Origin of the sequence: Kribbella ginsengisoli (genome assembly GCF_039537185.1) — a bacterium.
Lineage (GTDB): Bacteria > Actinomycetota > Actinomycetes > Propionibacteriales > Kribbellaceae > Kribbella > Kribbella koreensis.
Map to the genome: position 1 here is coordinate 276,322 of NZ_BAABAA010000008.1, position 55,839 is coordinate 332,160.

The window sequence follows — 55,839 nt, forward strand, 5'->3', positions numbered from 1 at the left end:
CACGCCCCGTCCCGACCATCAACGCCGTCGGCGTCGCCAGCCCCAGCGCACAAGGGCAAGCAATGATCAGCACCGCGACCGCCGCCGTGAACGCCACCTCGGTCGGCGACCCGTTCCCCAGCCAGAACCCCAACGTGGCCAGCGAAAGCCCGATCACGATCGGCACGAACACCCCGGAGATCCGGTCGGCCAACCGCTGAACAGCGGCCTTCCCGTTCTGGGCGTCCTCCACCAACCGCGCCATCTGCGCCATCTGCGTATCAGCCCCGACCCGAGTAGCCCGTACTACGAGCCGCCCGCCGGCGTTGACGGTCGCCCCGACAACGGCATCGCCCTCACCGACCTCCACCGGCACCGACTCGCCGGTCAGCATCGACGCGTCCACCGCGCTCGACCCCGTGACGATCACGCCATCGGTCGCGATCTTCTCGCCCGGCCGCACCACGAACTCGTTGCCCACCGCAAGTTGATCGGCCGGGATCCGTACCTCGACCCCACCCCGAAGTACCGCGACGTCCTTGGCCCCCAACTCCAGCAGCGCCTTCAGTGCAGCACCAGAAGACCGCTTGGCGCGGGCCTCGAAGTACCGTCCCGCCAGGATGAACGTCGTCACCCCGGCCGCGACCTCGAGATAGATCTCCTCCGCCCCGCTACCCCGCGACGGGATCAACGTGAACGGCATCTTCATCCCCGGCGCTCCCGCCTCGCCGAGGAACAACGCATACAGCGACCAGATGAAAGAACTCAGCACCCCGACCGAGATCAACGTGTCCATCGTCGCGGCCCCGTGCCGCAGATTCGTCCAAGCCGCCTTGTGGAACGGCCACGCCGCCCACGTCACCACCGGCGCGGCCAGCGTCAGCGAAGCCCACTGCCAGGAGTCGAACTGCAACGCCGGAATCATGCCCAAGGCAATCACCGGTACGGCGAGCGTGATGCTCGCGATCAACCGCTCCCGCAAGGGCTTCAGCTCATCGACCGGCTCGGGCCCGTCGGTGACAGGGGGAGTGGGCAGCGAAGCGGTGTAGCCGGTCGCCTCGACCGTCGCGACGAGATCGTCGGTACTGATGCCTTCGGCGAACGTCACCTTAGCCTTCTCGGTGGCGTAGTTGACGGTCGCCGTGACGCCTTCCATCCGGTTGAGCTTCTTCTCGACCCGGTTGGCGCAGGAGGCGCACGTCATGCCACCGATGAGGAGCTCGACGGAGTGGTCCGGTGTGGTCATTGCTGGGCCTCCTTTCAGTGGCCGTGCGGAGATTCTTCGCCCGCGCCGGGCAGTTCGCTGGGTGGCACGATCGCCGTACCGTCGCTGGTCACGTTCACCGTGAACTCAGCGGTCCGCACCTTGCCCGCGTGCTGGAAGTCGAGGAACAGGCTGTACGTCCCAGCCGTCGGGAAGGTGGTCCCGAACTCGATCTCCGGGCCGCCCTTCATCCCGGCCTTGGCCTCCATCGACGGATGCGTGTGCAGGTAGGCGAGATCGCCGCCGCGCAACGACACGAGATGTCCGAAGGCCCCGAGGTACGGCTGGAGATCGGTGATCGGCTTGCCGCCCTTGGTGATGCTGAAGGTCAGCGAGGACTCCTTGCCGGCAACAGGCTTCCCGGCCAGTGTGATGTCGTAGCCGTCGACCGAGTAGACACTGGCCGGCTCGTTCAGCGGCACCGGGATGTACAGCCCGGAAACGTTGACGTCGGCACCCAGCGTCAGAGTCTTGCCCAGCGCGGAGGGCTGGAAGTCGGTGAAGATCCGCCACTGCCCGCCAGCGGTGAACGTGAACGGAATGCTCCAGACCCCATCGGCAGAACGCGTCGGATGCACATGATGGAACCCGGACAGATCCCGCCGGACGACGATCAGATGCAGATCCTTCTCGTGCGTCTTCGTGTACTGCGTCACCGGCTTGCCGTCCGGCCCCTGGATGGTGAAGGCCAGCGTCTGCGCTTTACCCGGCTGGAAGAAGGTGTTCCGAGGTACCAACGTGTAGCCCGACTGGGAGACCGCGAGCCCAGGCGGCTGAGCACTCGCCTCGGAGTGCCCGGCGCCATGCGCATCAGCCGGCTCCTCCGACGGCATCCCGCTCATCCCGTCGCCACCGCCGCCATGCGAGTCGGCGGCCGGTGCCGGGTCGGCTGCCGCGACCGGGTCGACCGCGGAGCCGAGCGCGAAGGCGGCGGCGAATGCCAGCGCCAGTGCGCCGGCGAACGCGCCGAGCCGGACCGCGACAGCCCTGGTCATGCGCCTGAGCCGGCCAGCTCGTAGCCGGCCTCGTCGACGGCTTCGCGGACGGCAGCGTCGTCCAGGGCAGCCTCACTGGTCACGTGAACGGCGGAAGTACCGCCCGCGTTGAGGTCGATCTTGACCTCCTGGACGCCCGGCAGTTTGCCGAGCTCCTCGGTGACGGCGGCGCTGCAGTGGCCGCAGGTCATCCCGTTGACGGAGTACGTGGTGGTGGTCATAGCGGTGCTCCTAGCTTGAAAGTTCTTCTGAGGTTCAGCTGCGGACGAGCCGGGCGATCGCGTCGGAGGCCTCGCGGACCTTCTCCTCCGCCTCCACCCCGCCCCGCTGCGCGGCCTCGACCACGCAGTGCGACAGGTGCTCGTCGAGCAGCTCGAGGGAGAAGGACTGCAGCGCCTTGGTGGCCGCCGACACCTGGGTGAGGATGTCGATGCAGTACTTGTCCTCCTCGACCATCCGCTGCAGGCCACGCACCTGGCCCTCGATCCGGCGCAGCCGCTTCAGGTGGCTGGACTTCTCCGAGGTGTATCCGTGCACGTGCTCGGCGTTCTCTTCGGTGGTCATGGCGGTCCTCTTCTCCCAACTGCTACCCCTGCGGGGTATGTCGACAGGCAAAAAAGTACCCCCTATGGGTATCCGATGCAAGTCCACGGCGGATACCCATAGGGGGTAATGAAGAATTACAGCCCCAGCTCGGTCAAACCAGGGTGATCGTCCGGCCGCACTCCGGGGGCGTCCCAGTGGAACAGCCGGTCGCTCTCGTCGATCGCCTGGTCGTTGATGCTCGCCCGGCGGACCCGCATCAGCCCGTTCTCGTCGAACTCCCAGTTCTCGTTACCGTGCGACCGATACCACTGGCCGGCCGCGTCGTGGCTCTCGTAGACGAACCGGACCGCGATCCGGTCGCCGGTGAACGCCCACAGCTCCTTGATCAGCCGGTAGTCCAGCTCGCGCGCCCACTTCTGGGTCAGGAACTCGACCACCTCGTCCCGGCCGTTCACGAAGGTGTCCCGGTTCCGCCAATAGGTGTCCGGCGTGTACGCCAGCGAGACGGCGGCCGGATCCTGCTTGTTCCAGGCGTTCTCCGCGGCCCGGACCTTCTGGATCGCCGTCTCCTCGGTGAACGGGGGCAGCGGGGGTCGAGCGTTCACAAGCACTCCTCGTTGGTCGACTGTATCCATTGAAGCTTGTACCAGCGTGAACGCCGCAGGACCCTCCGGGCAACCAGAATCATGAAAGCGATCCGTTACGACAGCCCGGAGGCTGACATCGGTACACACGGGGGAGGATCCGAGCTGGAGTTCGGCGAACTGTTCGATGCCTATGCCGCGCCGCTGCACCGGTACCTGGCCCGCCGGGTCGGCCCCGACCATGCCCACGACCTGGTCAGCGAGACCTTTCTCGCCGCCTTCAAGCAACGCGAGACCTACAACCCCGAGACTGCGGCCGTCCGCAGCTGGCTCTACGGCATCGCGACCAACCTGGCCCGCCGCCACGTCCGCCAGGAGGTCCGGGGCCTCAAAGCGACAGCCCGCGCCGACAACACGGCGTACCAGCCCTCTCACGACGGCCAAGTCGCGGACCGCGTCGACGCCCAGGCGATGGCTCGCCAGATCGCTCCAGCGATCGCAGAGCTGTCCGACGGCGATCGAGACGTCCTCCTGCTGACGTCCTGGTCCGAGCTGACCACCGTGGAGGTCGCCGAAGCACTGGACATCCCGGTCGGCACCGTCCGATCCCGCCTGCATCGCATCCGACGGCTGCTGCGCACGCACGCCGCCACCGCTCACCTGACTGCCACTCCGGAGGCGATCCACCATGACTGAAGACAAGCTGATCGACCTGTGGTCCGAGGATGAGCTCGACCGTGCCCTCGGCGCCCTGCACGACGACGTACCGACAGACCCGACCCGGCTCGAGGCGTCCCGCGCCACGTTTCTGGCGGCCATCGATCGTCCCGTACGCCGCAAGCGCCGAAGCTGGGCCTATGCCCTGACAGCGGCCGCCGCCGTCACCACCCTCGTAGTCGGAGGCTTCCTGGTCACCACCAACTCGCCCGGTGGGACCGCCGAGGCCAAGGCCGAGCTCAACTCCGCCGCCGACCACGTGGTCGCCAAGGACCCGGTCATCCCACCCGGCAAGTACCGCTACCGGGTCAGCCACGGCTGGGTCTGGGGCTTCACCGAGACAGGCCCGAACGAGGGCGTCACCTATCTCGAAGAGCAACTGACCGAGACCTGGATCCCGGCCGACCGCACCCAGGAGTGGATGCAGCGCAGCAGCAACACCGGCCACCGGAAGCTGCTCCAGGGCACGCAGCAGCAGCTCGATATGGTCGCCAAGCTGATGGACGACAACGCGCCTCCCGTAGTACTGCGGGCCAGGTGTGGCGACTTCTATCTCGACAAAGGGCAGCAGCCCTGCACGAGGGCCGGTGGCTGGCAGGACCCGACGCCGGAGTGGGCTGCCGGCCTGCCGAGCGACCCGAAGGCGCTCTACAAGCGGCTGAAGAAGGATGCGCCCCGCAACAGCCGAGGCGAGACCGAACTGCTCGTCTACGCAGCCGACGCGCTCCGGACCGGCCAGGTACCGGCCAACGTGCGGTCGACGCTGTACCGGGCCCTGGGCAACCTCAACCACCTCGAGGTCTCGGACCGTGCGGTCAACCTGGACGGCAAGGTCGGCATCGCCTACGGCAGTGACGACGGCAAGGAACGCCAGGAGATCATCATCGACCCACGCACCGGCGACTACATCGGTGAACGCCAGGTCGTCACCAGCGGCGACAAGCGCGGCCAGGTGATCGGCTTCAGCTCGGTCACCAGCAGCATCGTCGATCGGATCGGTGAGCGCCGGTAGCCGCAACGGAGCAACAAACCCGGCGGGGTGGACGTCATCCTCTGCAAGGATGAGCGTCCCCCTCGCCGAGGGGGTTCTGAGGGAGAGGGGCGGCATGCCTGAGCTGGCTGTTCGCACGCAGGCGCTGCGGAAGACGTACCGGACCAGGCGGGGCAAGCGGGTGGTCGCGGTGCAGGGGCTCGATCTGGAGGTTCCGATCGGCGGGGTGCACGGGTTCCTCGGGCCGAACGGCTCCGGCAAGACGACCTCGATCCGGATGCTGCTCGGGCTGGTCCGGGCCGACGCCGGCACGATGACCGTGTTCGGCCAGGTGGTACCGGACCGACTGCCCGACGTGGTCGGCCGGGTCGGCGCGATCGTCGAGTCGCCGAAGTTCTTCCCGTCGTTCAGCGGCCGGAAGAACCTCGAGCTGCTCGCCGACGCGATCGGTGCGCCCCGCAAGCGGGTCGGCGAGGTGCTGGAGGAGACCTCGCTGAACGAGCGCGGCAAGGACCGGTTCAAGACCTACTCGCTCGGGATGAAGCAGCGGCTGGCGATCGCGGCCACGCTGCTCAAGCAGCCCGACCTGCTGATCTTCGACGAGCCGACCAACGGCCTCGATCCGGCCGGCATCCGGGAGATCCGCGAGACGATGCGCGGGCTGGGGGAGCAGGGCCGCACGGTCCTGGTCAGCAGCCACATCCTGGCCGAGGTCGAGCAGGTCGCGGACACCGTCTCGATCATCGGGCACGGCCGGTTGCTCGCCTCCGGCACCGTCGCCGAGGTGATCGGCGGCAGCGGCAAGTCCACCGTGAAGATCGGCGTGGACCAACTGGACAAGGCCGCGTCGATCCTGACCGCGTCAGGCCTGACAGTACGGGCCGAAGGCAACTACCTCTTCGTCGACGGCGCCGAGCACTCGGCCGAAGTCACCAGAAGGCTGGCCCAACAGGAGTTGTACGTGTCCGAGCTGGTCCCGGTCCGCGCCGACCTGGAGTCCGTCTTCCTCGAACTGACCGCCGACGAGGGACTGGGAGGCGACCAGTGATCCGCCTCACCGGAGTCGAGCTCCGCCGGCTGGCCTCGCGCCGGCTCGCGATCATCGGCGTCGCCGCCGTCCTGATCATCACCGCCTTCCTGCTGTTCGCCACCTGGCGCGATTCCCGGCCGTTGTCGGCGGCGGAGCAGCAGCAGAACCAGGTCTACTTCGAGCAGGCGCAGAAGGACTGGGAGCTGCACGGCGAGCAGTACCAGAAGGACTGCGAGGCCTCGTACGCCTCGGCGCCCGACCCGAAGCCCGCGTTGAAGGACTTCTGCCCGGGCCCGCCGACGATCGAGCAGTACGGCAAGCCGAAGAACGTGTTCTCCGAGCTGATGCCGACCATGTTGCAGGGGTTGTCCTACCTGCTGGTGGCGATGGCGTTCCTGATCGGGGCCAGTTTCGTCGGGGCCGAGTTCAGCAGTGGGGCGATCGGCAACTGGCTCACGTTCGAGCCGCGCCGGATGCGCGTCTACGCCAGCAAGCTGGCCGGCGCCGGGATCGGGCTCGCCCCGGTGGCGGTGGTGATCACCGCGATCCTGGTGTTCGGGACGTACCTGATCATCGACAAGCTCGGCATCACGGCCGGTACGACGGGCAAGGTCTGGGGCAACCTGGCCGAGACGTCGGGGCGGGTCGTGCTGATGACGGCGATCGGGGCGGCGATCGGTGGTGCCGTCGGGCTGTTGCTGCGGCATACGGCTGCTGCGATCGGGGTCGTGATGGCGTACGTAGTACTGGTCGAAGGTGTGTTCGGTGGGTTCCTGACCCAGGTGCAGCCGTGGTTGATCCGGCTCAACTTCGACGCCTTCGTGCTGCACGGGACGACGTACTACGTGGAGAAATGCGCCACCGGCCAGGACGGCAGCTACAACTGCAACTCGGTCGAGAAGCATCTGTCCTTCGAGCACGGCGCCTGGTACCTGAGCATCGGTGCCGTCGTCATCATCGCGATCGGGGCGCTGGTCTTCCGCCGTCGCGACGTCAACTAGCTGTCTGCCGCCTGCGGCGTAGCAGCGAGAACAGCGCAAGACCACCGGTGATCAAGATGGATCCACCGGCGGCCGCCAGGCCGAGCTCGAGGCCTGGCGGCCGGAAGCCACAGTGGATCTTCTGGCTCGGTCCTGGCAGTTGCACGGCGATCAGCCCACCGAACTCGCCCGCGTCCTGCGCCTTGCCGCCGTCGACCGAGCAACGCCAGCCGTCCGTCCGCGGCACCGCGACCACCGCAAGCCCTGTACTCCCGGGCTTCAGCGTCGCGTCGATCGAATGGCCGCCGGTCTTCACATCCGTGGCCCCAGCGGCTCGAAGAGCGGCGACAGCCTTCGTCAGCTTGGCCTCGTCGAGGCAGCCGATCGCCCCGCTCACCGGGAGCGCGTACGGCGAGACGAGAATCTTGAGCTCGATGACCGCGACCCCGTTCGCCGGCGTCTTACCCACCTCGAGCACCGCGCTGCTCGTGTTGCTGCCCGGTCGCTTGGTGGCGATCAGGTTCCGCCACTCGCTGTCTGCGCCGATCCGCGCCTGCCCACCGGTGCGCGGCAGGCTCAGGTACACGGTCGAGCCGACCGGGCACGAGGCCGTCAACGTGACCAGTCCGGGCTCGATCCGGCGCCCGCGATACTTCGGTACGTCGTACACCTGAGCGCCCAAAAGTCTTTCCTGATAAGCGAAGACGCTATCCGGCTCAGGCGCGCCGTCAGCCGGCTTCGGCTGAACCCGGACGAGCGGCGGCACCTCGGCGCGCTTGATGGTCCCGTCCTCGAGGCGCGCGCCGATGGAGAAGATCGCGTCCGTGACCGGGTTGTCGAGCTCGAGCGACGCCCGCCCGTACCCCTGCCAGCCGAAGCCGAGGTTGGTCAGCGTGTGGTTCAGACTCGCGGGCAGCAGGCTGCTGTAGTAGCCGGGTCCCTGGCCACCCAGCAGCACCGGGTCGTTCGGCGTCAGCGACGTGCCGGGATCAGTCCGGTACTTCGGCCAGTCGCCCGCCTCGCGTACCTTGTCGGCCAGGTCGCTCTGCTGCGCGCCCCACGGCTCCGCGGAGGCGGTGAGCACCTTGTTGCGCTCGTGATCGACCACGATCGCCGTCCAGGCCAGCTCGACGCCCATTGCGCCGATGACCAGCACGGCGCCGACGATCGCGACCAGCCGTGCCTGCCCGAAGTACCGGATCGCCAGCAGAACGGCGAGTAGGAGGCCGCCCGAGCAGCTCAGCACGATGATGCTGCCGTTGGTGAGCAGGGGGCTGTGCTGCGTGCAGATCGCGAGGGTGACGACGAGTGCCGTGCCGCCGAGCAGCGCGATCCAGCTCGGCGTGCGGTCGGCGACGGACAGCCAGGCAGCGATGACGAGAATCGCGCAGAGCACGAAGCCTTCGCGGTACTGGCTGCCGTTCGGGGTGTCGAAGCCGTGCCACATGTCGTGGGTCGGCTTCCACAGGAACGAGGCGCCGACGAGGACCGCCAGCAGGGTCCAGGCGATCCGCGTGACGGCTCGGACGGATCCGTTGAACGGGAGGGTCGCGGCGAGCAGCAGGGCCGCAGTACCGACGTACAGGCCGGCACTGCGGGAGACGCCTTCGGTCAGTGGCAGGAGGCGTGAGAAGAAGCTCTCCAGCGAGACCGGGACGAAATGGCCGGACGGCGACGGCGCCGCGAGCGCGTTGGTCTTGAAGACGGGGATCAGGACTGGCGTCGACAGGGCCAGGCCGAGAATCATCGTGAGCGCGTGCCGCAGCAGGCCGCGCAGCCGGTCGGCCCAGGCGAGCTCGCTGGTCAGGACCCGAACGATCAGGATCAGGCTGGCCGCGATCGTCGCCATGTAAGCGGTGTAGAAGTTGGACACCCAGAACACGCCGACCACGAGCACGCTCAGGATCCGGTGCTTGCGCTGCAGCGACCACTCGCCGACCAGACACAGCATCGGCAGCGCGATCAGCCCGTCGAGCCACATCGGCACGTACGCCGCGTCGTCGATCGCCCACCCACACAGCCCGTACGACGCGCCGAGTACCGCCGCGAGCCACCACGGCCCGGGCTTCATCCGCCGTAGCAACGCCGCCATTGCAGCGGCCGCCAACGCAAGTTTGAGTGTGGTGATGACGAAGACCGCGAGATCGATGTCGTCGCGCGGGAACAGCACCACCAGCAGCGAAAGCGGACTGCCGAGATCGACCCCGAAGTCGGCGAGGAACCCGACCCCGAATCCGCTCTGCCAGTTGAACAACAGGTCGCCCTGGGCGTTGCCCGTCAGGACATCCCACAGGTGCGCGAAGAACGGGATGTACTGCACGCCGAGGTCGTTCGTACTGCGTGAGGCCTGCCCGAAGGGGAACGTGCCGCGGAACATCCCGGCCACCATGAAGCCGACAGCAGCCACCGCTCCCGCGACCCACGCCTCGGGTGCCGGGATTCTTGCCTTCGGCATCGCGCTCCCCTCTACCGCGCGCCAGGCTACACTCCTGGCCAGGTCGTTGGATCTCTCCTGGAGTGCAATGCGGTTGACGCTGGTGGTTCCCTGTTTCAACGAAGCCGACGTGATCGCCCGGTTCCACGAGGCGGTCAGCCGGGAGCTGACCGGGACCCACGAACCGTACGAGATCATCTACGTCGACGACGGCAGCAAGGACGGCACGCTCGACGCGGTGATCGAGATCGCCCGCGCCGACCCGGCCGTCCGGTACCTGTCCTTCAGCCGGAACTTCGGCAAGGAGGCCGCCATGCTGGCCGGTCTGCGGCACGCCGGTGGCGACGCGGTGATCCTGATGGACGCGGATCTGCAGCACCCGCCGGAGCTGATCGGCCGGATGCTCGAACTGCACACCAAGGGTTTCGACCAGGTGATCGCGCGCCGGACCAGGGCCGGCGACCCCGCGACCCGGACGCTGCTCGCCCGGACGTATTACTGGCTGATCAATCGCTGGGCCGATGTCGAGCTGATGGACGGCGTCGGCGACTTCCGGCTGATCTCGCGGCGCGCGGTCGACGGGCTGCTGAAGCTGGAGGAGAACAACCGGTTCTCCAAGGGGCTGTTCGCCTGGATCGGGTTCGACTCGATCATCTTCGAGTACGAGAACGTCCAGCGCGAGGGCGGTGGGCGCAGCCGGTGGTCGTTCCGCAAGCTGTTCGAGTACGGGCTGGACGGGTTGCTGTCGTTCAACAACAAGCCGCTGCGGGCCGCGATCTACGTCGGCATGCTGCTCACGACCGTCGCGGTGCTCTATGCGATCTGGGTGATCGTGGTGGCGGCGACGCAGGGCGTGGAGATGCCCGGCTACGTCACGCTGATCGCGGCGATCACCGGGCTGGGCGGCTTGCAGATGGTGATGCTCGGGGTGATCGGCGAGTACATCGGGCGGATCTACTACGAGACCAAGCAGCGGCCGCATTACCTGGTCAAGGAGAGCAACCTGACGCCGCCGGGGGTCATCCTGGGTGGGGCGAGCACATCGACGTACAAGCTGCACAGCCATACCGACGAAGTACGGCTCGACCGGGATTGAAAAACGGGCCCTGGGTAGACAACCCAGGGCCCGCGTTCCAGTGGATCAGGCAGTCAGACGCTCTTCGGTCGAAGCCGAGAACAGGTGCAGCTTGTCGGTCTGCGCCTCGAGGTGGATCAGCGAGCCCTTCTCGACGTTCATCCGGGCGCCGATCTTGGCCACGATCTGCTGGTGGTTGCCGTCGTGCTCGGCGGTGCCGTAGAGGAACGCGTCAGCGCCGAGCTCCTCGATCACGGCCACCTTCACCGGCAGGCCGGTGTCGGAGACCTTGAAGGCCTCCGGACGGACGCCGATCGACACGGTCTTGTCGCTGCCGGCCTTGGCCAGGATGTCGCGGGAGACCGGGATGGTGTAGTCGCCGAGCTTGGCGCCGCCGTCGACCAGGTCGGCGGTCAGCAGGTTCATCGCGGGCGAGCCGATGAAGCCGGCCACGAACAGGTTCTTCGGGTTGTCGTACAGGTTCAGCGGGGTGTCGACCTGCTGGAGCAGACCGTCCTTGAGCACCGCGACCCGATCGCCCATCGTCATCGCCTCGACCTGGTCGTGGGTGACGTAGACGGTGGTGACGCCGAGACGCTGCTGCAGCTCGGCGATCTGGGTACGGGTCTGGACCCGCAGCTTGGCGTCGAGATTCGACAGCGGCTCGTCCATCAGGAAGACCTGCGGGTTACGCACGATCGCGCGACCCATGGCGACACGCTGACGCTGACCACCGGACAGGGCCTTCGGCTTGCGGTCCAGGTACTCCTCGAGGCCGAGCAGCTTGGCGGCCTCCTGGACCCGCTTGGCGCGGTCCTCCTTGGAGACACCCTGCATCTTCAGCGCGAAGCCCATGTTGTCCGCGACCGACATGTGCGGGTACAGGGCGTAGTTCTGGAACACCATCGCGATGTCCCGCTCTTTCGGCGGGCGGTGGGTGACATCGCGGTCGCCGATGTAGATGGAGCCCTCGTTGACCTCTTCGAGGCCCGCGAGCATCCGCAGCGAGGTGGACTTGCCACAACCGGACGGGCCGACGAGGACCATGAACTCGCCGTCCTCGATCTCGAGGTTGAGCTTGTCGACGGCGGGCGTCTCAGAACCGGGGTAGACCCGGGTCGCCGCCTTGAACGAGACAGTAGCCATGACTGTGTACCTTCCTTCACCGGCAGGAACGTGCCGGACGATCCGAGTAAAGGCCCCCAGGCGGGGGTGGGCCCATCCTCACCTGAGCGACAGCTCCTGACAAGGTGTACGGCGTGTGACATGTCCGGTTTGTTCACGTGGTGGACACTTCTGCGCAGGTCTTGTCTGCAATTTCTTGCAACATCTTGCTGCAAGTTCAGTGACCGGTGGGTAAGGTGCCGCCGTGAGCAGTAGAGCGAGGCTGGCGGACATCGCGGTCAAGGCCGGCGTCAGCGAGGCGACGGTGTCCCGGGTCCTGAACGGCAAACCGGGCGTCGCGGAAGAGACCAGACAGGCGGTACTGACCGCGCTCGACGTACTGGGCTTCGAACGCCCGACCCGGCTGCGCCGCCGCTCGGCCGGTCTGATCGGGCTGGTGATGCCGGAACTGATCAACCCGATCTTCCCCGCCTTCGCCCAGGTGATCGAGTCGGCGCTGTCCCAGCGCGGCTACACCCCGGTCCTGTGCACGCAGTCCCCATCGGGCGCGACCGAGGAGGAGTACGTCGAGATGCTGCTCGAACGCGGCGTCTCCGGCATCATCTTCGTCTCCGGCCTGCACGCCGACACCGGCGCCGACCACGCCCGCTACCAGTCCCTGGTCGACCGCAACTTGCCGGTCGTCTTCGTCAACGGCTGGCTCCCCGGCGTCGAGGCCCCCTTCGTCTCCTCCGACGAGCACGCCGCGATGGAACTGGCCGTCTCCCATTTGGTTGCCCTAGGCCACCGACGGATCGGCTTCGCGTCCGGCCCCGAACGCTTCATCGTCGTCCAACGCAAACTGGCCGGCTACCGCACCGCCATGAAAGCCCAACTGGGCTTGACCGATGACGACCTCTCCGACCTGGTCCAACTCAGCATGTTCGGCGTAGAAGGCGGCCAAGCCGCAGCCCAACGCCTCCTGGACGCCGGTGTCAGCGCCATCGTCTGCGGCTCCGACATGATGGCCCTGGGCACAATCCGAGCCGCCCGCCAACGCGGCCTCTCCGTCCCCACCGACATCTCGGTCGTCGGCTACGACGACGCCCCCATGATGGAGTTCACCGACCCACCCATGACCACAGTCCGCCAACCCGTCCAGGCAATGGGCCTAGCCGCAGTACAAGCCCTCCTGGAAGAAGTCCGCGGCCACACCACCCCCCACACAGAATTCCTCTTCCGCCCAGAACTAGTAGTCCGCAACACCACCGGCCCCCACCACCCCGCACAGGGGTAAGAGCGAAGGACAAGACCGAATAGTGCGCCACCCGACCTGTGGTCGGCCGGAGTGCCGCGCCGCGCCGCCGCTCAGCGATGAAACAGGAACGTAGAACGCGCCGTCGCGCAGAGACCAACAGGTGAGCTCGCGAGCCTACGAACCACGGCCAGAGCAAGCGCGCGGCAGTAAGAACAAGACGAGAAGCACAAGAACAGAAGAGACGGTGCGCCCGGCCCCGTGACTGGTCTAGGCGGTGCCGCGCTTCCGGTCAGCGGTGGGTAGCAACAACGCGCCGTGCTGAGACTCTGCGATCGAGCTTGCTGTCGGCAGCGGTGAGGGCCAGGAACAAGAGAGATCTTGTCGCGTCGAGAGATCCATCGGGTTGAGCCGCGAGAGCACGATGAAGCGCGGCGGCAATTTCGCCGGCGGATGATGAGTTCCACGCCAATGAGCACCTTCGCCCCGTCGTCGCCACCGGATGACGACGAGGCGCCTCCATCCCCGCAGGACGAGAACGGGATGGATGCTCTCTCTGTGGTTGCCCGCGATGTCGACGGTGTTATCCGTCGTCGTGGATGGGGTGGGTGCCGTTGTGGTCGACGCGGAATCGGTAGCCGTGGGGGGTGGTCCATTCGGTGGCGTTGCCGTTGGTGTGTTCGGTCCAGCCGGCGAAGGTCTTGATTCGGTGGCTGCGTCGGCGGAGCGGTCGCAGGTTGGTGGTGCTGGTCTGGCCTGCGGGTCCGTTGGGGTCGTAGGGGATGACGTGGTCGAGGTCGGTCCGGTTGGTGGTCTCGCCCGGCCCGTACGGAAACTGTTCGACCGGGTAGGTGAGCTTGACCCGCTCGCGCATCCAGCCGGGGATCTCGTAGGCGTTGACGTTGTAGCCCTCGTTGAGATCGATGACCGGCTGGACCACGACCCGGTCATAGCCGACGAGTTCGGCGAGCTTCGCGTAGACGGGCCCGAAACGCTCAATGCGCATGGTTCCCTGACCGGCGAGCAGGGTCTCGTCGGTGAGGTGGACGTAGAGCTTGATCTTGCCGGGTCTGGTCGCGGGGATTCCGGCTTTGTGGGCGGCGGTTTTGAGGGCGAAGAGTTTGGCGGCGAGGTTGTCGCGTGCTGCAGCATCCATGGCGGTGATGAGGGTGTCGGCCATGGTGGGGTCGAGTGGTTCCACGCGGGGTCGGCGTAGCCGGTTCCCGTCAGGTTCGGTGTTCATGCCGGGCTCGTCGAGCCAGCAGGGTTCCTCGGCCTGGCATGGCATCTCGGCCGGCATGGCTTCGGCCGGCTCTGTGCGGGTAGTCGAGGCGAGTTCTGAGACTGCCTGTCCGTGTAGCCGGTCCGAGGGGTTGTGGATGCTTGCGGACAGATCCCGGGGCCCCAAGTCGGTAGCGCCGGTGGACGACGCCGCAGATTCCTCGGCGCGCATGGTGTTCGGGGTGGAGCAGCCTGCGGTGTCTGATGTGGAGGTGGGTGCGTCGGCGGGGTTGGTTGTGCTCTCCGCAGGTTCTGGGGTGGTGGTGGGCTGGTGGGTGGCGAGGTACTGGGCTACCTGGAGGAAGAGATGGGACAGGGAGGGGTCGGCCATGATGCTGAAGGCGCGGGCTCGCTGGGCCTGGCGTGGGGCGGGGCCTTCGAGGTTGTTGAGGGCGTCGGCCATCTGGTCGATGGTGGCGTCGAAGAAGATGACCGAGCCGGTGTCGGCTTTCACGACGATGGTTGAGGTGCCGTGGTCGTCGGAGCGGCCGAGGTAGACGCCGCGTTCGCGGGCTTTCTGTTCGGCGGCGGCTTTGGCGGTCTCGGGGTCGGCTTCCCAGAGGGCGGCTTTGATGATGTTGCGGAGCTGGATCGGGCCGACGGTGTTGATGATGGGGGCGACGCGGGTGTCGACGATGGCGGCGGCGTCGACCGATAGGTGCATCGAGGCGGTGGCGGCTTCGCGGGCGCGCCAGGGGATGGCTTCGCGGGCCAGGACGCGGTCCCAGATCAGCGGGAGGCGGTGGCGCAGGGCGAGGGCTTGGCCGAGGGTCTTCGCGGCGGTCTCGATCGAGAGGCCCAGGACGACGCCGTACTCGGCGACGGCGAACTCGGCGATGCCGGGACAGCCGGGGCCGCCGGGGTGCAGGGCGCGTTCGGCGCCGGGGCAGGACTGGTCGGCAGGGATCATCGCCGGGTCGGGGTGCAGGTCGGCGTAGTGGACGGCGAGCAGGAGGCGCTGGATGCCGGCTTCGTGTTCGTCGGCCTGGGCCCGCGCGGAAGCGGCCAGCGTCTCCGCTGTGTCCCACGCGACCACATCACTCTCGAACATGCGTTCGATACTACGCTCCGTGAGTGGGCGGTGCAAATCGCTGAAGGAGCTGGATTCCCTTGCTTATAAAGGACTCCGGCTCGGATCCGTCCCCTGCCGGGCGGGTCCGAGCCGGAGGCTTGGGGGAGTTAGGTCACTTGGAGGTGTGGAAGGCGGCCTTTGAGTTGAGGGTGGTTAGGCCGTTGGCCCAGAGGGAGTTGACCTGGGCTCGTTCGTTGGCGTCGGGGTTGGGGTTGGTGCATGAAGGGCCGGGGCCGCCGCCCGACATCAACTCGCTGCAGGGGCCGGAGTAGTGGTCGGGGAGGCCTAGGACGTGGCCGGTTTCGTGGGCGGTGATTCTCAGGGGGTCGTACTGCTGGGCCTGGGCGTAGTCCAGGAAGACGTAGCCGCTGCCGTGGCCGTCTGTTGAGGCGTAGGAGCCGCGGGGGTCGTTGCCCTCGGTGTAGTAGAAGTCGTAGTTGCTTCCCTCGACCAGGGTGACGTTGCTGACCGAGGAGTTCCAGATCGAGGTGCTGGAGGCGATCTGGGAGGCGAAGGTCGGGGCGTCGACCGCGTAGGTGAGGGTGACGGCGGCGAGCTTGTTGCCGGACTTGGCCTGCTTGGCCTTCACGGACCTCATCACCGCGTCGTAGAAGGCCTTGGTGGCGGCCTGGTCCTGGGGCGATCCGGTGTACGTCGAGACGTGGCTTGCCTGGGCCGGCTCTGGGGCTGGTGCAGCAGCGGCGTAGGCAGGGACGGCGAGGGCGGCTGCGGCCAGCCCGGCCAGGGAAGTCAGGATACGGCGATGCGACATGGGAGGGCCTCACTCCGTGATCTGTGGCGGAAAGCGACCGGCGGATTACTGATCGCTACAGATCGGCAGCTTGCCAAGTCCGGCGGAATTCCACACCAGAACGGGAGAAAGGAAGGGGTTAACCCTCGTTCGCCGGGGCCGGCGGTATGACTGTCATAACTCGCCGGGTATGCCGACGTTCAGAATGCGGGCGCCCGGTCCACGCTCGGCCAGCCGGTCGGCCTTGTTGTAGAGGTTGCAGCGCTGCAGGCTCAGGCAGCCACAGCCGATGCAACCGTCGAGGTCGTCGCGGAGCCGCTCGAGCTCGGCGATCCGGTCGTCCAGCCGGCTGCGCCAGGACTTCGACAGCCGGCTCCAGTCGGCCCGGGTCGGAGTACGGTCGTCAGGCAACGAATCCAGTGCGGACTTGATCTCGGCCAGCGCCAGGCCGACCCGTTGCGCGGCCTGGACGAAAGCGATCCGCCGCAACGTACTGCGCAAGTACTGCCGCTGGTTCCCGGCGGTCCGTCGGGAGGCGATCAGCCCCTGGTCCTCGTAGAACCGCAAGGCCGACGCGGCGACACCCGAACGATGGGCGATCTCGCCGATCGACAGCCAGTGGTCCTTGCTGGGAATGGTCTCCTCCGCCATACCTTCACAGTAGATCGCCCACACAAGAGCTGAAGGACGCTTGAGCCTCAGTCCTGCAACAGTGCCAGCCGATCGACGATGGTCGCCAACAGCCCGTCAGGCCAGGGAAACAACGACGCCGCCGTCTGCAGCTGCGCGAAACCATGCAACCCAACCCAAAGAGCGGCCGCATCCACCCTCGCATCCTTACTGGCCGACCGGCCGGCAGCTGCGCAATCGGCAACGGCTTCGGCCAGTACGCCGAAAGCCCCCATCCCCAGCCCGTCGACCTCCGCAGCCAACCCCGGCACCCGCTCGATCGACCCCGGCGCGTCCCAAGCAGCCCCGAACAAGATCCGGTACCGCCCCGGCAACCGCACAGCAAAATCCAAGTACGCCGCGCAGACCGCCCGTAACCGCTCAACCGGATCGCCCGGCCGTGCAGCCGAAGCCCCCGAGCCGGCTGCCGCGTCATCGTCCGAGCCGGCGGAAGCCTCCCGCAGCAACCGTTCCAGCTCCGCGAACCCGTCCTGCGCGACCGCCAGCAGAATCGACTCCCGATCCGCGAAGTGCGAGTAGATCGACGGCGCCGTGATCCCCGCCTCCCGGGCCACCGCGCGCAACGTCACGCTCTGCTCCGTACCACCGTCCAGCAGCCGCGTCGCCGCGCTGACGATCTCCTCCCGCAGCTGAGCCCCCTCGCCGCGCTTGTTCCGCTCGCGCCCCTTCGAAGTCATGTCGATCACTTTACACTCGTTTACTCAACCCGTAAGGTTACGGCTGTAAGGTTACGCAAGTTAACCCAGGGAGCAGCCATGACCACCGCCCGTACGCCGAAGTCCGTCCTGATCTCCGCCGCCGCCGTCCCAGTCCTGGTGATCGGCCAGTTCTCGATGCTCGCCATCGTCCCCGTCGCGCTCGTGCTCGCCGGCGCGCTGCGTAATACAGCCCTGCGATCGCTCCGCCCCTGGGCAGCTCTGCTCGCCGTCGTCTACGCGATTCCCCTGGTCCTGTGGGCGATCGGACCCGATCGCGCACCCAGCCTGTCGAAGGACATGGCCCCCGTTTTCGTCCCACTGATCTCCGCCGCCGCCGTCGCGGTGGTCGTTGCCCTCGTCGCCCGAAGCCGGCGGTCACCGGCCGTGGTCAAGGGCTGAGCTGATTTCGGGTATGCTTAGAGGCGTCGGTGCGCGAGTCGCGTCACCAGAGCATTTCCCAGGCGCTCCGACCCGTCGGTTTCAGCATCCCGCTGATGGACCACCGGCGACATGGGTGCAATCCGCGATAGCACCCGCAGGTCGATGCCTATCTCCTGCCCAGCACGGTTCAGTCCGGCCAAATGATTTTGGCCGGCGCTCGCGTGCGGGTCCGATCCGGCATCAGTCCGTGACGTTGAGAGAGAGATTGCGTGTCCCAGCACGACCAGGACCAGTTCGTACCCGCCGATGGCGCCAAGAAGCCGAGGCACAAGAAGTTCCAGACCCAGTCGTACGGCGAGCGGATGGCCGCTGAGCTGGACGCACCCACCACCCCCGGCACCGAGCGCAGCTCGGCCCGGGTCGAGAAGGTCGCCCCCGCTCCCGAGCGTCGCGGCGGCCCCTCGCAGTACTCCGACCGCGGCAGCCGCGGCGAGCGTCGTGACGCCCCGGTGAAGGGCTACCGCGCCGCCGAGCGCACCCCGAACCGGAGCACCGACAGCCGTTCTTCCTACCCGAAGAGCACCCAGCCGACCTCGTCGTACCCGAAGAGCAGCTACCAGGGCTCTTCCGACAAGCCGGCCTTCCGCAGTGGCGACCGGGACAGCCGTGGTTTCGACCGCGACCGTCCGGCGCGCACCGACGACCGTCCGGCCCGCACGTTCAACCGGGACGACCGTCCGGCGCGCAGCAACGACGAGCGTCCCGCGCGGAGCTTCAACCGTGACGACCGCCCGGCGCGCACGTTCGACCGTGGTGAGCGGGACAACCGTGGTTTCGACCGCGAGCGTCCGGCCCGCAGCTACGACCGCAAGGACCGGGCCTACGACCGGCCGGAGCGCAAGTTCGACCCGATGGAGGACCTCGGCGAGGTTGCCGAGGGCAATGGCTTCGCGGCCCTCGGCCTGGCGCCGCGGCTCGTCCAGCGGCTGGCCAAGGACGGCATCGACCAGCCGTTCCCGATCCAGGAAGCGACCATCCCGGACGCGATGGCCGGCAAGGACGTGCTCGGCCGCGGTCAGACCGGCTCCGGCAAGACCCTCGGGTTCGGCCTGCCGACGCTGATGCGTTTGGCGGGCGGCCACACCGAGTCGCGCCGTCCGCGCGGCATGGTGCTGGTGCCGACCCGCGAGCTCGCCATGCAGGTGCACGACGCGCTCGAGCCGCTCGCCCACGTGATGGGTGTGACGATCAAGCTGATCGCCGGCGGTCTGCCCTACCCGAAGCAGATCGAGTCGCTGCGGCGCGGCGTCGACCTGCTGATCGCCACCCCCGGCCGGCTGATCGACCTGTGTGAGCAGGGCGCTGCCGACCTCGGTGCGGTGGAGGTCGCGGTCCTCGACGAGGCCGACCACATGTGCGACATGGGCTTCATGCCGGCCGTCACCACGCTGCTCGACATGACCCCGAAGTCCGGCCAGCGGCTGCTGTTCTCGGCCACCCTGGACAACGACGTCGACACGATCGTGAAGACCTACCTGAAGGACCCGGTCACGCACTCGACCGAGTCCGGCCAGGCCACGGTCTCCACGATGGAGCACCACCTGCTCGTCATCGAGCCGGGTCACAAGCAGTCGCTGACGGCCGAGCTGGCCAGCCGTGACGGCCGCACCATCGTCTTCGTCCGCACCAAGCTGGGCGCCGACCGCGTCGCCACCCAGCTGCGCGACCGTGGCGTGATGGCCGCGGCGCTGCACGGTGGCCTGACCCAGGGCGCGCGTAACCGCACCCTGGACCAGTTCAAGGACGGTTCGGTACCGGTGCTGGTGGCAACGGATGTCGCCGCCCGCGGTATCCACGTCGACGACGTCGGCCTGGTCGTCCAGGCTGACCCGCCGGCCGAGCACAAGGACTACCTGCACCGTGCCGGTCGTACGGCGCGCGCCGGTGGCAAGGGCGCGGTCGTCACGCTGCTCCTGCCGCACCAGCGTCGGGGCATGATGCGGATGGCCGAGTCGGCCGGCGTCTCGGCCGAGCCGGTCCGCGCCCGTCCGGGTGACGGCCTGATGACCGAGCTGACGGGTGGCACCAAGCCGTCGGGCTACCCGGTCAAGCTGCCCGCCCCGAAGCCGACCCGCGGAAGCGGTGGCTTCAACAAGGGTGGCAAGCGCTTCGGTGGTGGCGGTGGCGGTTACCAGGGTCGCGGCGGCAGCGGTGGCGGAAGCCGTCGTCCGGAGCGCTCCGGCAGCGGTCGCTCTTTCCAGCGCTGAGCTAGAACCGACAAAACCCCGGTGGCCGAAAGGTCGCCGGGGTTTTTGGTTGCCTAGTCCGCCTTTTCCGTTGCCTGCAGCTCCATTGCCAGCCGGGTCAGGATGATCTCCAGCTCGTCGGAGTCGAGCGGGACCAGCTCCAGGATGAGCTGTCCCTCCAGGCTCTGCGCGGTATTGACGTAGATCGCCGGTGTCCCGTGCTCGAGTTCGGCGGCCAGCGTTGTGGCATCGATTCCCCCGGATACGGTCAGAAGCACGCGCGACAAGGGCAAACCGGTGGGATCGGCCAGTACTTCCGCAGCCAACCCAGGCAGTTCATTGGCCGCGGTCACGAACGCGAGTACCTTGGCCGCTTGATCGGCCTCCCACTTGGCCCGATCCATCGCGTGCCACTCCTCCAGCGCCGCGAGCACCCCGACCGTCGCTTCCTTCGTCGGCTTCATCGCGCGCCCGATCCCTTTCTCCTGCGCGCGAACCGCCCGCACCAGCCGATGCGTGCCCACCACCAGACCAGCTGTCGGCGCAGCCAGATACTTCTGCGCACTGATCAGCACGGCGTCCGCCCCCGTCGCGAGCAGATCCGCAGTCCGCGGGAACTGCGCCGCGCCGTCGATGATCGCGGGTACGCCGCGACGATGCGCAGCGCGTACCGCGGCAGTCAGGTCGATCGGCTCACCGGTGACGAGCCGGGACGACACGAGAAGCAGACAGGCGATGTCTTCGCCGGCGAGCTCATCGTCCAGATCGTCAATGCTGCAACGGGTTTCGTCGCCTGCCACCGTGACGACGGCACCCGCCAAGCGCACAGCCTGCGTGATCGACTGGCCGTAGCTGACCACGTGCCCGGCCGGCAGTACGACGCGGTTGTGCATGTCGTTCGTATCGGGCAGCGCGGCGATCCGCTCCGGATCCGTCCCGGCCATCGCGGCCGCGACGCACAGGGTGATCGCGGCCGACGTGCAGTGGGTGACGGCTCCGGCCTGGGCACCGGTCGCGTGGGCGAGAGCTTCGCTGGCCCGGTCGGCGAGCTCGTCCATCACGAAGAACTCGGGAAGCGCCTCCGCGACGGCGGCGGCCACGCCGGCCGAGCTGCGGGAGACCCCGAGCGGTGTGAAAGTTCCCCTGGCGTTGATGACCTCGGTCAACCGATGCCGCTCATGTGTGCCCATGGTGCAGATCACCATAGTGGCTGTCAGCATCGATCTGCCATGGGTTCGTCACTAAAAGTTGCGACCGCGCCGGCGGAGTGCGGACGCTATGGTGTTGCGATGGGGGAGAACCGGTGGGGGAACACGGTACTGGTCTGTGCCGCACTGGGCCTTGTCGCGGCAGCCGGGGTGACGGCGGTGCGGATGTCCGGGGACGGCGACGACCAGCCGGGCCGGGTCCTGTCGACGGTCCGTACGCCGATGGCGCCGGCCGCGCCTTCCGGCGTACCGGAGACTGCTGAGCCGACCGGGCCGACTGCCTCGCCGCCGCCGAATCAGGACAACGCCATCGTCCTGCAGAACAAGCTGTACAAGATCGGCCGGATCCCGGCGTCGAGGTGCAAGGAGCCGACGGTCAGAGCGACGTCGCCGGCCAAGATCAAGCAGTACTACACCCAGTTCCTCGGCTGCCTCAACAAGGCTTGGGCGCCGGCGATCCGCGAGGCGGGTTTCAACTTCTGGGCGCCCAAACTCGTCGTCTACTCAGGCCGCTCGGCCAACACCTTCTGCGATCTGACCAGCACCGCCGTCTACTGCGACGGCACGATCTACATGAGCGCCGACTACGACCTGAAGAACCAGACGACGTACGACCCGCTGTGGACCCGGACGACGATGGCCTTCCTGATCGCCCATGAGTACGGGCATCACGTGCAGGCGATGACCGGCATCCTGCAGGCGTCGCACAACCGCGAAACGATCCTCAGCAGCACCTCGATGCAGCTGCTCGAGAGTCGCCGGCGCGAACTGCAGGCGTCCTGCCTGAGCGGCGTCTACCTGGGTGCCGACAAGCAGTACTTCCCCGCCCGCGGTTCCTGGCTGCTGAAGTGGAAATGGACCGTCCGCAACCGCGGCGACGAGTGGAACCCGAAGCGCACGCACGGCAACAAGACCAACCACAGCCGCTGGTCCCGGGCCGGCTTCGACGCTGCCGACCCGGCCGCCTGCAACACCTTCACGGCCAAGCCGGCGGCCGTCTCCTAAACGGCCAGCTTCAGCAGCTGATCGGCAAACGCCTCGAGAGTCTGTACTGCGGACGCCGTGTCCCGGTCCGCGAGCCAGCCGAGCGTCACGCCATCCGTGATGGCCAGCGTCATCCGGGCGAGCTGCTCGGCAGGCACCTTCCACTCGCAGCCGGTTGCCGCCGAGATGTCGGCGAGGATCGCCTCGATCCCGGCCAGCTGGCTCGCGCGTTGCTCCTTCGCCAACGGCTCGGTCTCCGCGTTGCGCAATGCCCAGGTCGTCAGCTCATAGGTCAGCAGCTGTGCCTGCGGCGTCGCCTCGACCAACTGCCAGAAGCCGAAGAACGCGTTCCGCACGCTGCTCGCCACGTCTCCGCCCGGCACGATCGCAGCGCGCGCAGCGACCACCTGGGCCTCCGCGATCACCCGGATCACCTCGTGCAGCAGCTCCTCCTTCGAGCGGAAGCAGTAGTGCACGATGCCGACCGAGATGCCGAGCTCCTGCGCGATCCGGCGGGTTGTGGTCGCGGCCAGACCCTCGCGCGTAGCAACCTTGATCGCCGCCTGCACGAGGTCGGCGCGTCGCTCTTGCGCTGCTACCCGGGCCATCGTTCTCCTCTCGACCGCACTCACGGTACGTGGAGTAGGTCAAGTGTCCAAGACTCTTGACCTGATGCTACTGGTGAGTCATTCTCAGTTTTTGACGACCATCCCAGGGAGGACCAGTGACGCGCCCCCGCCCCACTCCGCTCACCCGTGTTGCTCGTATGACGACCGCCGCGCTCGCCGTCAGCGCAGTACTCGCCGCAGGCCTGACCAGTACCAGTCAGGCGAAACCAGCCGCCGCGGCCGCCGCCGCACCGGTCGACTACTGCGCCGGCCAGTGTGCCGACATCGTCCCGCCGGGACAGAACGGCAACGCGACCTTCACGGATCTCCTTCTTTTCAAGGGGTTCGGGACCCGGCCGCCGCACTTCAGCGACACCGTCAAACCGTATGAGCGACTGGTCTGGAACTCCCAGGGCATCACCGACGACGGCCTCGACCCGTACTACGACGACTCCTCCTTCGGCGTGGCGCCTGGTGACGTCGCGTCCACCTTCACACCGCGCGCCGACGTGACGATCGTGCGCGACAAGTCCCGCGGCATTCCGCACATCACCGGCACCACTCGTGAGGGCACGATGTTCGGCGCCGGGTACGCCGGTGCGCAGGACCGGCTCTTCGTGATGGATGTCTTCCGCCACCTCGGCCGCGGCCAGCTGACCCCGTTCGCGGGTGGAGCGGCGGCGAACCGGGCGTTCGAGCAGGAGTTCTGGCGGACCGCGCCGTACAACGAGGCCGATCTGCAGAAGCAGTTCGACGACGCCGACGATCTGTACGGCGCCGACGGACTCAAGATGCAGAAGGACATCCAGGCCTGGGTCGACGGTGTCAACTACTACATCAACACGGTCGGGATCGCGTATCCGGGCGAGTACGTCGCGCTCGGACTGCCGACGCCGCAGCCGTGGAAGGTGACCGACGTGGTCGCCACGGCCGCCGTCGTGGCCGGCATCTTCGGGACCGGTGGTGGCGGCGAGATGGCGTCGGCGCTGGCGTTGCTGGAGGCACAAGCGAAGTACGGTGTTGCCCAGGGCACCAAGGTCTGGGAGTCCTTCCGGTCGCAGAACGACCCCGAGGCGAACACGACCGTGCACAACGGAACCACCTTCCCCTATGGGGTTGTCGGCGCGAACCCGGCCGGGCGCGCGATGCCCGATCGTGGGTCGGTGACACCGGAGCCGGAGGTCGTCGATCAGACCGGCTCGGCGGCGTCCAAGGCGTTGACGCCCAAGAGCAGCACCGGGGTGAAGCCGCCCAACAAGGCACAGGGCAAGCAAGCGTTGAAGGGCATCTTCGACGGTGGCGTGTTCCCCGAGGGCTTCGGCCCGAAGGGCATGTCGAACGCGCTGATGGTCTCCGGCCAGTACACCCAGAGCGGCAACCCGGTCGCCGTCTACGGCCCGCAGACCTCGTACTTCGCCCCGCAACTCCTGATGCGCCAGGAGCTGCAAGGGCCCGGCATCAGCTCGCGTGGCGTCGCCTTCGCCGGCATCAACTTCTACACGCTGATCGGCCGCGGCGCTGACTACTCGTGGAGTGCCACGTCGGCCGGCCAGGACATCACTGACACGTACGCCGTACCGCTGTGCGAGCTCGATGGTTCGACTCCGAGCAAGACCTCGACGGCGTACCTGTTCCGGGGTCAGTGCACGCCGATCGAGAAGCTCGAACGGCACAACGCGTGGTACTCGAGTCTGGGCTCGTCGGAGCCGGCCGGGTCGTACACGCTGGTCGCGCAGCGGACGAAGTACGGGATCGTCACGCATCGGGGGACTGTGGCGGGCAAGCCGGTCCTGTTCACCAGCAACCGGTCGACGTACGGGAACGAGGCGGGGTCGGCGCTCGGGTTCATGTTGCTCAACGACCCGGACCAGATCCACTCGTCGGCGGACTTCAAGAAGGCGGCCGCGAACATCGGCTACACCTTCAACTGGTTCTACACGGACAAGACCGACATCGCGTACTTCAACTCCGGCGACAACCCGGTCCGCGCGGCCGGTGCCGACCCGAACCTGCCGACCTGGAGCTCGTACGAGTGGCAGGGCTGGAATCCGGACACCAACCGGGCGACGTACACGCAGGCTGCTCAGCATCCGCAGGTGGTCAACCAGGACTACCTGACGAGCTGGAACAACAAGCAGGCACCCGGCTTCTCGGCCTCCGACGGGAACTTCGGCTACAACTCCGTGTACCGGAGTCAGCCGCTCGATGACCGGATCAAGGCCGTGATCGGGTCCGGGCAGAAGTTCACCCGGGGCAAGTTGGTCGAGGCGATGGAGGACGCGGCGACGGTCGACCTGCGGGGCGATCAGGTGCTGCCGTATCTGCTCAGGGTGCTGAAGAGCGCGCCGATCACGGATCCGGCGGTGGCCGACGCAGTGGCGAAGCTGGAGGCTTGGAAGGCCGCCGGTGCGCATCGGAAGACGCCCAACGAAGCGTCGAAGACGTATGACCATGCGGAGGCGATCCGGATCCTAGATGCCTGGTGGCCGATTCTGGTGCCGGCGGAGTTCCAGGGGCTCGGGCCGGACCTCTACAACGCGCTCGTGCACACCCAGAAGATCGACGAGCGGCCGAGTGCGCAGGGTTCCGCCTTCCAGAACGGGTGGTGGGGTTTCGTTCAGCGGGATCTGCGCAAGGTGCTCGGCGACCAGGTGAAGACGGCTCAGCCGGTGACGTTCTGCGGCGGTGGCTCGCTGGCTGCCTGCCGGTCGGTGCTGTCGGATTCCTTGCTGGCGGCAACGAAGGTGCCGGCGGCCACGACGTACCCGGCGACGGGGGACTGTGCCGCAGGGGATCAGTTCTGTGCGGATCAGATCGTGCATCAGCCGATGGGTGGCATCACGCAGGACCGGATGGCGTGGGTCAACCGGCCGACCTATCAGCAGGTGATCGAGTTCCCCGCGCGGCGTGGAGATGACGTCAGCAACCAGGCGGTGGGGAAGACCGCTACTGCCAGCAGCTTCGAGCGTGGGATCTACTACTCGCCGCCGGCCAATGCCGTCGACGGTGCGCTGGGGACTCGGTGGGCGAGCGACTGGTCGGATCCGCAATGGTTGAAGGTGGATCTCGGGACCGACCAGCCGGTCGGCCGGGTCGTGCTGCAGTGGGAAGCGGCGTACGGGTCGGCGTACAAGATCGAGGTTTCTCGCGACAACGTGAACTGGCAGCAGGTCTATGCGACTGCTTCCGGTAACGGTGGCGAGGACGTGGCGCGGTTCAGTCCGGTGACGGCGCGGTACGTGCGGATGACGGGGACTCGCCGGGCGACGTCGTACGGGTACTCGCTTTATGAGCTGCAGGTTTTCAGGCAATGATGACGGCATGACTCAATACATTCCCCCGCCGCACGTGGCTCCGCAGGGTTCGCCGTATCCCGTGCTCGTCTCGACCATGAACGATCTGCCCGGCTACCGGGCGGACATGGTGTTCGGCGAGGTGTTCGGGCTGACCGTGCGGAGTCGCGACTTCGGGTCGAACTTCACCGCCAGCTTCCGGTCGCTGGGTGGCGGTGAGGTTCCGGAGTACACCCAGATGCTGGCCGAGTCGCGGCACGTCGCGGTGATGCGGATGTGCCAGATGGCGCATCAGATGGGCGCCAACGCGATCCTGGCGATGCGGTTCGACTGCAACGAGATCGCCCAGACGATGAGCGAGGTGGCGGCCTACGGGACGGCCGTCATCGTCCGGCCGGTGGACTACAACAGGGATGGTGCCAATGACAGCTGAGCCGCTTGCCTTCGGCCCCGACTTCTTGTGGGGCGTGTCGACTTCGGCGTACCAGATCGAGGGGGCGGTGACCGAGGGCGGTCGCGGGCGCTCGACCTGGGACACCTTCTGCGCCGAGCCGGGGCGGATCAAGGACGGTGATACCGGGGAGGTGGCGTGCGACCACTACCACCGGTATGCCGAGGACGTCGCGCTGATGAAGGAGCTGGGGGTCGATGTCTATCGGTTCTCGTTCTCCTGGCCGCGGGTGCAGCCGACGGGCAAGGGGCTGGCGAACGGGCACGGGCTGGACTTCTACGACCGGCTGATCGACTCGTTGCTCGAAGCCGGGATCAAGCCTGCTCCGACCTTGTTTCATTGGGATACGCCGCAGGAGCTGGAGGATGCGGGCGGCTGGCTGAACCGGGACATCACGTATCGGTTCGCCGACTACGCGAAGATCCTGGCCGAGCGGTTCTCGGACCGGGTGCCGTTGTGGATGACGATCAACGAGCCGATGGTGCTGACGCTGATCGGGTACGCCGTGGGCGGGCATGCGCCGGGTAAGCAGCTCGGGTTCGAGGCGTTGCCGGTGGCGCATCATCAGTTGCTGGCGCATGGGCGCGCAGTACAGGCGCTGCGGGCCGGTGGTGCGTCGAACATCGGGATCGCGTCGAACCACTCGCCGACCTGGCCGGCCAGCTCGAGTGCTGAGGATGTCGAGGCGGCGGGGCTGTACGACAACCTGATCAACTGGATGTTCGTCGACCCGATCCTGCTGGGGGAGTACCCGAACGGGATCGGCGACGGGATGCCGGGGCCGGTGGCCGAGGATCTGGAGATCATCTCGACGCCGATCGACTGGTTCGGCCTGAACCACTACGCGCCGGCCCGGGTCGGCGCCCCGACCGGAAACCCGGACACCGCCGCCACCGACGGCATCCCGATCCCCGCGGGCCTGCCGTTCGAGCCGCGCACCATCGAAGGCGTCGAAAAGACAGACTTCGGCTGGCCGATCGTCCCCGACGCCTTCGGCGAGATCCTCCGCACTCTTCGGGACCGGTACGGCGACCGCCTCCCGCCCATCTACATCACCGAGAACGGCTGCGCCATCAACGACGGGGTGGTCGGCGGAGTCGTCGACGACCAACGCCGAATCGCCTACCTGGACAGCTACCTGAGGTCGTTGAAGTCGGCGATCGACGACGGCGTAGACGTCCGCGGCTACTTCCAGTGGTCCCTCCTCGACAACTTCGAATGGGCCGCCGGCTACTCCCAACGCTTCGGCCTCATCCACGTCGACTACAAAACTCTGGAACGCACCCCCAAAGCCTCGTACAACTGGTACCGCGACCTGATCGCCAAGCACCGCCCATGACCCACCAGCCACCAGCCGCCGGCGAGGCGGTTGCCGCACTTGCCGAGCCACTGGCTCGTGTTCGGGGACGATGGACGGCCGCCGTCGTTCTCGCCAATGTCGGCGTCTTTGCAGCGTTCCTCGGGCCTATCCAGGTGTTGTTGGCCAAGCAGTCCGATGTGATTGCTGGGAGCAACAAGGAGTTCGTCTTCGGGTTGGTGACCGGGGTAGGCGCAGCTGTTTCGGTGGTTGCCAATCCGTTGGCCGGCGCGTTCTCGGATCGAACTGGTTCGAGGTTCGGCAGGCGGGTGCCGTGGGTGCTGGGTGGGGCATTGGGTGGCGCGGCGGGGCTGCTCGTCTTGGCGGGCGCCAGTGCGGTTGCGGTGATGCTGGTTGGTTGGTGTCTGGTACAGGCGTCTTGTAATGCGTTGCTGGCGGCGATTACTGCCGCCGTGCCGGATCGGGTGCCGAAGGTTCAGCGCGGGGTTGTCGGTGGGTGGGTTGCGCTGGCTCAGACGGTGGGTGCGTTGGTCGGCGTGGCTTTGGCGACGATCGTCGGCGGTATCGGCGTCGGGTATGTCGCCTGCGCGGTGTTCCTCCTGCTCTCGGTGGTGCCGTACCTCGCAGGTAGCGGTGATCAGCGGTTGCCGGTGAAGGAGCGGCTGGTCTGGCGGGAGTTTGCGAAGAGCTTCTGGGTCAGCCCCCGGAAGTACCCGGACTTCGGCTGGGCCTGGCTGACCCGCTTCCTGCTCAACCTCGGCAACGGACTTGGCACGCTCTACCTCCTGTACTACCTCCAGGACGCCGTCCATTACGCCGACCCCGACACCGGCGTACTGGTCCTCACCGCCGTCTACAGCCTCTGCGTCGTCCTCACCGCCGTCTGGTTCGGCAGTTGGTCGGACCGGATCGGCCGCCGGAAGATCTTCGTCACCTGGTCCGGGATCGTGATGGCGGCCGGCGGCATGGTGCTCGCGATCTGGCCGACCTGGGCCGCAGCGCTCATCGGCGCCATCATCATCGGCGTCGGATTCGGCGTCTACCTGTCCGTCGACTTCGCCCTGCTCACCGAAGTACTGCCGAACGCCCGCGACCGCGCCAAGGACCTCGGCGTCATCAACATCGCCAACAGCCTGCCCCAGGTGGTCGCCCCGGCCATCGCCGCCCCGATCGTCAAACTCCTGGGCGGCTACCCGGTCCTCTACACGCTGGCCTCGGTCGTGACGCTCGCGGGCGCGGTACTGGTGAAGAAGGTTCGCGCGGTCGCCTAGTCTGCTGGTCATGCCGCTGTATTCCTTTGAGGGCGTCAGCCCGACCGTGCACCCCGAAGCCTGGATCGCGCCGACCGCCACCCTGGTCGGCAACGTGATCGTCGAGAAGGACGCGTCGATCTGGTACGGCGTGGTGATCCGCGCCGACCTCGGGCAGATCATCATCCGCGAGGGCGCCAACATCCAGGACAACTCGGTGCTGCACAACAACACCGGGATCTGCGAGATCGGCAAGAACGTGACGATCGGCCACCAGTGCCTGGTCCACGACTGCACGATCGGCGAGCAGGCCCTGATCGGCAACGGCGCGATCGTTCTCGACGGGGCCGTCGTCGGCGCCCGCACGCTGGTCGCCGCCGGCGCGACCGTCACCCCGGGCATGGTCATCCCCGGCGAGTCCGTCGCGCTCGGCAGCCCGGCGAAGAAGATCATTCCGCTCGAGGGCACCGCCAAGCTCTTCGTCGACCACAACGCGACGATCTACCACGACCTGGCCAAACGGCACGCCGCGTCGGTCAAGCAGGTCGGCTAGCCCCGATAGAGCTCGGCGATCAGCGCGACCGCGTCCTGGGTCGCCGGGTGCGGGTCGTGCCGCGGCCAGATCACCCGTACGGCGACGGGCGGCGCGTCCTTCAGCGGCCGGAAGACGACTCCTGCCCGCCCGTACTGCGTGGCGGTGCTTTCCGGGGTGATGCCCACGACGCCGCCGGCCGCGATCCGCGCGAGCCAGTCGTCCACGTCGGCGGTGTCCTCCAACTCCGGTTGGTCGCCGAGTGGCCAGAGGTCGGCTGTCGTAGTACCGGTTCTGCGGTCGGACATGACTGTGCGGGTGCGGACCTCGTCGAGCTTGATCGAGCGGCGCCGGGCCCACGGATCGTCGGCGGCCATCACGATGACGCGGCGCTCCAGCCCGACCTCGGTGACGGCGAAATGCTTCTCGTCGGGTGGAGTGCGGACGACCGCGAGGTCGCAGACGCCTTCCGCCAGGCCGCCGCTCGGGGTGTTGGTGCGGACCAGCAGGAGGGCGACGTCGGGGTGGAGCTCGGCCCAGCATCGCTGGAAGGTCGCGGTGTGGCGGCCGAGTGCCGACCAGGCATGGCCGACGCGGAGGCGGGCGTGACCTGAGGTCGCCTCGCGGACTAGTTCGTCCATCTCCGCCAGCAGTCTTCGGGCCCTTGGTACGAGCTGCGCGCCGGTCGGGGTGAGCGCGATCGTGCGGCTGGTGCGGTGGAGCAGCCGCACCTTCAGGCTCTGTTCGAGCGCCGCCAACGTCCTCGAGACCGCCGCTTGCGAGACGCCGAGATCCAGTGCCGCGTCGGTGAAGCTTCCCGCGTCGACGATCGCGACCAGTACGCGCAACTGCCGCAACTCCACATCCATACGCTGATCGTATAGATCACCAGTTCATGCATTTTGCGTATTGCTATCGCAGGCACATCCTGCCGGTATGACCGTGGAAGCTCCGCCAGCAGCCACCCTGCCCGCCGCCGCTGCGCGTCCATGGATGGGCGGGATCGCGATGATGCTGGGCAGCGCCCTGTCCAACCAGGTGGGCGCGGCCACCGGCTCACTCGCCTTCCCCGCGCTGGGACCGGCCGGCGTGGTCGCGGTGCGCCAATGGGTGGCGGCGGTCCTGCTGGTCGGCATCACCCGCCCCCGCTTCCGCGCCTTCACTCGCCGCGAGTGGCTGCCCGCACTGGCCCTCGCCGCCGTCTACGCGGTCATGAATCTCACCCTGTACACGGCGATCGACCGAATCGGCCTCGGCCTAGCGGTCACCTTGGAGTTCCTCGGTCCGTTGGCGGTCGCGCTGACCGCGTCCCGCCGCAAGGTCGATCTCGGCTGCGCGCTGATCGCCGGTGTCGCAGTAGCTGTACTCATGCGACCCCAGCCGACCACCGACTACTTGGGCATAGCCTGCGGCCTGGTCGCCGCGGCCTGCTGGGCGGCGTACATCCTCCTCAACCGCACGCTCGGCACTCGGCTGCCCTCAGCACAGGGCGCCGCGGCCGCCTCCACCGTCTCCGCCCTGGTGTACCTCCCCATCGGCGTCTGGATCTTCCTCCACCACCAGCCGTCACTCCGGTACGTCGCCTACGCAGTCGCAGCCGGAGTCCTCTCCTCAGCCGTCCCGTTCCTGGTCGACCTGCTCGCCCTCCGCCGGATCCCCACCGCCTTCTACGGCCTCTTCATGAGCACCAACCCGCTGCTCGCCGTACTCGTCGGCTGGATCGTTCTCCACCAGACCCTCGGCCTGGTCGAGTGGCTGGCGGTCGCCGCGATCATCACCGCCAACGCCGTCGCGATTTCGGCTCAGGGCGGGGATAAGGGTGGCGTAAGGGAAATCCTTGATGCCCGCAATAGGCGTGATCGGGTTGAATCTGAGGAGTAGTGACGTCGCTACGTGAGCGGGCCGGGGATCGACCTCCGGGGGCGGAAGGTTCGAGCTCCGGTCCGCATTAGCGCAATCGATATCCGACGCCGGGAACGGTCTCGATCAGACCGGGCGGGCCGAGTTTTCGGCGCAGTGTCATCATCGTGACGCGGACGGCATTCGTGAACGGATCGGCATTCTCGTCCCAGGCCTTCTCGAGCAGCTCCTCGGCGCTGACCACGACCCCCGCGGCCCGCATCAGCACGTCCAGGACGGCGAACTCCTTCGGCGACAACTGGAGGAAGCGGCCCTCCCTGCTGGCCTGGTGCCTGGGCAGGTCGAGCACGATGCCCTGCCATCGTCGTACCGGCGGAAGCGCGCGTACCGACCGGCGGCCGAGAGCCTGGATCCTGGCGACGAGCTCGATCGTCGCGAACGGCCAGCTCAGCACGTCATCCGCGCCGATCGCGAGCCCTTCGACCCGGTCGGACGGCTCGGTCGAACGGGTCAGCAGGAGCAGTCGCGGCCCTTCGCCGGACGCGACCACCTTGCGGACCAACTCGTCGGCGGGAACGGACGGCAGCTCGGCGTCGAGGACTACAACGTCGTAGTCGTGCAGCCCGATGCGTTCGAGCGCGCCGCCGCCGTCGTGACAGACGTCGACCGCCATCGACAATCGGCGGAGTTCACGAGCGGTGGCGGCCACGAAACCCTGGTCCACCCCTGCAATCAGTACGCGCACCGATAATGCTCCCCCAGTTCCATAGCCCCGAGTATCACCGAATTCCGGCGGCCCCGGGCGGCGTCTCAGCGCGCCACCTGGTGGTATACAAAATCACAGTGACGCAGAACACAGAAATCATTGACCCATTAATCAAAGAATGAAAGAAATCATCAGACCTCATGCACAGTGGTTTGTTCTAATTGCCGCAGCGCGGCCAGCACGGTGAGCACCGCCGGCCGCGGCGGCGCACCCCGGCGTACGACGGCGGTGATCGCCCGCGTCACCGGTACGACGAGACGCCGGGTGGCGACCCGATACCGCGGATCCACGGCCAGGCTCGGCAGCATCGCGACGGACAGCCCGGCCTCGACATGCCTGAGCAAGGTCGAGTAGTTGCTGAATCGGCCGACGACCCTCGGCTCGAACCCGGCCTGGCGGCAGAGGCGGGTCGTGAGGTTGGCCATGTACGACTGGGGGCGGTCGAAGGCCCAGGGCTCGTCGGCGTACGCGGAGAGGTCGGCCGGACCGCGGCCTGCTGTCGGGTGATCCGGCGGGAGTACGAGCACGATCAGGTCGGTGGTCAGGGGGAGGAGATCGAGGTCCGGGCCGAGTGGCGTCTCGACGAAGTCCGTCGTGGTGACGATCAGGTCGACATCGCCGCTTCTGAGCGCGGCCAGGCTCTCGTGGGGCTCGAGTTCGAGCACCTGGATCTCTAGGTGTGGGTAGCTTTTGGCCAGTCGGCTGACGGCGGGCATGGCGAGGGTGTGGATCGCGCTCTGGAAGGCGCCGAGGCGGACCAGGCCTGCCGGTTCGGTGCCGAAGCTGCGCAGTTCGGCCTCGACGGCGTCCATGTGATCGAGGATCGCCTGCGCCCGGCGGGCCAGGATCAGGCCGGCCGGGGTGAGGCGGACGCGGCGGCCGGTCCGCTCCAGGAGCTTGGTGTGGGTCTCGGTCTCGAGCAGTGCGAGTTGCTGGGAGACGCTCGACGGGCTCAGGTCGAGAGCCGTGGCGACGGCGCGGATCGTGCCGTGGGTCTCCAGCCGGTTGAGCAGCCGGAGCCGCCAGGGGTTGAGCGTCATACCGGCCATTGTTGTGCGGTTTTTGTGAACAGCAAGTGCGGGAACGTGTGCTGGACGCGATGGTTTCCGGGCTCTTAGCGTCGTGGGTATGGATCATCTTGTGCGCTACCTGGGGCCCGGCGCGTTCAGCCCGGATCTGATCGACCATGCGGCCGGCAGCTTCCTGTTCACCGAGGACGGGCGCCGGATCCTCGACTTCACCTCCGGGCAGATGAGCGCGATTCTCGGGCATTCGCACCCGGACATCGTCGACACCGTCCGGCGGCAGATCGGGACGCTCGACCATCTGTTCAGCGGGATGCTGAGCCGGCCGGTGGTCGAGCTGGCGCGGCGGCTGGCGGAGTCGCTGCCCGAGCCGCTGTCGAAGGTACTGCTGCTCAGCACCGGCGCGGAGTCGAACGAGGCCGCGATCCGGATGGCCAAGCTGGTCACCGGCAAGCATGAGATCGTCTCGTTCGCGCGGTCGTGGCACGGGATGACGCAGGCGGCGGCCAATGCGACGTACAGCGCTGGGCGTAAGGGGTACGGGCCTTCGTCGCCTGGCAACTTCGCCATCCCGGCGCCTAATACTTATCGGCCGGACTTCTTGGCTGCTGATGGGTCGCTCGACTGGCAACGCCAGCTGGACTTCGGCTTCGAGCTGATTGACGCGCAGTCCGTCGGCAGTCTCGCCGCCTGCATCGTCGAGCCGATCCTGAGCTCCGGGGGTGTTCTCGATCTACCTGTCGGGTATCTCGCCGCGTTGCAGCAGAAGTGTCGGGAACGAGGCATGCTGCTGATCCTCGACGAGGCGCAGACCGGGCTCTGCCGGACGGGGGACTGGTACGCCTTCGAGCGCGACGGCGTAGTACCGGACATCCTCACTCTGTCCAAGACCCTCGGCGCAGGCCTGCCGATCGCCGCCGTCATCACCAGCCCCGAGATCGAGGCGGCCGCCCACGACCGCGGCTACCTCTTCTTCACCACCCATGTCTCCGACCCGCTGGTCGCCGCCGTCGGCAACACCGTCCTGGATGTCCTCACCCGAGACCACTTGGACGAACAAGCCGCCAAGCTCGGTACTTTCCTCCGGTCGGGCCTGTTGGAACTGGCTGACCGCCACCCAGCCATCGCCGACATCCGCGGACGCGGCCTCTTGCTAGGCGTGGAACTAGGCGGCGCCGATGCCGACCAGCTAGGCGCCGCCGTCACCCGCCGCTGCCTCGAACTGGGCCTCCACATGAACATCGTCCAACTCCCCGGCATGGGCGGCGTCTTCCGCATCGCCCCACCCCTCACCGCCGCCGAAGAAGAACTCTCCCTGGGCCTGGAAATCCTGGACGCCGCCCTGTCGTCCTGAAGCCGCTGTGTTGACGTTGTCATCTGAACTGCTAAGCTGCTTAGATGACAACGTCAACTGAATCATCTCTGCGGTACCTGCTCGACCGCGCCGAAATCGCCGACGTCCAACTCCGCTACGCCACCGGCACCGACTCCCGCGACTGGGACCTCTTCCGCTCCTGCTTCACCGACGAGGTAGAAGTCGACTTCAGCGAAGGCTTCGGCCAACCGGTGGTCCGCCTCTCCGCCGACGACTGGGTCAAGGCCACCGCCCCTCGCATGGAGTCCTTCCAAGCCACCCAGCACATGATCACCAATGTGGTCATCACCTTCGAAGACGACGACCACGCCACGGTCGTCGCGTACGTCCGAGCCCGCCATCACCTCCCCAACCCCACCGGCAGCCCCGACCAAACCGTCTACGGCCACTACACCAACAAGTTCGTCCGCACGGCTTCCGGCTGGCGAATCTCCACCCTCAAGCTCACCGCCACCTGGATGACCGGCAACTTCGGCATCTTCCAATCCGCCCTAACCCCCTAGCCCGCCTTCCATCCCACGCACGCTCCGGCTCTGCCCGACCGCGCCGAGGGACTGTCTTGTCGACCCCGACGTCGTTGAGCGAGACGCCACAGTGGACAGCTGACGGGACATCGACCGCCAGGTTGGCGGACGAAAGCCGAAGTCGGTCGAGGTGTGGCGTGGTCTGGCCGCTGAGATGGTGGTCGAACTCCTGCCGGGCCTCGCCGTTGCTCGTGTACAGGCCTCCGTGCTGTGGGTGCTCAAGGCTCAGAACTCGTAGGCGCCGACGTCGTACGGGATGGTGCGGGGGTTGCCGGAGGCGTCGGTGGTGGGGGCGTCGGTGGGGGTGCCGGCGTCGATGGCGGGGCTGCCGGGTTTTAGGTGGACGTCCAGGGCGGGGTAGTTGGCGAAGTAGGTGGTGTACGCCGTACCGACCTCGATGTTGTTGCTGTGTTGGGTGTTGGTGGCCGCGCCGGTGTTGAAGTGGTGGGCGAGGTTGTTGCGGACCACGTTGTGGTCGGACGGGGTGCCGTCCTTCTGGTTGGTCAGGCGGATCTCGCTGTCGGTGCCCAAAGGGTTGGGAATGACTGTGTTGTTGACGATTCGGCTGTTGTCCATGCCGTACAGCCCCATCGCGAGACCGACCTCGACCAGTACTACGTTGTTCTCGATGGTCCAGTTGTCGTACGGGCCGTCGAACGCGCTGATGCCCTGGATCGTGTACTTCCCGTCGTGCTGGAACGGGATGTTCGGATACCGCGTGCCCTGGCGGCTGATGAAGACGTTGCCGCGGATGACGACGTTGGTCACCGGCGTGAAGCTGCCGTCGCCGCGATAGCTCTGGAACATGTCGCGGTGTGGGGGATCGGCCTCCATGCCGGCCGGTACGACCGCATAGCTGTTGACCGCGGTGTTGCTCTCGATCAGGCAACCGCTGACCTTGCAGCGGTACGCGTCCTCCCAGAAGTTCTGGACATCATTGCCGCGGACAACGGCTCCGGTCGCGCCTGCGCCGGCGGTGGATGTCCGCTCGAGCATGATGCCGTTGCGCACATTGCGGACATGATTGCCGATCAGCTGGTTGTTGCTATCAGCAACCAATACGCCGGTACCGCTCCGCTGCACCCACTGATCGTTGGACCAGGTCTGCGCCGAGGAGTCGCTCGCGGCGCGGATCGAGGAGTTCTGGACGACGTTGTCGGTGGCGCCGCTGTCGACCTGGACCAGATTGCCGGTCGTGAAGGAGCCGTCGGCCTCCTGGGGCGACACCAGTACTCCGTCGACGGTCCAATGGTTCGCGCCGCTCTGGAAACGCAAGGTCTTCATGGTCGGGGTCTGCCCGGGCGCGGCCTTGATGGTGCGCACGCCCGAGGAGACGCCACCGCGGATCACGGGGCTGCCGTGGTTGCCGTTGCGGAGGTAGATGATGTCGCCGGCAGCGAAGGTCTTACCGGAAGCGAAGACCTCCTCGAGCGTCCGCCACGGGCTGGCGGAGGTACCGGTGTTGCTGGATGAGCCGACGGCCGGGTCCACGTAGTACGTCGTACCGGTCGTGGCTGCTGCGGCGTGCGGGGCCGGCGCTCCGAGGAGGAGCAAAAGGGGCAGGGCGAGGCGACTGAACATCGACAATCTCCTTCAGCGTGGGGCGGTTCACTGAGGACTTGTCGGATGAGTGTGTGCCCAGTCATCCTCTAGGTCAAGAGATTCATACTAATGAATTTTCACGGCCAGCACGTCCGTCAGTCGCCCTTCGGCTTCAGGGGGATTGCGAACTGTTCGGGGAAGGTCCAGTCGAAGTGGACGGCGGCCAGGCGGACGAGTGTGGCCACAGCGACACAGACGACCCCTGCGATCGGGATGGGGGTGCCGAGTTTGGCGAGCAGTGCCAGTGCTCCGGTACCTGCGCCCGCGGCTACGGCGTACAGGGTGCTCACGTGCAGGAAGGAGAACGGCTGGCCCAGCATGACGTCGCGCAGCATTCCGCCGCCGATCGCTCCGATCACGCCGACCACCAGGGCCCCGGCCACGCCTACGCCGAGGGACAGTGCCTTCGAGGCCCCGATCGCTCCGAACAGCCCCATCACGACGGCGTCGAGGACGGTGATCAGCCAGTCCGCTCGCGCGAACACGGGTTGCAGCACCATACCGAGGATCGCCGAGGCAGCCGCGACGATCAGGTACCAGTTGCTCCAGACAACGACCGGCGGCTGGTTGAGAACGAGGTCGCGGAGCAGACTCCCGCCGAGCGAGACGGCGAGTCCGATCGCGATGACACCGAGTACGTCGATGCGGCGAGACCTGGCGCCCGCGGCGAAGAGCGCTCCTTGGAGACCGCCGAGTCCGGCGGCCAGGAGCTCGATCCAGAGCGCCACCTGGAACGGCGTGATCGGCATGGTGTCCTTCCGGAGAACGGGACCGGCGCGCGCGATCCCGGCCTCGAAGACGGTTCAGTGGCTGGTGCGCGTAGCACCCTTGGCGGCAGCGTCGATGACGTCGGCGACGACGCCTGCCTGCGTGATGAAGCCGGCGTGACTGGCGGACACGTTGGTGATGGTGGCGCCGGCCCGCTTCGCCATGTGCTGCAGCATCGCCTGGTCGAACGCCTTGTCCTCCGTGGCGATGACGGCCCAGCTGGGCTTGTCCCGCCAGGCCGCGTTCTTCACCGGTGTGCCGAAGGCGGACATGTTGATCGGGACCTGCGTGTCACGGAGGAAGGCTGCGTCCGCGTCGCTGACGTCGTGGGCGAAACCGGCCTGGAACTTCTCGTGGTTGAGGAACCCGTACCCGTCGACGACGTCGATGACGAACTCCGGGGTCGCCGCGAATCCCTCGTACTGCTGGCTGGTGGTCTCGCCGGCGTCGGGCGCCAGTGCGGAGACGTAGACCAGACCCGCCACGGCCGCGTGCGCACCGGCTTCGGTGATGACCGTGCCGCCCCAGGAGTGGCCGACGAGGATCGTGGGGCCGTCCTGCCGATCCAGGACCCGGGTGGTCGCCTCGACGTCGTCCTCCAGCGAGGTCAGCGGGTTCTGCACGATCGTCACCCGGTAGCCGCGCGCTGTCAGGTTGTCGTACACGCCACGCCATCCCGAGCCGTCGGCGAACGCGCCGTGCACCAGTACGACGTTCTTGATCTCCTGGTCGGTGCTCATGAGCCGGTCCTCTCCTTCCCGCCCCGGGAGTGCCCGAGCGGATCGCTGGTCCGGAGACGGCGATCGCGTCTCCGATATGCAATATATTGGTGCGTATCGACCAGCGCAAGAGCCGCCGAGGATTCACGGCGTGACGGATTGTGCGTGCAATATGTTGCAATGCCGATTCCTTCGGGCGGTCCAGCCGTCGACCGAACCCTCCTGCGCGACGACGTCTACCGGCGCCTCCGCGACGCGATCGTCGACGGAACGTTCGCCCCCGGGGAGCAACTCAAGGACGGCGACCTCGCCGAATGGCTGGGTGTCAGCCGCACCCCGGTCCGCGAAGCGCTCCTACGCCTCGGCGAGAGCGGCCTGGTAGTCGCGCTACCCGGCCGGTCCACCACAGTCAGCACCATCGACGTCCAGGCCGTGAGCGACGCGCGAGACGTCGTCGCCACGATGCACGAACTGGCCGTACGAGGCGTAGCCGGTCACCTCAACCCTGAAGACATCCAGCGAATGCGAGACGCCAACGATCGCTTCGCCACGGCCGTCGCATCAGGCGACGCCGACGCCGCCCTCACCGCCGACGAGGACCTCCACAGAATCCCCGTCACAGCCCTGGGCAATCGAGCCCTGGAAGCAACCCTCGAACGCTTCGACCCCCTGATCCGCCGAGCCGAACGAACCCGCTTCAAAGCCGACGGCCAATCCTCGGTCGCCCGCCACAACGACCTGATCACCCTGATCGAATCCGGCGACGCCCCCGGCGCAGCCGCCCTGGCCTTCGACCTCTGGCACACCCTCACAACCGACGAAACCCCCAAATAGAAGAGGTCGGCATCGTTGATCTCAGCAACCCGTCACTCGTGTACCAGGCGGTCGTGCCGATGCCGGTCCCGTCGGCCTTCCTGACCGGATCGGTGCTCCTGACCACCAGAACAGCCGGCAAGGTCTACCAGATCGACGGCCTGGCAGTCCGCCGCACCGGCCCAGCCTAGGGGAGCCCGGCTTCGTACGCGGCGATCACGAGATGGACCCGGTCGCGGGCGCCCAGCTTCGCCAGGATGCGGGCCACGTGAGTCTTGGCGGTCAGCGGGCTGACGACCAGCTCGTCCGCGATCTCCTGGTTGCTTCGGCCAGCGGCGACCAGGCGAAGCACCTCGTGTTCGCGCGCCGTCAGGCTGGCCAGCCGTTCAGGCGCAGGGGCGTCCGGGCGACTCAGCGCGCGGGTGATGACCGCCCTGGTCGCGCCGGGCGACAGCAGCGCCTCCCCAGCCGCGACGGTGCGGATGGCGTCCAGCAGCGCGTCCGGACGGGTGTCCTTGGGCAGGAAACCACACGCCCCCGCGCGAAGGCCGCGCAGTACGTTGGTGTCGGTCTCGAACGTGGTCAGGATCAGCACCTTGCTGCTGCTCGATCGGTCGTCGGCAGTGATTTGCCGGGTCGCCTCGATGCCGTCGGTGCTCGGCATCCTGATGTCCATCAAGACGACGTCGGGGCGCAGGTCCCGGGTCAGTGTCACCGCCTCGTCTCCGGTGCCGGCCTCTCCGACGACCTCCATGTCGTCAGCGGAATTGACCAGCAGGGCGAACGCGCCGCGCACCAGGGTCTGGTCGTCGGCGAGCAGGACCCGGATCACGAGGGCACCCGCCAGATCTCCGGCAGCGGCAGGCTGGCCCGTACTTCGAATCCTCCGGACTCGCCCGGGCCGGCGGACAGTTCGCCGCCGACGGCCTGTGCTCGCCCTGTCATCCCGGCGATCCCGAAGCCGGCCGGTGTTACGGTCGAGCTCGCTCGCGCGGGCCCGTGATCGACGACCGCGATCCGCAGCCGGTGGCCGTTCTGGGCGAGTCGGACGGTCGCGTGCCTGGCCTTCGAGTGCCGGATGACATTGGTGAGCGACTCCTGGATGATCCGATAGGCCACGACGGACACCGTCGACGGTAACTCGCCCGGGAGCCCGTCAGCTTCCACGTCGACCCGGACATCGGCCGCCTCGGCCATCTCCACGAGACGATGCAGCTCGCCGAGGTGGGGCGCCGGCGCGGTTGGCTCGGCATCGCCACCATGCAGCAGGTCCAGAACGGCACGCAGCTCGCGGAGTGTGGCCCCGCTCGTGTCCGACAGGCTGTGCAGCGTGCTGGACAGCTCCTGCAGCGACGCATCCCCGCGCCCCGGCAGTTGGTCGATCAAGTGCGCGGCGACGGACGCCTGGACGTTCGCGACCGCGAGGCCGTGAGCCAGGACGTCGTGCAGCTCTGCAGCGATCAGGACCCGCTCCTCGGCGACCCGCCGCTCGACCTCGTCGGCACGTTCCTGCTCGGCCCGCGCGGTGACGGCGGCCTTCCAGTTTTCATGGAAGCGGACCGCCAGCCCGGCGAAGAAGGCCATGAACAGCCAGCCGACGCCGAGGAGAGCATCGTCAGGTGCCCCCGACGCCTCGTCGGCGAGGACCGGCACGGTCACCGCGGCCACCGCCAGCAGGACGGCGGTGGCCCGCCGCGGTGGCGCGCTGTGGCGCGCCGCCGTGAACGCCGCCACCAGTGAGGCCGGCATCGTGGCCTCGTGGGGATAGTCGAGGATGTGGTACGGCGTCGACACGACGAGGACCGCGAGGACTACGAGGATCGGCTGGCGCCGGCGGGCCAGCAACGGCGCCGACATCGCGCCCAGGAGGGCGATCGCCCACAGATCCACGCTTCGCTCGCCGTCGAAATCGACCGCGTGGATCGTCACCGCGACGACGACGCCGAGCACGAACGCCGCCGCCGTCAGCAGCCGATCGGCTACTGACGGACGGAGCGCCGTCATCGTTCACCCAGTGTCATCGACAGGGTCATCGACACAGTCCTATCCCATGCGCCAGAGCTTGCTGGGCCACCAGATCCGCGAACCCAGCGACATCGTCAGTGCGGGAACCACGATGGACCGCACCAGCAAGGTGTCGATGAGCACGCCGACGGCGACCAGTATCCCAATCTCGACGAGCATGACGAGCGGCAGCGTGGCGAGCACCGCGAACGTCGCCGCGAGCACGACGCCGGCCGAGGTGATCACGCCACCGGTCACCGCGAGGCCACGTTTCGTGCCCTCGACAGTGCCGTGCCGGGCGGCCTCCTCACGGACCCGGGTCATCAAGAAGATGTTGTAGTCGACCCCGAGTGCGACCAGGAAAAGGAACCCGATCAGGGGCACCGACGACTCCAACCCGGCGAAACCGAGCACGTGGTCGAACACCAGGTTGCACAGTCCGAGGGCTCCGAAGAACGACACCACGACGGTGGCGACCAGTACCAGCGGAGCCACGATCGCCCGCAGCAGCAGCCCGAGGATGGTGAGCACCACCAGCAGGATCAGCGGCATCACCAGATTGCGGTCGCTCTTGTTGGTCTCGGCCTCGTCAAGCTTCTCGGCACTCGGCCCACCGACCAGCGCGGCCTCGCCGGCGACCTCGCGTACGTGCTCCCGCAGCCGCTTGATCGTTGCCGTCTCACCCGCGCTTTCCGGCGAGTCGACCGGGAGCGCGGAGATCTCCACCCAGTCATCACTGGTCCGGCCGATCTCGGCTTCGGCAACCCCCGGTGTCGTTTTGACGGCGGCCAGGACCTCGCGGCTCTGGTCCGGCCGGCTCATCACGGTGAGCGGCTGACCGCTCTGGTCGGGGTAGCGCACCTCGATCAGCTTCGCCCCGGTCACCGACTCCGGCGTCGAACGGGCGAACTGGTCCAGCTGCGGAAGCGACCCGGTGGCTCCCACTGTGCCCAGCGCGAGACCGCCCAAGATGACCAGCGGCACCGCCCAGCTGACCACGCGGCGGCGCGCAACCAGCTCGCCGAGCCGAGCCCACCGAGAACCAGATGCGTGTGCCTCCACCCCGAGTCGCGGCACGAACGGCCAGAAGACCCGGCGCCCAAGCACCACCAGCAGGGCCGGGAAAAGCGTCAACATGACGAGCAGCGTGGACCCGATGCCAGCCGCACCCACCGGGCCGAGACCGCTGGTGCTGTTGAGATCCGCGGCCAGCAGGCACAACAAGCCGGCTACCACCGTCGCCGCCGAGGCGAGGATCGCCGGGCCGGCCCCACGCAGCGCCGCCAGCATCGCGTCGATCGGCCGCTCGTGGTTGTGCAGCTCCTCGCGGTAGCGAGACACGACCAGCAAGGCGTAGTCGGTGCCCGCGCCGAAGACCAGGACGATCAGCAACGCCGAGCTCATGCTCGTCACGGTGAAGTCGAAAATCTGGGTGAATGCGTAGACAACACCCATCGACATGATCGCCGCGACCCCGACCGCCGTGAGCGGGACCAGCCACAGCAGCGGACTGCGGTACGTCAGGATCAGCAGGATCGCCACCACTACGGCGGTAGCGAGCATCAACGTAGCGTCGACGGCATCGAAGACCTCGTCCATGTCGGCCCCTAGCGCGGTCGGACCGGTGACATAGGCATTCAGACCGTTCGGCCGGCCGGCGAGAAGGTCACGCGCCTCGGCGGTGGCACGAGCCTCCTCGTCGATCGCCTTCCGGTCGAGCGGCAGCGTGTACATCAGGGCTGTGCCGTCGGCGGAGTCGATGATCTGGGGCGGTGCGCCGGTGTCGCTGCCGAATCGCTTCGCCAGCTCGGCGTGACCGCGTACGACCGCCTCCCGGTCGCCTGGTCGAAGGCCGCCGGGTCGTTCGTACACGACCACGAGCAGACCGTTCTCACCGCCGGGCAGCCTGGCTTCGGCTTGGAGCACCTTGGTCGACTGGGCACTGGCAGGCAGGTAGTCGGCCTGTCCATCGCGAGTCACCGAGTCGAGCTTGCCGGCAAGCGAGAAGCCGCCGACCAGCAGCCCGATCCACACAGCCAGCATGAACCACGGCAGCACGCTCTTGCCCCGTGATCTTTTCGGTCGGGTATCGGCACCGGAGTGGCCGGGCGCCCGTAGCTGAGAAGTCATGGCAACCACGCTGTCAACCCGACAGGTCTGAAACGTCCGGCCACAGCAGACACTTCGCCGTACTCCGCACGGAGTACGGCCCCAGTTCAGAGAGCCGACAAGACCCACCGCGGTCGACGACGACACCCGACTCGGCGTAGCGAACGGTGGGGATTCGGACACGCCGACCCCGTTCCCGAGACACGTCCTGGATCCTCGCCGCCGATCATGCCATCGGGTGCGGGTGGCCTCTCTTCCATCCGAGCGGACAGCGCATCCATGGCGCGGTGCGTCAGTCGATCACCCGCAAACCCCGAACGCAAGCGCCGCGATCGATCCCGCCTCTGTCGGTCCAGCTCGGGATGCCGCGTTTTCCAGGTCAGTCATCGGCCCTCACCGGCGGCGGGACCTGCCGGGTCCGCTTCGAGCAGGCGTCATCCTGTGCACGATCGTATGCGCCGAGTGCACGCCATTGCTTCACAGCGCCGCGCGGCGCGCATCGGCGCCCTACGGTCGGTCTAGGTCATTCGGCACGGCGACGTCGGGCGTCCCGATGGGACGCAGACGAATGCTGGGGTGCGACGTTGAGTTCGTGGCGACGCGTCGGCGGCAGTCGCGCTGTTACTGATCACTACCGGGCGTCGGCTCCCTTCCTGTCGACGTGACGCATCCGCAGATCGATCGGAGCACGTGATGACACGAATACTGGTGACCGGCGCGGCCGGGTCAACAGGGCTGGCCACCGTCCAAGCCCTCCGCGGCAGCGACGTCGAGGTTCGCGCGCTGGTGCACAGACTTGATGCCCGCGCCGAGCGACTTCGTGAACTCGGCGCCGAAGTTGTGATCGGTGACCTGCTCAACTTCGACAGCGTGGTCTCAGCCATGGACGCTGTCGATGCGGCGTACTTTGTCTACCCGGTGCACCCGCGGTTGATCGACGCCACCGCCTACTTTGCGCAGGCGGCCTGGGAAGCAAGTGTGCGCGCCATCGTCAACATGTCGCAGCGTCCTGCCCGTCGCGAATCGAAGAGCCATGCGTCCTTCAACCACTGGATCGCCGAACGGATTTTCGACACCGCCGACGTACCGGTCACTCACCTGCGCCCGAGCTTGTTCGCCGACTGGTTGCTGTATGCCGGTCAGGTGGACCGCATCATCGACACGAGTGTGCTGGCTCTGCCGTTCGGCGAGTCAAGGTTCGCGCCCATCGCTGCTGAGGATCAAGGGAGGGTCATCGCCACCGTGCTCGCCGATCCGAGCCCCCACGCAGGGCAGGTCTACTACCTCAACGGACCGGAGGTCATGACAGGCAAGACCATCGCCGAGGCGGTCGGCGACGCTCTTGGACGGACGATCTCCTACTACCCGATACCGATCGCGGACTTCCAAGCCATCGTCACCGACATCCCTTACCTTTCGACGTTCTTTGCCCAACACATTGGTGCTGTCGCTGACGATCTGGCGAACGGTGTCTTCGAATCGACCAACACCACTGTGGAAGACATCACCGGTGTCGCTCCGATGAGCATTCGCGACTTCGTCCGGCTTCACCTCGACGAGTTCGCACCGCGCGGACCGGTCGGCGACGCGTCGTAGCCAGCTCGCCTGCCCGGTACTTCACGTCCCCAACGCCCTACCGAACCCGAAGGAACTCCGATGACATCAACCAGCAGAGCCCACCCGATCATCTTCATCCACGGGCTGTGGATCCACTCCAGCGCCTGGCAGCCTTGGCTGGAGTTGTTCGAGCACAACGGCTACAGGGCGTCGGCGCCGGGCTGGCCGGGCGATTCTCCCTCTGTTCAGGAGACTCGCGCCAATCCCGACGCGATGAATGACATCGGCATCGCTGACATCGTCGACCACTACGCACGCCTCATCGACCCTGCTGCCCCCCAGCCGATCGTCATCGGGCACTCCTTCGGCGGGCTGATCGGTCAGGAACTTCTGGCCGCTGGCCACGCCGCAGCTGCCGTCGCGATCGACTCGGCCGCCATCAAGGGCGCCAAAGCCCTCCCATTCGCGCAACTGAAGTCGGCCTTTCCCGTCCTGAGCAATCCGGCGAACCGTCACCGGGCCGTCGCGCTGACTGCCAAGCAGTTTCGCTACGCGTTCGGCAACACACTCACCGACGAGGAATCCGATGCCCTGCACGCCAACTGGTCGATTCCAGGTGCGGGACGCCCCCTGTTCGAAGAGGCCGGCGCCAACTTCTCCCGGCACTCTGCGGCGACAGTCGACACACACGTCGCTGACCGCGGGCCGCTGCTGCTGACCTCGGGTACCGAGGATCACGTCGTACCCCTCAAGGTCACACAGCAGGTGTTCGACCTCTATGCCAAGGGGCCGGCCGATACCGACTTCCACGTGTTCGACGGTCGCGGCCACTCGCTCACGATCGACAACGGATGGAGGGACGTCGCCGACGTCGCTCTGGATTGGCTCGACAGCAAACGGTTCTAGGCTGAGCCGCCCGCGGAAGTGTCGGGCGCGAACGACGGGGTGTTCCTTCGAGACCACGAGTCGAGATCCTGGAGAGGTTGTCCATCGGGTGTCTGCTTGCGGTGGACGAACCGAGCGGTGCAACGGATTGCGCCGGCGGCACACTTGGTCAAGTGCTGATCAGCCGGTAGGTGGTGCCGCTGCTACTGGGCATCCAGGCGTCGGGGAGTGCTGCGGCGAGGGTATGTTGAGCCCGCCATCCTGTGCAGTGTCCCGGCGCGATCAGTTGTGGTGCGAGCTCGGTCAGTGCGGCGACGGTGGGTGCGATGACGGGTTCGAACGCCGGGCCGCTCAGATGCAGCCCGCCGATCACCGCATGGACACGGTCAACACTGGTCAGTCGTTGCGCATGTCGCAGGATGTTGACCACCCCGGCGTGGCCGCATCCGGTGAGGACGACCAGCCCCTGGCCGCGCAGGTGTACGACCAGTGCCTGGTCATCGATGACCAAGGGGTCGTGCCGCCATTCTGCACCGGTCCAGGCTTGGTGCTGAGCCGGCATGCCGTGCTCGAAGTCCGTGGTGCGGTCGATCTCGCCGGTGATCAAAACGCTGCCGTTCAACAGGAGCGACGGTTGCCGTCGCTCGATGACATCGAATCCCTCTCCGGTCAGGGCTCGTCTGCTGAGCGTAGGCATCTCGTATCCGCCGTCCGGCGCCAGCAGTCTGCGCCGGGTCCAGACCTCGGGGTGGAGGACCATTGGCATCTTGTTACGGCCGAGTCTTCCGGCCAACCCGGCCAGGCCCCCGGCATGGTCGAAGTGACCATGACTGAGAACAACGCCGTGGATCGTGGTCAGGTCGATCTCCAGGCGATCGGCGTTGCTCACCATCGCCGTCGGTGAGAGGCCGGCGTCGAAGAGCAGCCTCGTTTCCCGCTCGCCACGACGAACCGTCACCAGCGCTGAGAATCCGTGCTCGGCCATGAGGCCGACCGAGGTGTGACCGGTCTCGAACTGGCCGGCCGGAGTATCTGCTGGGCCGAAACCGGTTCGGGTGGCCCTCTGGTCACTGGTCAGCAATGCGTCGAAGGCGTTGTCGACCAGGGTCGTGATGCGGATTTCGTCGACCGGCAGGAGGCTGATCGGGTCCACCGCCTCGCCCTCGACCGGCCGCGGCGCGGACTCGGCAGCGTCGCGCGGAGTCGCGTTCGTTGAGTCGCACATGGTTCCTGCTTTCGTAGTTGTGCGCGGTGCGGCGGTGGACCACAGTCGGTGCTCAGTGGCTGGGCGGGACGACCGTTTCGATCAGACCGGTAGCGACGTCGTAGACCAGGCCGGACACCAAGAATCCGCTGTCTCGGAGTGCCTTCTTGATGACCTCGACGTCCACTTGGACCGAGCCGAACGGGTCGCTGACCGATTTGGTGTCGAGGTCGTGGGCCGGGATCTCGAAGTACTCCGCCAGGAGAGCCGGGAATGGAGCGAGGTCCGTCATACCGCAATCGGTATGGTGCAGGACGACCAGATTCCACTCGCCGGGACGTCTGCCGGCCGCATTCGCCTCGCCGACCTTCGCGAGCATGGCCATGGTGCGCAGGGTCGCAGGGGTGATCCGGCCGCCGACGTTCCGGATCACCGCGGCCTCACCCAGTTCGATTCCCAGCACGTACGCCGGATCGACGCGCGGATCGACGCACCCCACGACCGTCAGATTGCCACTGGGGCTGAGGGTCATGCCAGGGGTGAACCGTTCGGCGGCAAACTCGGCATTGCGGACGGTCAGGTCGTGGCTATCGGTCATCGCTGGTTCCGGGTGGTCAGGGTTTCGATGGCGTCCATTGCGGTCTCCTTGAGTCAGGGGTAGTGGTTGAGGTGTTGAGGAAGGTACGTGTGCCGATCCTGGTTGGAGCCTCACAGTGAGACCCCGATGGCGGCATGGATCGATCTGACAGCGCCGGTGCCTTCACCGACCGCGGCGGCGACTCGTTTCATAGAGCCGACGCGGACGTCGCCGGCTGCGAAGACACCAGGGATGCTTGTCTCGAACGGCAACGGCGCGCGGCCGAGAATCGTCCAGACCTGTCCCAGTGCGTGCGGGTTCAGTTGCGCGTCGGTGCGGATGAAGCCGTCGGTGTCGACGGCGAGCCCGTTGAGCCAGGCAGTGGCTGGGTCAACGCCGATGAAACAGAACAGGCCGCGGCAGGGCAGTTCCATGCTGGTACTTGTCACGTGGTCTGTGAGATTGATGGACTCGAGGGTCGCTCGGCCTGCGAGGCCGCTGATCTCGGTCGACGTCCGCACAGTGATCTGGGGATCGGAGGCCACTCGGTCGACGAGGTAGGCCGACATGTCGGTGCTGATGTCATCGCCGCGAACGGCAAGGGTGACTGTGCAGCCGTGGGACGCCAGGTAGAGGGCGGCTTGCCCCGCTGAGTTGGCTCCGCCGACGACTGTCACCGGTCCGCCGGCGCAAGCCTGTACTTCGAGCTTGGTGGCGGCGTAGTAGATGCCGGCGCCTTCGAACTGTGCCCAGCGCGTGAGTGGCAGCGCTCGGTAGCGGGCGCCGGTGGCGATCAGCGCGGCCCGTGTGTCGATAGCGGTACTGTCGGCGAGGACGACTCGCAGGTAGGCCCCCGTGCAGTCGAGATCGATGACTTCGCAGGGACTGAAGAGTCGTGCTCCGAACTTCAGGGCCTGCAGGGTGGCCTTCTGGGCGAGTTCTTCGCCGCTGAGACCAGAGGGGAAGCCCAGGTAGTTTTCAATGCGTGAGCTGGAGGCGGCCTGGCCGCCGGGACCGACGGCGTCCAGCAGGACGGTGTCCAGGCCTTCGGAGGCGGCAGACACTGCGGCTGCCAGTCCGGCAGGGCCGGCGCCGATGATCGTCAGGTCGGCCGGTTCGGCGTTGGTCGCTTGATAGGACAGGCCCAGCAGCTGCGCGAGCCGGCCGGGCGTCGCGCGGCGGAGCACGTGGTCGGGCGTGACCACGGCGGGTAGATCCGCGTTGACAAGCGGAGTCGAGGTCATGATCGCGTGACCCGCGAGGCTGGCGGCGTCGAGCCAGAGGTGGGGCAGTCGTTGTCGAGCAGCGTAGGTGCGAAGGCTCAGCGCTTCGGCTGACCTGGTGGTGCCGATGATCTCGAGTCCACGGGCGGCGATCCCGCCACGGAGCACATCGCGGCGGGCCAGGAACGTTGTGAGCAGGATGTCGGAAACGCTGGGGTCGTCAGCCATCAGGCGCCGGAACTGGGACGGGGAGATGCGGTGGATCCGCCCAGATTCGACCACCCGGGCGATGAGATAGACGGTCTGGCCGGTGAGCAGGTTTAGCTCGCCGAGGAAACCACCGGGTCCGTAGGTGGCGATGACGGCCTCGGGTTCATCGCGGGTGGGCGGAGAGACGATCTCGATCCGGCCGGCGTCGATGACGATCAGGTCGTAGGCCAGGTCGCCTGGCCTGAACACTACGTCGCCGGCGCGGACGTCTTGGGCCACCCCATAAGCAGTCAGCCGGGCCAGTTGGCGCGCGGTGAGTCGCGGCGAGACGAATGATGCGGGTCCGGGGTCGGTCATCCTCTGCCTTCGGTCAGTGCGGAGCCCGGGCGGGGACGTGCCCGGGTGGGGCTTGCTCCCCGTCCGTTACGGCCGGGGAGCAAGCTGGGGATGTCAGCGGCAGGCAGTCACCGTGGCTGCGGTGACGACCAGACCGGTGACCACGGTCGGGCGGTACACCATCGACAGGTGCGGTGCTTTGATCTTGACCACGTGAGCATTGGCGCGATCGGCCATGAACTCCTGCTGCGCCGGCGGGATGACCTGGTCGGCCGTGCCGATCAGGTCCCATGACGGGATCGTCTTCCACGCCGGTACGCCGGTTACGATTTCGCCGAGAGCGCTGGCTGCCAGCGGATGCTGGGTAGCAGCAAGCCGAGTGGCCTTCGCCGCCGGGATTCCGCCCGCGAAGATCTGTGGGAACAATTCCTTCTTCACGTACAGGTCGTAGTCGGTGCCGTCGTTGATCGGCACGATGTCGAAGACTGTTCGCGGGTCGTCGACGGCCAGGGCCGACCCAGGCTTGGCCCACGTGAGCCCGTTGAGGGTGTCCCCCTGGTCGGGGATGTACGCGTCGACGTAGACGAGCGCCTTGACATTCTTGTTGCCTGCGGCAACCTTCGTGATCAGGATGCCGGCATAGGAGTGCCCCACCAGCACGATGGGTCCCGGAAGGGTAGCGAGGTGATCCGCGAGGTAGGCGGAATCGGACGCTACTCCGCGCAACGGGTTCGGTACGACGTCGACAGGGTAGCCCAAGGTTCGCAGTTGCGCGGTGACGGCCGACCAGCTTGCCTCGTTGGCCCACGCGCCGTGCACGAGGACGATGGTGGGCTTGACGCTGAGGTGCTGCGTCGAGGCCTCGGCGGTGACGCTCGAGGCGCTCGTCGCGGTCAGGACCAGGAGGCCTGCGGCCAGTGCACCGATCGATGCCCGGGTGAGATTTCTGATGCTGCGCATGATGTTCCTTCGGTGTGGTGTTATTTCAGGAAGTCGAGAAGGGCTGCGTTCACCTGGTTGGCGTGGGTCCAGATGATGGCGTGCGGGCCGCCTTCGATGACGATGTGCGACATGTCGTCGATCAATCCGGGGAGCCGGTTGCCGGTGAAGACGGGAGGCAGGATGCGATCCTGGTCGCCTTGCAGGACCAGGACGGGGACATCGAGCTTGGGGAGATCACCGCGGAAATCGGTCAGCCAGGTGTCGATGCAGGCCACCGCGGCGGTGGCTGATGCCGAGGTGGCGGTGTTCCAGCTGGCACGGAAACGTTCCTCACTGACCAGGTTGCCGCCGTACACGTCGTAGTTGTAGAACGCCTCGAGGAAGCCGGTCATGAAGGCCGGCCGGTCTGCCGTGGCCGCTGCCATGAACCCCTCGAAAAGGCTGTGGTCGAGGCCCTCGGAATTGTCGGCGGTCTTCAACAGGAATGGCGGCACTGGCGCAAGCAGCACAGCCTTGTTGACCCGGCCCGATCCGTACGTGCCGAGGTAGCGGGTGACCTCTCCGGTGCCCATCGAGAAGCCGGCCAGGGTGACATCTTGGAGGTCCAGCCTGCTGAGCAGGACGTCGAGGTCGGCGGCGAAGGTGTCGTAGTCGTACCCCACACTGGGCTGGCTGGATCGGCCGAATCCGCGACGGTCGTAGGCGATGACCCTGAAGCCGGCGTCCAGCAGCGCAGCCTCTTGCTTCTCCCAGGACCGCCCATCGAGCGGATACCCGTGGATCAGGACAACCGGCGCCCCCACACCATGGTCCTCGTAGTACAGATCGATGTCCCCTGAATTCTCTTTGCCCACCGTGATGTACGGCATGTTCGCTCTCCACTGACCTCGGGCGTCACGCGGGCCGAACAGCCCGGTAGTGAAGACGCTAAGTCGCGCGGCACGCCGCCGGCGCTTCCCGATCGACGTCGTGCACACCCTGCAGACGACCGTGCACGAAGTGCAGATCAGCGCAGTGGAGAACGGGATCGAGCGTTGCTATTGGTGTGCCAGGCTCCGCCATTCGCGCGGAGAGAGCCCGTACGCGGTACGGAAGACGCGGCCGAAATTGGACGGATCGGTGAACCCCCATCGCCTGGCGACCGCCGCGATGGTCAGCGATCGAAGCCCAGGACTCGCGAGGTCTTCGCGGCATCCCTCCAAGCGCCGCTCGCGGATCCAGTCACCCAGCGAGATGCCCCCAGTGGCGAGGACGTTGTAGAGGTGCCTTACCGAGACGTGGTGCTCGGCCGCGATCTGGGCGGCGCTCAGACCAGGATCGCCCAGCCGGGCACGCGCGTACTCGAGGACCCGTAGCTGGAGCGTCGCCTGCAGCGGTTCCGTCCCAAGGGCGGTGGCGTCCAGGTGGGTGGTGAGGAGTGCGCGGATCAACTCGATGCTCGGGTGGCTCACCGAGCCCGCGTCAGGATGGTCGTAGATGTCAGGGCGACTTGCGAGCCTGTGCAGATAGGCGCCGGCAAGGTCAGCGATCGGATGCCCTGGACAGAGCGTTATGCCACAGAGCTGCCTGATCGTGTCGTGCGGCAGCCCAAGCGCGGTGATCGGGATCCGGAAGAAGTGCTGGCGGATGCCTTCGGCGTCGGCCAGTGTGTACGGCACGGTCGAGTCGTAGATCACCAGCTCTTGCGGTTTCAGCACCGCTTCGCGGCTGCCCTGCACCACCAGACTGGAACCGGACAGCTGGAGGCCGAGGAAGATGCTCGGAGCCAACTCGTCCCGGGCCAAGGCAGGCGTCCGCTCCACAGCGACCGCGTTCGAACGGACCGAACACACGGTGAGCTGGCCCAGCTGGCTGATCGCCCCGTAGGCGGCAGCGGGTCCAGCCGCGGCGGGGAAGTCGATCTCGACCCGGACGATCGTGTTGGCGATTGTCTCGCGCACCGCCTCGGCCCGATCGGCCGGCGGCAGGCTTCGCGCGTCGAGTATGACCGTCATGCCGTTCACGTCCGATCCATCGGTCCACTTGTCAGGCTCACCAAACTACATTTATGGTTTGAAAATCAAACCACAATCGAAGGATGGTCCGATGCCGGCTCGAGTCACCCCGTATCTCAACTTCGGCGGCAACGCGCGCGAAGCGATGGAGTTCTACCAGTCGATCTTCGGCGGCGAACTGGAGATCCGAACATTCGGCGACCTACGCGCCGCGCAGGACTCCGGCCAGGAGAAGCTGGTTGCGCACGCGATGCTGAAGGGAGATACCGGCGTCATCCTGATGGGCTCGGACGTCCCGGGCCCCGAGTACAAAGCCGGTGGCTCCTTTTCGGTAGCGCTCGGAGGTGATGAGGCAGAGCTCACGGCGTACTGGGGCAGGCTTTCCGACGGCGGGGCGGTCACGGTGCCGTTCGCCAGATCCGCGTGGGGTGCTCTTCACGGACAGTGCGTCGACATGTTCGGGACATCCTGGCTGGTCAACGTGACGGCGCCCTCGATCTCCTGATCAGCCAACGACTACTTGCGGCTCCGCCTCGGCCGCCTTCTGCGTCACCTGGTGTGCGGCAGTCCGCTGGCGGAGCAGCACCAGACCGAGCCCCACCACGAACCAGATCGCCAGAACGACAAGCGATGAGCCTGCATGGGATCCGCCGAAGTATCCGAAGTCGTTGATCGCCCGGTAGGCCGCGCCAGGTGGCAGCTTCGCGGAGATCGCCTGAGCCCAGCCGGGCAGGAGGTCGATTCCGAGGGTCGCACCGCTGGTCGCGTTGCCGATGGTTGTCAGGACGAGGACGGCCAGCCCGATTCCCGCCGGTCCCAGCCACGCTCCGAGGGCCTTCGTGGCAAACGCGCTGGCGGCCGACAAGAGTATGAGAGACAGAGCCAGCCGCGGGAACGACGGCGTCAGCGAACCGTACACAGGGCCGGTGATGACGGCGGCGGTCACACCGATGGCAACGGCGAAGCCGGCCATCGCGTAGAGCCGGTGGCGCAGGCGCACCGTCGCGACCGCGCCGGTTAGGCCCTGGGCGAGGACGAACGAGGCCAGCGTCACACCGAAGACGACATAGAAAGCCGACAGTCCGCGGGAGTCGTACTTGACCAACGGAACCAGGTCCGTCTCCGCTACGGTGAATCCGCCCTTATGGGCCAGACCGGCCACCAACTGCCGCGCCGCCCCGCTTTCGCTGAACCCGCTCGCGCCGGCGTAGTCGAACTGCAAGGTGGTCGGGGCGGTGAGGCCCACCACGGCGACCGCGTCGCCGTTGCGCACCAAGGCCGCACCTTCATCGAGGGTGGCGACCTGCTGGATGTCCACCGAGTCACCCAGACCTGCTTGCGCCGCGCTTGCCAATTGCCCTCCAACCGCGGCCAGGGGCAGGTGATCCGGTACGGGAGCTCGCTGAAGCCCGACGTACACAGCGATGAACGCGGAGCCGATGATCAGCCCGGTGACAACGAGCTGGATCCAGGCTCTGTGGTGGGTGCCCACAGGGGCCGGCTTGCCTGAGCCAGGCACGGACGATGACGACATGACACTTCCTCGACTAAGATGGTTTGAATGTCAAACGAAATGAAGCCTACAGTTGCTGGTTTGAAAAACAAACCAGACCGTGACTCCCTGGCGGTCGCGTTGGACGCGATCAACGACCGCTGGTCCCTGCACATAGTTCGCGCCGTCGCTTTCGGCGCATCGCGCTACACCGACATCCTGCGGGCCGTCGGTGCCCCCAGAGATGTCCTGGCATCGAGGCTTCGGAAGCTCACCGAATCTGGGATCCTGCAGCCTCACGCGCCTGAAAGAGGCCGAATGGGCGGGTATGAACTCACTCAGAAGGGTCGAGACCTGGGTCAAGTCATCCTTGTGCTCAAGCGCTGGGGGGACATCCACGGCGAGGAGGGTGTGCCGACCGTCGATTTCATTCATGACGTCTGCGGCGAGGTCTTCGTCGCAGAAGTCTGCTGCCAGGCATGCGGCCAGCCGATCCAGTCGGGCGAGTTCTCCGTCGATCACGCAACCGCTGGATGCTGACGAACGGTTGGCTGCGTCAGATCTCAGCGATCGCGGCTGCGGTCGCCGCGGGCTGGTCCCACTGAGGCCAGTGGGCCGCATCCGGAACCCCTCGGACCAACGCCATTGGGAAGAGCGAGTGGAGATGCTGGGCGACGCCGCCGTTCAGGTAGGGGTCATGCTCGCCGAATGCGATCGTCACCGGGACGTCGAGCTGGGAAAGTCGGCCGCTCGCCACCTGAGTGTTCTGCTCGAGAATCCCGGGGAACAGGTCCGCGGTCCACGCCCGGATCGCGGGGATGGAGCTCGCCTGATTCTGATCGCCGTAGAACTGAGGAAGGATGGCCAAAGCTCCGATCCCGTCGGGATCCGGCGGGCCCGGATTAAGCATCCTGTCGGTGTACGACAGCATCCAGCCAAGAATGTCGGGATCGGCCAGGACCTCGTCAACAAGCCGGCTCAGATGAGCATCCGCCAGAAACCGAATGAATTCGGGAAACTCCAGGGTGGGAGAATCACCGAAAAAAGTGTTCAACAGCACCATTCCACCGACTCGGTCCGGGTGGGCCAGCGCGTATCTGATCGCGACGGGCCCGCCGATGTCGTGCCCCACCAGGATGGGCTTCTCGAGTCCGAGAGCATCAACGACAGCAGCCAGCTCTCCCTCACGCTGCCCGGACGCCAGGGGCCAGACCGCGTCCCGTCCTGATCGGCCGTGACCGAGGAAGTCGAACGTCACGAGGTGCCGGGAGGCGAGTTCGGGGACGAGTCGGTTGTAGATGCGCGAGTCGTCCGGGAACCCGTGCGTCATCACAACTGCGGGACCGTCGCCAGGGTACTCATTGACGTGAACAAAGCCCTTGATGGTCATTACCTGATGTTCGATCGCAGTGGGCAATTCGGATTTCTTCATGTGCTCGTCCCTTGGCGATTGGCTGTCACCAGAAAGACGTTAGGCCACGGACCCGACCGAGCATCCGGCACGAGGAAGCCTCTGCACGTGTCGTAGACAAGGGTGCACGCACTGCAGACCTCTCGAGACTGCGGTTGACTCGGGACGCTACGAGCGGGACGGGTTCTGGCCGCGGAGTTCGGCCAGGCCGGCCGGATCCTGGTGCGCCATGATTCGCCACTCGCGAGGCGACAGGCCATAGGCAGCGCGGAAGCTGCGCCCGAAACTCGACGGGTCGGTGAATCCCCACCGTTTCGCGATCGCGCCGATGGGCGTGGTGAACAGCCCCGCCCGGGCGAGGTCGTCGCGACAACCCTCCAGCCGCTGCTCGCGGATCCAGCCACCCAGCGAGATCCCGCCTTCGGCGAGGACGTTGTAGAGATGCCGCACCGAGATGTGGTGCTCGACCGCGATCTGAGCCGCGGTCAGGTCAGGGTCTCGCAGGTTCGCCCGGACGTACTCCAGGATGCGCAAGCGCAAACTGGCGTGCATCGCGTCGCCCTGCGGTGCGGCGAGGTCGAGGTGGGTGGTGATGAGCGCCCGGACGAGCTCGATACTCGGTTGGCTGATCGCCTGTGCACCCGGCTGGCTGATCAGATCGGGCCGAGCCGCCATTCTCCGGAAGTAGGCAGCCGCCAGGTCGGCCACCGGGTGTCCGGGGCTCAG

General features: G+C 67.0%; 53 protein-coding genes (2 of these 53 cut by a window edge). 22 read left to right on the forward strand and 31 right to left on the reverse strand.

Features of this window, described 5'->3' with window-relative positions:
• From ABD768_RS28755 to ABD768_RS28775, 5 genes are all read right to left on the reverse strand, one after another.
• Window positions 1-1,225, reverse strand: the 5' portion of a protein-coding gene (locus tag ABD768_RS28755; RefSeq protein ID WP_344845785.1) for a heavy metal translocating P-type ATPase. It extends 1,010 nt beyond the left edge of the window; 1,225 of the gene's 2,235 nt are visible here — the first part of the coding sequence; it begins with the start codon at window positions 1,223-1,225; its stop codon lies beyond the left edge, outside the window.
• A gap of 14 nt (window positions 1,226-1,239) precedes the next feature.
• Complete coding sequence (locus ABD768_RS28760; RefSeq protein ID WP_344845787.1) at window positions 1,240-2,238, reverse strand: hypothetical protein; 999 nt, start codon at window positions 2,236-2,238, stop codon at window positions 1,240-1,242.
• Window positions 2,235-2,459, reverse strand: coding sequence for a heavy-metal-associated domain-containing protein (locus ABD768_RS28765; RefSeq protein ID WP_343969633.1), 225 nt, complete (start codon window positions 2,457-2,459; stop codon window positions 2,235-2,237). The genes ABD768_RS28760 and ABD768_RS28765 overlap by 4 nt, the downstream gene beginning before the upstream one ends.
• Window positions 2,460-2,493: 34 nt before the next feature.
• The gene (locus tag ABD768_RS28770) at window positions 2,494-2,802 is read right to left on the reverse strand and encodes a metal-sensitive transcriptional regulator (RefSeq protein WP_396372771.1); all 309 of its coding nucleotides are present in this window, start codon (window positions 2,800-2,802) and stop codon (window positions 2,494-2,496) included.
• A 116-nt stretch (window positions 2,803-2,918) separates the two neighbouring features.
• A complete protein-coding gene (locus ABD768_RS28775) occupies window positions 2,919-3,389 on the reverse strand; it encodes a nuclear transport factor 2 family protein (protein ID WP_343969629.1) in 471 nt (156 codons plus the stop codon).
• 81 nt (window positions 3,390-3,470) lie between these two features.
• On the opposite strand from ABD768_RS28775, the gene ABD768_RS28780 reads away from it, so the two are divergent.
• From ABD768_RS28780 to ABD768_RS28795, 4 genes are all read left to right on the forward strand, one after another.
• Window positions 3,471-4,064: an RNA polymerase sigma factor gene (locus ABD768_RS28780; RefSeq protein ID WP_343969626.1), complete on the forward strand. Its 594-nt coding sequence runs from the start codon at window positions 3,471-3,473 to the stop codon at window positions 4,062-4,064.
• A complete protein-coding gene (locus tag ABD768_RS28785; protein WP_344845790.1) occupies window positions 4,057-5,097 on the forward strand; it encodes a CU044_5270 family protein in 1,041 nt (346 codons plus the stop codon). Before ABD768_RS28780 ends, ABD768_RS28785 begins: the two co-directional genes overlap by 8 nt.
• Window positions 5,098-5,191: 94 nt before the next feature.
• A complete protein-coding gene (locus ABD768_RS28790; RefSeq protein ID WP_344845793.1) occupies window positions 5,192-6,124 on the forward strand; it encodes an ABC transporter ATP-binding protein in 933 nt (310 codons plus the stop codon).
• Window positions 6,121-7,107, forward strand: a complete 987-nt coding sequence (locus ABD768_RS28795) for an ABC transporter permease subunit (protein WP_343969617.1) — start codon at window positions 6,121-6,123, stop codon at window positions 7,105-7,107. Before ABD768_RS28790 ends, ABD768_RS28795 begins: the two co-directional genes overlap by 4 nt.
• Here the strand turns inward: ABD768_RS28795 and ABD768_RS28800 are convergent.
• Window positions 7,100-9,541, reverse strand: coding sequence for a YfhO family protein (locus ABD768_RS28800; RefSeq protein ID WP_344845795.1), 2,442 nt, complete (start codon window positions 9,539-9,541; stop codon window positions 7,100-7,102). The genes ABD768_RS28795 and ABD768_RS28800 overlap by 8 nt on opposite strands.
• A gap of 67 nt (window positions 9,542-9,608) precedes the next feature.
• On the opposite strand from ABD768_RS28800, the gene ABD768_RS28805 reads away from it, so the two are divergent.
• Window positions 9,609-10,616 carry a glycosyltransferase family 2 protein gene (locus ABD768_RS28805; RefSeq protein WP_344845798.1) on the forward strand — a complete coding sequence of 336 codons (1,008 nt, stop codon included), beginning with the start codon at window positions 9,609-9,611 and terminating at the stop codon, window positions 10,614-10,616.
• Window positions 10,617-10,661: 45 nt separating this feature from the next.
• Here ABD768_RS28805 and ABD768_RS28810 read toward each other — a convergent pair whose 3' ends face one another.
• Window positions 10,662-11,741 (reverse strand): ABC transporter ATP-binding protein, encoded by a 1,080-nt coding sequence (locus ABD768_RS28810; protein ID WP_343969608.1) that lies wholly within the window; start codon window positions 11,739-11,741, stop codon window positions 10,662-10,664.
• 223 nt (window positions 11,742-11,964) lie between these two features.
• On the opposite strand from ABD768_RS28810, the gene ABD768_RS28815 reads away from it, so the two are divergent.
• Entirely contained in the window at window positions 11,965-12,996 is a 1,032-nt protein-coding gene (locus tag ABD768_RS28815; RefSeq protein ID WP_343969605.1) for a LacI family DNA-binding transcriptional regulator, read from the forward strand.
• 541 nt (window positions 12,997-13,537) lie between these two features.
• On the opposite strand, the gene ABD768_RS28820 is transcribed toward ABD768_RS28815, so the two are convergent.
• The 4 genes from ABD768_RS28820 to ABD768_RS28835 form a co-directional block, all read right to left on the reverse strand.
• Window positions 13,538-15,286 (reverse strand): HNH endonuclease signature motif containing protein, encoded by a 1,749-nt coding sequence (locus tag ABD768_RS28820; protein ID WP_344845801.1) that lies wholly within the window; start codon window positions 15,284-15,286, stop codon window positions 13,538-13,540.
• A 133-nt stretch (window positions 15,287-15,419) separates the two neighbouring features.
• Complete coding sequence (gene snpA, locus ABD768_RS28825) at window positions 15,420-16,079, reverse strand: snapalysin (RefSeq protein WP_344845804.1); 660 nt, start codon at window positions 16,077-16,079, stop codon at window positions 15,420-15,422.
• Window positions 16,080-16,232: 153 nt separating this feature from the next.
• Window positions 16,233-16,709 carry a redox-sensitive transcriptional activator SoxR gene (gene soxR, locus ABD768_RS28830; protein ID WP_343969596.1) on the reverse strand — a complete coding sequence of 159 codons (477 nt, stop codon included), beginning with the start codon at window positions 16,707-16,709 and terminating at the stop codon, window positions 16,233-16,235.
• Between the two features lie 47 nt (window positions 16,710-16,756).
• Window positions 16,757-17,425, reverse strand: coding sequence for a TetR/AcrR family transcriptional regulator (locus ABD768_RS28835; RefSeq protein ID WP_344845806.1), 669 nt, complete (start codon window positions 17,423-17,425; stop codon window positions 16,757-16,759).
• Window positions 17,426-17,503: 78 nt separating this feature from the next.
• Here ABD768_RS28835 and ABD768_RS28840 point away from each other — a divergent pair, with 78 nt between their 5' ends.
• Together ABD768_RS28840 and ABD768_RS28845 are read left to right on the forward strand one after the other, a co-directional pair.
• The gene (locus tag ABD768_RS28840) at window positions 17,504-17,845 is read left to right on the forward strand and encodes a hypothetical protein (RefSeq protein WP_344845808.1); all 342 of its coding nucleotides are present in this window, start codon (window positions 17,504-17,506) and stop codon (window positions 17,843-17,845) included.
• Between the two features lie 251 nt (window positions 17,846-18,096).
• Window positions 18,097-20,094: a DEAD/DEAH box helicase gene (locus tag ABD768_RS28845; RefSeq protein WP_344845810.1), complete on the forward strand. Its 1,998-nt coding sequence runs from the start codon at window positions 18,097-18,099 to the stop codon at window positions 20,092-20,094.
• A 53-nt stretch (window positions 20,095-20,147) separates the two neighbouring features.
• Here the strand turns inward: ABD768_RS28845 and ABD768_RS28850 are convergent, their stop codons facing one another.
• Window positions 20,148-21,173 (reverse strand): aminotransferase class V-fold PLP-dependent enzyme, encoded by a 1,026-nt coding sequence (locus tag ABD768_RS28850; protein ID WP_344845813.1) that lies wholly within the window; start codon window positions 21,171-21,173, stop codon window positions 20,148-20,150.
• Window positions 21,174-21,362: 189 nt separating this feature from the next.
• Here ABD768_RS28850 and ABD768_RS28855 point away from each other — a divergent pair, with 189 nt between their 5' ends.
• Window positions 21,363-22,286: a neutral zinc metallopeptidase gene (locus tag ABD768_RS28855; RefSeq protein WP_344845815.1), complete on the forward strand. Its 924-nt coding sequence runs from the start codon at window positions 21,363-21,365 to the stop codon at window positions 22,284-22,286.
• Here the strand turns inward: ABD768_RS28855 and ABD768_RS28860 are convergent.
• The gene (locus tag ABD768_RS28860) at window positions 22,283-22,873 is read right to left on the reverse strand and encodes a TetR/AcrR family transcriptional regulator (protein ID WP_343969578.1); all 591 of its coding nucleotides are present in this window, start codon (window positions 22,871-22,873) and stop codon (window positions 22,283-22,285) included. The genes ABD768_RS28855 and ABD768_RS28860 overlap by 4 nt on opposite strands.
• Window positions 22,874-23,031: 158 nt before the next feature.
• Here ABD768_RS28860 and ABD768_RS28865 point away from each other — a divergent pair, with 158 nt between their 5' ends.
• The 5 genes from ABD768_RS28865 to ABD768_RS28885 are packed head-to-tail and all read left to right on the forward strand — an operon-like array spanning window position 23,032 to window position 29,738.
• Complete coding sequence (locus tag ABD768_RS28865) at window positions 23,032-26,187, forward strand: penicillin acylase family protein (RefSeq protein WP_344845819.1); 3,156 nt, start codon at window positions 23,032-23,034, stop codon at window positions 26,185-26,187.
• A 7-nt stretch (window positions 26,188-26,194) separates the two neighbouring features.
• Window positions 26,195-26,599, forward strand: coding sequence for a YbjQ family protein (locus tag ABD768_RS28870; RefSeq protein WP_343969572.1), 405 nt, complete (start codon window positions 26,195-26,197; stop codon window positions 26,597-26,599).
• Window positions 26,589-27,956, forward strand: coding sequence for a GH1 family beta-glucosidase (locus ABD768_RS28875; RefSeq protein ID WP_344845822.1), 1,368 nt, complete (start codon window positions 26,589-26,591; stop codon window positions 27,954-27,956). Before ABD768_RS28870 ends, ABD768_RS28875 begins: the two co-directional genes overlap by 11 nt.
• Window positions 27,953-29,206: an MFS transporter gene (locus tag ABD768_RS28880; protein ID WP_344845824.1), complete on the forward strand. Its 1,254-nt coding sequence runs from the start codon at window positions 27,953-27,955 to the stop codon at window positions 29,204-29,206. Before ABD768_RS28875 ends, ABD768_RS28880 begins: the two co-directional genes overlap by 4 nt.
• A gap of 10 nt (window positions 29,207-29,216) precedes the next feature.
• Window positions 29,217-29,738, forward strand: a complete 522-nt coding sequence (locus tag ABD768_RS28885; RefSeq protein WP_343969563.1) for a gamma carbonic anhydrase family protein — start codon at window positions 29,217-29,219, stop codon at window positions 29,736-29,738.
• Here ABD768_RS28885 and ABD768_RS28890 read toward each other — a convergent pair.
• The gene (locus ABD768_RS28890; RefSeq protein ID WP_344845827.1) at window positions 29,735-30,586 is read right to left on the reverse strand and encodes a LysR family transcriptional regulator; all 852 of its coding nucleotides are present in this window, start codon (window positions 30,584-30,586) and stop codon (window positions 29,735-29,737) included. The genes ABD768_RS28885 and ABD768_RS28890 overlap by 4 nt on opposite strands.
• Window positions 30,587-30,653: 67 nt before the next feature.
• On the opposite strand from ABD768_RS28890, the gene ABD768_RS28895 reads away from it, so the two are divergent.
• Window positions 30,654-31,598 carry an EamA family transporter gene (locus ABD768_RS28895; protein ID WP_344845830.1) on the forward strand — a complete coding sequence of 315 codons (945 nt, stop codon included), beginning with the start codon at window positions 30,654-30,656 and terminating at the stop codon, window positions 31,596-31,598.
• 67 nt (window positions 31,599-31,665) lie between these two features.
• Here ABD768_RS28895 and ABD768_RS28900 read toward each other — a convergent pair whose 3' ends face one another.
• Complete coding sequence (locus tag ABD768_RS28900) at window positions 31,666-32,322, reverse strand: response regulator transcription factor (RefSeq protein WP_343969555.1); 657 nt, start codon at window positions 32,320-32,322, stop codon at window positions 31,666-31,668.
• Between the two features lie 152 nt (window positions 32,323-32,474).
• On the reverse strand, window positions 32,475-33,383 hold the full coding sequence (locus tag ABD768_RS28905; protein ID WP_343969552.1) for a LysR family transcriptional regulator: 909 nt from the start codon (window positions 33,381-33,383) through the stop codon (window positions 32,475-32,477).
• Window positions 33,384-33,471: 88 nt separating this feature from the next.
• On the opposite strand from ABD768_RS28905, the gene ABD768_RS28910 reads away from it, so the two are divergent.
• Together ABD768_RS28910 and ABD768_RS28915 are read left to right on the forward strand one after the other, a co-directional pair.
• On the forward strand, window positions 33,472-34,722 hold the full coding sequence (locus tag ABD768_RS28910; protein ID WP_344845833.1) for an aspartate aminotransferase family protein: 1,251 nt from the start codon (window positions 33,472-33,474) through the stop codon (window positions 34,720-34,722).
• A 44-nt stretch (window positions 34,723-34,766) separates the two neighbouring features.
• Window positions 34,767-35,246, forward strand: a complete 480-nt coding sequence (locus ABD768_RS28915) for a nuclear transport factor 2 family protein (protein WP_344845834.1) — start codon at window positions 34,767-34,769, stop codon at window positions 35,244-35,246.
• Between the two features lie 246 nt (window positions 35,247-35,492).
• Here the strand turns inward: ABD768_RS28915 and ABD768_RS28920 are convergent, their stop codons facing one another.
• The 3 genes from ABD768_RS28920 to ABD768_RS28930 all read right to left on the reverse strand — a co-directional run bounded on the left by ABD768_RS28920 (window position 35,493) and on the right by ABD768_RS28930 (window position 38,377).
• Entirely contained in the window at window positions 35,493-36,848 is a 1,356-nt protein-coding gene (locus ABD768_RS28920; RefSeq protein ID WP_344845835.1) for a choice-of-anchor Q domain-containing protein, read from the reverse strand.
• Between the two features lie 116 nt (window positions 36,849-36,964).
• Window positions 36,965-37,618 (reverse strand): trimeric intracellular cation channel family protein, encoded by a 654-nt coding sequence (locus ABD768_RS28925; RefSeq protein WP_344845836.1) that lies wholly within the window; start codon window positions 37,616-37,618, stop codon window positions 36,965-36,967.
• Window positions 37,619-37,672: 54 nt separating this feature from the next.
• Complete coding sequence (locus tag ABD768_RS28930; RefSeq protein ID WP_344845838.1) at window positions 37,673-38,377, reverse strand: alpha/beta hydrolase; 705 nt, start codon at window positions 38,375-38,377, stop codon at window positions 37,673-37,675.
• A gap of 159 nt (window positions 38,378-38,536) precedes the next feature.
• Here ABD768_RS28930 and ABD768_RS28935 point away from each other — a divergent pair, with 159 nt between their 5' ends.
• Window positions 38,537-39,190: a GntR family transcriptional regulator gene (locus ABD768_RS28935; protein WP_344845840.1), complete on the forward strand. Its 654-nt coding sequence runs from the start codon at window positions 38,537-38,539 to the stop codon at window positions 39,188-39,190.
• Window positions 39,191-39,356: 166 nt separating this feature from the next.
• Here ABD768_RS28935 and ABD768_RS28940 read toward each other — a convergent pair whose 3' ends face one another.
• From ABD768_RS28940 to ABD768_RS28950, 3 genes are read right to left on the reverse strand one after another with little or no spacing between them, the layout of a single operon-like run.
• A complete protein-coding gene (locus ABD768_RS28940) occupies window positions 39,357-40,001 on the reverse strand; it encodes a response regulator (RefSeq protein WP_344845841.1) in 645 nt (214 codons plus the stop codon).
• Window positions 39,998-41,173, reverse strand: a complete 1,176-nt coding sequence (locus ABD768_RS28945; RefSeq protein ID WP_344845842.1) for a sensor histidine kinase — start codon at window positions 41,171-41,173, stop codon at window positions 39,998-40,000. The genes ABD768_RS28940 and ABD768_RS28945 overlap by 4 nt, the downstream gene beginning before the upstream one ends.
• A gap of 39 nt (window positions 41,174-41,212) precedes the next feature.
• Window positions 41,213-43,303, reverse strand: coding sequence for an MMPL family transporter (locus ABD768_RS28950; protein WP_344845844.1), 2,091 nt, complete (start codon window positions 43,301-43,303; stop codon window positions 41,213-41,215).
• A 687-nt stretch (window positions 43,304-43,990) separates the two neighbouring features.
• Between ABD768_RS28950 and ABD768_RS28955 the strand changes: the two genes are divergently transcribed.
• Both ABD768_RS28955 and ABD768_RS28960 read left to right on the forward strand, forming a co-directional pair.
• Window positions 43,991-44,878 carry an NmrA family NAD(P)-binding protein gene (locus ABD768_RS28955; protein ID WP_344845846.1) on the forward strand — a complete coding sequence of 296 codons (888 nt, stop codon included), beginning with the start codon at window positions 43,991-43,993 and terminating at the stop codon, window positions 44,876-44,878.
• A gap of 60 nt (window positions 44,879-44,938) precedes the next feature.
• Entirely contained in the window at window positions 44,939-45,745 is an 807-nt protein-coding gene (locus ABD768_RS28960) for an alpha/beta hydrolase (protein WP_344845848.1), read from the forward strand.
• 148 nt (window positions 45,746-45,893) lie between these two features.
• On the opposite strand, the gene ABD768_RS28965 is transcribed toward ABD768_RS28960, so the two are convergent.
• The 6 genes from ABD768_RS28965 to ABD768_RS28990 all read right to left on the reverse strand — a co-directional run bounded on the left by ABD768_RS28965 (window position 45,894) and on the right by ABD768_RS28990 (window position 52,210).
• Window positions 45,894-46,949 carry an MBL fold metallo-hydrolase gene (locus ABD768_RS28965; protein WP_344845850.1) on the reverse strand — a complete coding sequence of 352 codons (1,056 nt, stop codon included), beginning with the start codon at window positions 46,947-46,949 and terminating at the stop codon, window positions 45,894-45,896.
• 52 nt (window positions 46,950-47,001) lie between these two features.
• Window positions 47,002-47,526 (reverse strand): carbonic anhydrase, encoded by a 525-nt coding sequence (locus tag ABD768_RS28970; protein ID WP_344845853.1) that lies wholly within the window; start codon window positions 47,524-47,526, stop codon window positions 47,002-47,004.
• Between the two features lie 110 nt (window positions 47,527-47,636).
• On the reverse strand, window positions 47,637-49,295 hold the full coding sequence (locus ABD768_RS28975) for an FAD-dependent oxidoreductase (protein ID WP_344845855.1): 1,659 nt from the start codon (window positions 49,293-49,295) through the stop codon (window positions 47,637-47,639).
• 93 nt (window positions 49,296-49,388) lie between these two features.
• The gene (locus ABD768_RS28980) at window positions 49,389-50,234 is read right to left on the reverse strand and encodes an alpha/beta hydrolase (protein ID WP_344845857.1); all 846 of its coding nucleotides are present in this window, start codon (window positions 50,232-50,234) and stop codon (window positions 49,389-49,391) included.
• A gap of 20 nt (window positions 50,235-50,254) precedes the next feature.
• A complete protein-coding gene (locus ABD768_RS28985) occupies window positions 50,255-51,085 on the reverse strand; it encodes an alpha/beta fold hydrolase (RefSeq protein WP_344845860.1) in 831 nt (276 codons plus the stop codon).
• Window positions 51,086-51,253: 168 nt separating this feature from the next.
• Complete coding sequence (locus ABD768_RS28990; protein ID WP_344845862.1) at window positions 51,254-52,210, reverse strand: helix-turn-helix domain-containing protein; 957 nt, start codon at window positions 52,208-52,210, stop codon at window positions 51,254-51,256.
• Window positions 52,211-52,301: 91 nt separating this feature from the next.
• On the opposite strand from ABD768_RS28990, the gene ABD768_RS28995 reads away from it, so the two are divergent.
• Complete coding sequence (locus tag ABD768_RS28995; protein WP_344845864.1) at window positions 52,302-52,715, forward strand: VOC family protein; 414 nt, start codon at window positions 52,302-52,304, stop codon at window positions 52,713-52,715.
• On the opposite strand, the gene ABD768_RS29000 is transcribed toward ABD768_RS28995, so the two are convergent.
• A complete protein-coding gene (locus ABD768_RS29000) occupies window positions 52,716-53,744 on the reverse strand; it encodes a hypothetical protein (protein WP_344845866.1) in 1,029 nt (342 codons plus the stop codon). It lies immediately after the preceding gene.
• Between the two features lie 27 nt (window positions 53,745-53,771).
• On the opposite strand from ABD768_RS29000, the gene ABD768_RS29005 reads away from it, so the two are divergent.
• Entirely contained in the window at window positions 53,772-54,242 is a 471-nt protein-coding gene (locus ABD768_RS29005; RefSeq protein WP_344845869.1) for a winged helix-turn-helix transcriptional regulator, read from the forward strand.
• Between the two features lie 16 nt (window positions 54,243-54,258).
• Here ABD768_RS29005 and ABD768_RS29010 read toward each other — a convergent pair whose 3' ends face one another.
• Both ABD768_RS29010 and ABD768_RS29015 read right to left on the reverse strand, forming a co-directional pair.
• Window positions 54,259-55,134 (reverse strand): alpha/beta fold hydrolase, encoded by an 876-nt coding sequence (locus ABD768_RS29010; RefSeq protein ID WP_344845871.1) that lies wholly within the window; start codon window positions 55,132-55,134, stop codon window positions 54,259-54,261.
• Between the two features lie 147 nt (window positions 55,135-55,281).
• Window positions 55,282-55,839, reverse strand: partial view of a helix-turn-helix domain-containing protein gene (locus ABD768_RS29015; protein WP_344845874.1) — the 3' portion only. 444 nt of this gene lie beyond the right edge of the window; the window shows 558 of its 1,002 coding nt (coding positions 445-1,002); its start codon lies off the right edge, out of view — the gene reads right to left on this strand; its stop codon occupies window positions 55,282-55,284.

What these genes read in the sequence shown, in the direction of transcription:
- ABD768_RS28820 (WP_344845801.1), bottom strand. Translation starts at nt 15,286, where the DNA reads ATGTTCGAGAGTGATGTGGTCGCGTGGGACACAGCGGAGACGCTGGCC.
- ABD768_RS28895 (WP_344845830.1), top strand. Translation starts at nt 30,654, where the DNA reads ATGACCGTGGAAGCTCCGCCAGCAGCCACCCTGCCCGCCGCCGCTGCG.
- ABD768_RS28915 (WP_344845834.1), top strand. Translation starts at nt 34,767, where the DNA reads ATGACAACGTCAACTGAATCATCTCTGCGGTACCTGCTCGACCGCGCC.
- ABD768_RS28860 (WP_343969578.1), bottom strand. Translation starts at nt 22,873, where the DNA reads ATGGCCCGGGTAGCAGCGCAAGAGCGACGCGCCGACCTCGTGCAGGCG.
- ABD768_RS28855 (WP_344845815.1), top strand. Translation starts at nt 21,363, where the DNA reads ATGGGGGAGAACCGGTGGGGGAACACGGTACTGGTCTGTGCCGCACTG.
- ABD768_RS28920 (WP_344845835.1), bottom strand. Translation starts at nt 36,848, where the DNA reads ATGTTCAGTCGCCTCGCCCTGCCCCTTTTGCTCCTCCTCGGAGCGCCG.
- ABD768_RS28975 (WP_344845855.1), bottom strand. Translation starts at nt 49,295, where the DNA reads ATGACCGACCCCGGACCCGCATCATTCGTCTCGCCGCGACTCACCGCG.
- ABD768_RS28910 (WP_344845833.1), top strand. Translation starts at nt 33,472, where the DNA reads ATGGATCATCTTGTGCGCTACCTGGGGCCCGGCGCGTTCAGCCCGGAT.
- ABD768_RS28990 (WP_344845862.1), bottom strand. Translation starts at nt 52,210, where the DNA reads ATGACGGTCATACTCGACGCGCGAAGCCTGCCGCCGGCCGATCGGGCC.
- snpA (WP_344845804.1), bottom strand. Translation starts at nt 16,079, where the DNA reads ATGTCGCATCGCCGTATCCTGACTTCCCTGGCCGGGCTGGCCGCAGCC.
- ABD768_RS28840 (WP_344845808.1), top strand. Translation starts at nt 17,504, where the DNA reads ATGACCACCGCCCGTACGCCGAAGTCCGTCCTGATCTCCGCCGCCGCC.
- ABD768_RS28935 (WP_344845840.1), top strand. Translation starts at nt 38,537, where the DNA reads ATGCCGATTCCTTCGGGCGGTCCAGCCGTCGACCGAACCCTCCTGCGC.
- ABD768_RS28800 (WP_344845795.1), bottom strand. Translation starts at nt 9,541, where the DNA reads ATGCCGAAGGCAAGAATCCCGGCACCCGAGGCGTGGGTCGCGGGAGCG.
- ABD768_RS28965 (WP_344845850.1), bottom strand. Translation starts at nt 46,949, where the DNA reads ATGTGCGACTCAACGAACGCGACTCCGCGCGACGCTGCCGAGTCCGCG.
- ABD768_RS28760 (WP_344845787.1), bottom strand. Translation starts at nt 2,238, where the DNA reads ATGACCAGGGCTGTCGCGGTCCGGCTCGGCGCGTTCGCCGGCGCACTG.
- ABD768_RS28985 (WP_344845860.1), bottom strand. Translation starts at nt 51,085, where the DNA reads ATGCCGTACATCACGGTGGGCAAAGAGAATTCAGGGGACATCGATCTG.
- ABD768_RS28870 (WP_343969572.1), top strand. Translation starts at nt 26,195, where the DNA reads ATGACTCAATACATTCCCCCGCCGCACGTGGCTCCGCAGGGTTCGCCG.
- ABD768_RS28960 (WP_344845848.1), top strand. Translation starts at nt 44,939, where the DNA reads ATGACATCAACCAGCAGAGCCCACCCGATCATCTTCATCCACGGGCTG.
- ABD768_RS28890 (WP_344845827.1), bottom strand. Translation starts at nt 30,586, where the DNA reads ATGGATGTGGAGTTGCGGCAGTTGCGCGTACTGGTCGCGATCGTCGAC.
- ABD768_RS28980 (WP_344845857.1), bottom strand. Translation starts at nt 50,234, where the DNA reads ATGCGCAGCATCAGAAATCTCACCCGGGCATCGATCGGTGCACTGGCC.
- ABD768_RS28945 (WP_344845842.1), bottom strand. Translation starts at nt 41,173, where the DNA reads ATGACGGCGCTCCGTCCGTCAGTAGCCGATCGGCTGCTGACGGCGGCG.
- ABD768_RS28780 (WP_343969626.1), top strand. Translation starts at nt 3,471, where the DNA reads ATGAAAGCGATCCGTTACGACAGCCCGGAGGCTGACATCGGTACACAC.
- ABD768_RS28835 (WP_344845806.1), bottom strand. Translation starts at nt 17,425, where the DNA reads ATGACTTCGAAGGGGCGCGAGCGGAACAAGCGCGGCGAGGGGGCTCAG.
- ABD768_RS28765 (WP_343969633.1), bottom strand. Translation starts at nt 2,459, where the DNA reads ATGACCACCACCACGTACTCCGTCAACGGGATGACCTGCGGCCACTGC.
- ABD768_RS29010 (WP_344845871.1), bottom strand. Translation starts at nt 55,134, where the DNA reads ATGAAGAAATCCGAATTGCCCACTGCGATCGAACATCAGGTAATGACC.
- ABD768_RS28950 (WP_344845844.1), bottom strand. Translation starts at nt 43,303, where the DNA reads ATGACTTCTCAGCTACGGGCGCCCGGCCACTCCGGTGCCGATACCCGA.
- ABD768_RS28865 (WP_344845819.1), top strand. Translation starts at nt 23,032, where the DNA reads ATGACGACCGCCGCGCTCGCCGTCAGCGCAGTACTCGCCGCAGGCCTG.
- ABD768_RS28885 (WP_343969563.1), top strand. Translation starts at nt 29,217, where the DNA reads ATGCCGCTGTATTCCTTTGAGGGCGTCAGCCCGACCGTGCACCCCGAA.
- ABD768_RS28805 (WP_344845798.1), top strand. Translation starts at nt 9,609, where the DNA reads ATGCGGTTGACGCTGGTGGTTCCCTGTTTCAACGAAGCCGACGTGATC.
- ABD768_RS28810 (WP_343969608.1), bottom strand. Translation starts at nt 11,741, where the DNA reads ATGGCTACTGTCTCGTTCAAGGCGGCGACCCGGGTCTACCCCGGTTCT.
- ABD768_RS28930 (WP_344845838.1), bottom strand. Translation starts at nt 38,377, where the DNA reads ATGAGCACCGACCAGGAGATCAAGAACGTCGTACTGGTGCACGGCGCG.
- ABD768_RS28905 (WP_343969552.1), bottom strand. Translation starts at nt 33,383, where the DNA reads ATGACGCTCAACCCCTGGCGGCTCCGGCTGCTCAACCGGCTGGAGACC.
- ABD768_RS28925 (WP_344845836.1), bottom strand. Translation starts at nt 37,618, where the DNA reads ATGCCGATCACGCCGTTCCAGGTGGCGCTCTGGATCGAGCTCCTGGCC.
- ABD768_RS28880 (WP_344845824.1), top strand. Translation starts at nt 27,953, where the DNA reads ATGACCCACCAGCCACCAGCCGCCGGCGAGGCGGTTGCCGCACTTGCC.
- ABD768_RS29005 (WP_344845869.1), top strand. Translation starts at nt 53,772, where the DNA reads ATGTCAAACGAAATGAAGCCTACAGTTGCTGGTTTGAAAAACAAACCA.
- ABD768_RS28970 (WP_344845853.1), bottom strand. Translation starts at nt 47,526, where the DNA reads ATGACCGATAGCCACGACCTGACCGTCCGCAATGCCGAGTTTGCCGCC.
- soxR (WP_343969596.1), bottom strand. Translation starts at nt 16,709, where the DNA reads ATGGCGGAGGAGACCATTCCCAGCAAGGACCACTGGCTGTCGATCGGC.
- ABD768_RS29000 (WP_344845866.1), bottom strand. Translation starts at nt 53,744, where the DNA reads ATGTCGTCATCGTCCGTGCCTGGCTCAGGCAAGCCGGCCCCTGTGGGC.
- ABD768_RS28785 (WP_344845790.1), top strand. Translation starts at nt 4,057, where the DNA reads ATGACTGAAGACAAGCTGATCGACCTGTGGTCCGAGGATGAGCTCGAC.
- ABD768_RS28790 (WP_344845793.1), top strand. Translation starts at nt 5,192, where the DNA reads ATGCCTGAGCTGGCTGTTCGCACGCAGGCGCTGCGGAAGACGTACCGG.
- ABD768_RS28770 (WP_396372771.1), bottom strand. Translation starts at nt 2,802, where the DNA reads ATGACCACCGAAGAGAACGCCGAGCACGTGCACGGATACACCTCGGAG.
- ABD768_RS28875 (WP_344845822.1), top strand. Translation starts at nt 26,589, where the DNA reads ATGACAGCTGAGCCGCTTGCCTTCGGCCCCGACTTCTTGTGGGGCGTG.
- ABD768_RS28995 (WP_344845864.1), top strand. Translation starts at nt 52,302, where the DNA reads ATGCCGGCTCGAGTCACCCCGTATCTCAACTTCGGCGGCAACGCGCGC.